The 57,671-nt window shown below is 63.1% G+C and carries 56 protein-coding genes and 1 tRNA gene (2 of these 57 cut by a window edge); 40 read left to right on the top strand and 17 right to left on the bottom strand.

The annotated features are described in order from the left end of the window. The 5 genes from gltB to RCH11_RS10275 form a co-directional block, all read left to right on the top strand. Positions 1 to 282, top strand: the 3' portion of a protein-coding gene (gene gltB / locus RCH11_RS10295) for a glutamate synthase large subunit (protein ID WP_327056912.1). It extends 4,302 nt beyond the left edge of the window; 282 of the gene's 4,584 nt are visible here — the last part of the coding sequence; its start codon lies beyond the left edge, outside the window; its stop codon occupies positions 280 to 282. Continuing rightward, positions 275 to 1,729: a glutamate synthase subunit beta gene (locus RCH11_RS10290; RefSeq protein ID WP_327056911.1), complete on the top strand. Its 1,455-nt coding sequence runs from the start codon at positions 275 to 277 to the stop codon at positions 1,727 to 1,729. Before gltB ends, RCH11_RS10290 begins: the two co-directional genes overlap by 8 nt. Before the next feature lie 47 nt (positions 1,730 to 1,776). After that, positions 1,777 to 3,222, top strand: a complete 1,446-nt coding sequence (gene pyk, locus RCH11_RS10285; protein ID WP_327056910.1) for a pyruvate kinase — start codon at positions 1,777 to 1,779, stop codon at positions 3,220 to 3,222. A 112-nt stretch (positions 3,223 to 3,334) separates the two neighbouring features. Beyond that, a complete protein-coding gene (locus RCH11_RS10280) occupies positions 3,335 to 3,607 on the top strand; it encodes a hypothetical protein (protein ID WP_327056909.1) in 273 nt (90 codons plus the stop codon). A gap of 2 nt (positions 3,608 to 3,609) precedes the next feature. Further along, the gene (locus RCH11_RS10275; protein ID WP_327056908.1) at positions 3,610 to 4,494 is read left to right on the top strand and encodes an FHA domain-containing protein; all 885 of its coding nucleotides are present in this window, start codon (positions 3,610 to 3,612) and stop codon (positions 4,492 to 4,494) included. A 23-nt stretch (positions 4,495 to 4,517) separates the two neighbouring features. Here the strand turns inward: RCH11_RS10275 and RCH11_RS10270 are convergent, their stop codons facing one another. From RCH11_RS10270 to RCH11_RS10260, 3 genes are read right to left on the bottom strand one after another with little or no spacing between them, the layout of a single operon-like run. Then, a complete protein-coding gene (locus RCH11_RS10270) occupies positions 4,518 to 5,501 on the bottom strand; it encodes a bacteriorhodopsin (protein WP_327056907.1) in 984 nt (327 codons plus the stop codon). Continuing rightward, positions 5,498 to 5,848 carry a DUF7882 family protein gene (locus RCH11_RS10265; protein ID WP_327056906.1) on the bottom strand — a complete coding sequence of 117 codons (351 nt, stop codon included), beginning with the start codon at positions 5,846 to 5,848 and terminating at the stop codon, positions 5,498 to 5,500. Before RCH11_RS10265 ends, RCH11_RS10270 begins: the two co-directional genes overlap by 4 nt. Positions 5,849 to 5,908: 60 nt before the next feature. Then, complete coding sequence (locus tag RCH11_RS10260; RefSeq protein ID WP_327056905.1) at positions 5,909 to 6,538, bottom strand: DUF2510 domain-containing protein; 630 nt, start codon at positions 6,536 to 6,538, stop codon at positions 5,909 to 5,911. Between the two features lie 66 nt (positions 6,539 to 6,604). Here RCH11_RS10260 and RCH11_RS10255 point away from each other — a divergent pair, with 66 nt between their 5' ends. Next, positions 6,605 to 7,405, top strand: a complete 801-nt coding sequence (locus tag RCH11_RS10255; protein WP_327056904.1) for a class I SAM-dependent methyltransferase — start codon at positions 6,605 to 6,607, stop codon at positions 7,403 to 7,405. 42 nt (positions 7,406 to 7,447) lie between these two features. Here the strand turns inward: RCH11_RS10255 and RCH11_RS10250 are convergent. Beyond that, positions 7,448 to 7,530 (bottom strand) — tRNA-Leu (locus tag RCH11_RS10250). A gap of 39 nt (positions 7,531 to 7,569) precedes the next feature. On the opposite strand from RCH11_RS10250, the gene RCH11_RS10245 reads away from it, so the two are divergent. Further along, positions 7,570 to 8,175: an ANTAR domain-containing response regulator gene (locus RCH11_RS10245; protein ID WP_327056903.1), complete on the top strand. Its 606-nt coding sequence runs from the start codon at positions 7,570 to 7,572 to the stop codon at positions 8,173 to 8,175. 62 nt (positions 8,176 to 8,237) lie between these two features. Here RCH11_RS10245 and RCH11_RS10240 read toward each other — a convergent pair whose 3' ends face one another. Then, the gene (locus tag RCH11_RS10240) at positions 8,238 to 8,663 is read right to left on the bottom strand and encodes a hotdog fold thioesterase (RefSeq protein WP_442789033.1); all 426 of its coding nucleotides are present in this window, start codon (positions 8,661 to 8,663) and stop codon (positions 8,238 to 8,240) included. A gap of 55 nt (positions 8,664 to 8,718) precedes the next feature. Between RCH11_RS10240 and polA the strand changes: the two genes are divergently transcribed. The 24 genes from polA to RCH11_RS10120 all read left to right on the top strand — a co-directional run bounded on the left by polA (position 8,719) and on the right by RCH11_RS10120 (position 36,328). After that, positions 8,719 to 11,397 carry a DNA polymerase I gene (polA, locus tag RCH11_RS10235; protein WP_327056902.1) on the top strand — a complete coding sequence of 893 codons (2,679 nt, stop codon included), beginning with the start codon at positions 8,719 to 8,721 and terminating at the stop codon, positions 11,395 to 11,397. A gap of 275 nt (positions 11,398 to 11,672) precedes the next feature. Beyond that, entirely contained in the window at positions 11,673 to 12,434 is a 762-nt protein-coding gene (locus tag RCH11_RS10230; protein WP_327056901.1) for a DeoR/GlpR family DNA-binding transcription regulator, read from the top strand. Between the two features lie 8 nt (positions 12,435 to 12,442). Continuing rightward, the gene (locus RCH11_RS10225) at positions 12,443 to 13,384 is read left to right on the top strand and encodes a 1-phosphofructokinase family hexose kinase (protein WP_327056900.1); all 942 of its coding nucleotides are present in this window, start codon (positions 12,443 to 12,445) and stop codon (positions 13,382 to 13,384) included. Between the two features lie 63 nt (positions 13,385 to 13,447). Beyond that, on the top strand, positions 13,448 to 14,680 hold the full coding sequence (locus tag RCH11_RS10220; protein WP_327056899.1) for a PTS transporter subunit EIIC: 1,233 nt from the start codon (positions 13,448 to 13,450) through the stop codon (positions 14,678 to 14,680). Positions 14,681 to 14,709: 29 nt separating this feature from the next. Then, complete coding sequence (locus RCH11_RS10215) at positions 14,710 to 15,018, top strand: PTS lactose transporter subunit IIB (RefSeq protein ID WP_327056898.1); 309 nt, start codon at positions 14,710 to 14,712, stop codon at positions 15,016 to 15,018. A gap of 3 nt (positions 15,019 to 15,021) precedes the next feature. Then, positions 15,022 to 15,495 carry a PTS sugar transporter subunit IIA gene (locus RCH11_RS10210; RefSeq protein WP_327056897.1) on the top strand — a complete coding sequence of 158 codons (474 nt, stop codon included), beginning with the start codon at positions 15,022 to 15,024 and terminating at the stop codon, positions 15,493 to 15,495. Next, positions 15,492 to 16,532: a zinc-dependent dehydrogenase gene (locus RCH11_RS10205; protein WP_327056896.1), complete on the top strand. Its 1,041-nt coding sequence runs from the start codon at positions 15,492 to 15,494 to the stop codon at positions 16,530 to 16,532. Before RCH11_RS10210 ends, RCH11_RS10205 begins: the two co-directional genes overlap by 4 nt. Before the next feature lie 48 nt (positions 16,533 to 16,580). Continuing rightward, positions 16,581 to 16,850 carry an HPr family phosphocarrier protein gene (locus RCH11_RS10200; RefSeq protein ID WP_327056895.1) on the top strand — a complete coding sequence of 90 codons (270 nt, stop codon included), beginning with the start codon at positions 16,581 to 16,583 and terminating at the stop codon, positions 16,848 to 16,850. Positions 16,851 to 16,974: 124 nt separating this feature from the next. After that, positions 16,975 to 18,660, top strand: coding sequence for a DUF885 domain-containing protein (locus RCH11_RS10195; RefSeq protein WP_327056894.1), 1,686 nt, complete (start codon positions 16,975 to 16,977; stop codon positions 18,658 to 18,660). Next, the gene (locus tag RCH11_RS10190) at positions 18,661 to 19,278 is read left to right on the top strand and encodes a DUF4166 domain-containing protein (protein ID WP_327056893.1); all 618 of its coding nucleotides are present in this window, start codon (positions 18,661 to 18,663) and stop codon (positions 19,276 to 19,278) included. A gap of 2 nt (positions 19,279 to 19,280) precedes the next feature. After that, entirely contained in the window at positions 19,281 to 20,249 is a 969-nt protein-coding gene (locus RCH11_RS10185; protein WP_442789039.1) for an epimerase, read from the top strand. Positions 20,250 to 20,398: 149 nt separating this feature from the next. After that, entirely contained in the window at positions 20,399 to 21,844 is a 1,446-nt protein-coding gene (gene rpsA, locus RCH11_RS10180; protein ID WP_327056891.1) for a 30S ribosomal protein S1, read from the top strand. Between the two features lie 112 nt (positions 21,845 to 21,956). Continuing rightward, on the top strand, positions 21,957 to 22,568 hold the full coding sequence (coaE, locus tag RCH11_RS10175; RefSeq protein WP_327056890.1) for a dephospho-CoA kinase: 612 nt from the start codon (positions 21,957 to 21,959) through the stop codon (positions 22,566 to 22,568). A 61-nt stretch (positions 22,569 to 22,629) separates the two neighbouring features. Beyond that, positions 22,630 to 24,699: an excinuclease ABC subunit UvrB gene (gene uvrB, locus RCH11_RS10170; protein WP_327056889.1), complete on the top strand. Its 2,070-nt coding sequence runs from the start codon at positions 22,630 to 22,632 to the stop codon at positions 24,697 to 24,699. A gap of 103 nt (positions 24,700 to 24,802) precedes the next feature. After that, complete coding sequence (uvrA, locus tag RCH11_RS10165; RefSeq protein WP_327056888.1) at positions 24,803 to 27,739, top strand: excinuclease ABC subunit UvrA; 2,937 nt, start codon at positions 24,803 to 24,805, stop codon at positions 27,737 to 27,739. Between the two features lie 5 nt (positions 27,740 to 27,744). Then, a complete protein-coding gene (gene uvrC / locus RCH11_RS10160) occupies positions 27,745 to 29,640 on the top strand; it encodes an excinuclease ABC subunit UvrC (RefSeq protein ID WP_327056887.1) in 1,896 nt (631 codons plus the stop codon). A gap of 58 nt (positions 29,641 to 29,698) precedes the next feature. Next, on the top strand, positions 29,699 to 30,589 hold the full coding sequence (gene rapZ / locus RCH11_RS10155; protein ID WP_327056886.1) for an RNase adapter RapZ: 891 nt from the start codon (positions 29,699 to 29,701) through the stop codon (positions 30,587 to 30,589). Positions 30,590 to 30,695: 106 nt separating this feature from the next. Then, positions 30,696 to 31,676, top strand: a complete 981-nt coding sequence (whiA, locus tag RCH11_RS10150; protein WP_327056885.1) for a DNA-binding protein WhiA — start codon at positions 30,696 to 30,698, stop codon at positions 31,674 to 31,676. Between the two features lie 167 nt (positions 31,677 to 31,843). Next, positions 31,844 to 32,470, top strand: a complete 627-nt coding sequence (locus RCH11_RS10145) for a superoxide dismutase (RefSeq protein WP_327056884.1) — start codon at positions 31,844 to 31,846, stop codon at positions 32,468 to 32,470. Between the two features lie 111 nt (positions 32,471 to 32,581). Next, positions 32,582 to 33,589 carry a type I glyceraldehyde-3-phosphate dehydrogenase gene (gene gap / locus RCH11_RS10140; protein ID WP_327056883.1) on the top strand — a complete coding sequence of 336 codons (1,008 nt, stop codon included), beginning with the start codon at positions 32,582 to 32,584 and terminating at the stop codon, positions 33,587 to 33,589. Between the two features lie 9 nt (positions 33,590 to 33,598). Next, on the top strand, positions 33,599 to 34,819 hold the full coding sequence (locus RCH11_RS10135; protein ID WP_327056882.1) for a phosphoglycerate kinase: 1,221 nt from the start codon (positions 33,599 to 33,601) through the stop codon (positions 34,817 to 34,819). After that, positions 34,816 to 35,601, top strand: a complete 786-nt coding sequence (gene tpiA / locus RCH11_RS10130) for a triose-phosphate isomerase (RefSeq protein WP_327056881.1) — start codon at positions 34,816 to 34,818, stop codon at positions 35,599 to 35,601. The genes RCH11_RS10135 and tpiA overlap by 4 nt, the downstream gene beginning before the upstream one ends. A 98-nt stretch (positions 35,602 to 35,699) precedes the next feature. After that, a complete protein-coding gene (gene secG, locus RCH11_RS10125; protein ID WP_327056880.1) occupies positions 35,700 to 35,951 on the top strand; it encodes a preprotein translocase subunit SecG in 252 nt (83 codons plus the stop codon). An 11-nt stretch (positions 35,952 to 35,962) separates the two neighbouring features. Continuing rightward, complete coding sequence (locus RCH11_RS10120) at positions 35,963 to 36,328, top strand: RNA polymerase-binding protein RbpA (protein WP_327056879.1); 366 nt, start codon at positions 35,963 to 35,965, stop codon at positions 36,326 to 36,328. A gap of 98 nt (positions 36,329 to 36,426) precedes the next feature. On the opposite strand, the gene pgl is transcribed toward RCH11_RS10120, so the two are convergent. The 6 genes from pgl to tkt are packed head-to-tail and all read right to left on the bottom strand — an operon-like array spanning position 36,427 to position 44,630. Next, positions 36,427 to 37,197: a 6-phosphogluconolactonase gene (pgl, locus tag RCH11_RS10115; protein ID WP_327056878.1), complete on the bottom strand. Its 771-nt coding sequence runs from the start codon at positions 37,195 to 37,197 to the stop codon at positions 36,427 to 36,429. Beyond that, positions 37,194 to 38,168 carry a glucose-6-phosphate dehydrogenase assembly protein OpcA gene (locus tag RCH11_RS10110; protein ID WP_327056877.1) on the bottom strand — a complete coding sequence of 325 codons (975 nt, stop codon included), beginning with the start codon at positions 38,166 to 38,168 and terminating at the stop codon, positions 37,194 to 37,196. The genes pgl and RCH11_RS10110 overlap by 4 nt, the downstream gene beginning before the upstream one ends. Before the next feature lie 22 nt (positions 38,169 to 38,190). Next, positions 38,191 to 39,732 (bottom strand): glucose-6-phosphate dehydrogenase, encoded by a 1,542-nt coding sequence (gene zwf, locus RCH11_RS10105; protein WP_327056876.1) that lies wholly within the window; start codon positions 39,730 to 39,732, stop codon positions 38,191 to 38,193. Between the two features lie 57 nt (positions 39,733 to 39,789). Then, positions 39,790 to 41,388: a glucose-6-phosphate isomerase gene (locus RCH11_RS10100; protein ID WP_327056875.1), complete on the bottom strand. Its 1,599-nt coding sequence runs from the start codon at positions 41,386 to 41,388 to the stop codon at positions 39,790 to 39,792. After that, a complete protein-coding gene (tal, locus tag RCH11_RS10095; RefSeq protein ID WP_327056874.1) occupies positions 41,385 to 42,512 on the bottom strand; it encodes a transaldolase in 1,128 nt (375 codons plus the stop codon). Before tal ends, RCH11_RS10100 begins: the two co-directional genes overlap by 4 nt. A 24-nt stretch (positions 42,513 to 42,536) precedes the next feature. After that, complete coding sequence (tkt, locus tag RCH11_RS10090) at positions 42,537 to 44,630, bottom strand: transketolase (RefSeq protein WP_327056873.1); 2,094 nt, start codon at positions 44,628 to 44,630, stop codon at positions 42,537 to 42,539. Positions 44,631 to 44,912: 282 nt separating this feature from the next. Between tkt and RCH11_RS10085 the strand changes: the two genes are divergently transcribed. From RCH11_RS10085 to RCH11_RS10055, 7 genes are all read left to right on the top strand, one after another. Then, the gene (locus tag RCH11_RS10085) at positions 44,913 to 45,839 is read left to right on the top strand and encodes a heme o synthase (protein WP_327056872.1); all 927 of its coding nucleotides are present in this window, start codon (positions 44,913 to 44,915) and stop codon (positions 45,837 to 45,839) included. 133 nt (positions 45,840 to 45,972) lie between these two features. After that, a complete protein-coding gene (locus RCH11_RS10080; protein ID WP_442789032.1) occupies positions 45,973 to 46,863 on the top strand; it encodes a COX15/CtaA family protein in 891 nt (296 codons plus the stop codon). A gap of 210 nt (positions 46,864 to 47,073) precedes the next feature. Next, positions 47,074 to 48,492, top strand: coding sequence for a Fe-S cluster assembly protein SufB (gene sufB, locus RCH11_RS10075; protein WP_327056870.1), 1,419 nt, complete (start codon positions 47,074 to 47,076; stop codon positions 48,490 to 48,492). Next, positions 48,493 to 49,719, top strand: a complete 1,227-nt coding sequence (sufD, locus tag RCH11_RS10070) for a Fe-S cluster assembly protein SufD (RefSeq protein WP_442789031.1) — start codon at positions 48,493 to 48,495, stop codon at positions 49,717 to 49,719. Between the two features lie 27 nt (positions 49,720 to 49,746). Further along, entirely contained in the window at positions 49,747 to 50,064 is a 318-nt protein-coding gene (locus RCH11_RS10065) for a non-heme iron oxygenase ferredoxin subunit (protein WP_442789038.1), read from the top strand. Between the two features lie 19 nt (positions 50,065 to 50,083). Continuing rightward, positions 50,084 to 50,848: a Fe-S cluster assembly ATPase SufC gene (sufC, locus tag RCH11_RS10060; RefSeq protein ID WP_327056868.1), complete on the top strand. Its 765-nt coding sequence runs from the start codon at positions 50,084 to 50,086 to the stop codon at positions 50,846 to 50,848. Between the two features lie 4 nt (positions 50,849 to 50,852). Then, positions 50,853 to 51,182 (top strand): metal-sulfur cluster assembly factor, encoded by a 330-nt coding sequence (locus RCH11_RS10055; RefSeq protein ID WP_327056867.1) that lies wholly within the window; start codon positions 50,853 to 50,855, stop codon positions 51,180 to 51,182. Positions 51,183 to 51,200: 18 nt separating this feature from the next. Here RCH11_RS10055 and RCH11_RS10050 read toward each other — a convergent pair whose 3' ends face one another. The 6 genes from RCH11_RS10050 to RCH11_RS10025 are packed head-to-tail and all read right to left on the bottom strand — an operon-like array spanning position 51,201 to position 55,850. Then, positions 51,201 to 51,512: a CHY zinc finger protein gene (locus tag RCH11_RS10050; RefSeq protein ID WP_327056866.1), complete on the bottom strand. Its 312-nt coding sequence runs from the start codon at positions 51,510 to 51,512 to the stop codon at positions 51,201 to 51,203. Then, a complete protein-coding gene (locus tag RCH11_RS10045) occupies positions 51,509 to 52,105 on the bottom strand; it encodes an energy-coupling factor transporter transmembrane component T family protein (protein WP_327056865.1) in 597 nt (198 codons plus the stop codon). The genes RCH11_RS10050 and RCH11_RS10045 overlap by 4 nt, the downstream gene beginning before the upstream one ends. Then, positions 52,102 to 52,755 (bottom strand): energy-coupling factor ABC transporter ATP-binding protein, encoded by a 654-nt coding sequence (locus tag RCH11_RS10040; RefSeq protein WP_327056864.1) that lies wholly within the window; start codon positions 52,753 to 52,755, stop codon positions 52,102 to 52,104. Before RCH11_RS10040 ends, RCH11_RS10045 begins: the two co-directional genes overlap by 4 nt. Before the next feature lie 35 nt (positions 52,756 to 52,790). Next, complete coding sequence (locus RCH11_RS10035) at positions 52,791 to 53,954, bottom strand: thiolase family protein (protein WP_327056863.1); 1,164 nt, start codon at positions 53,952 to 53,954, stop codon at positions 52,791 to 52,793. Positions 53,955 to 53,958: 4 nt separating this feature from the next. Next, the gene (locus RCH11_RS10030) at positions 53,959 to 55,212 is read right to left on the bottom strand and encodes a class I adenylate-forming enzyme family protein (RefSeq protein ID WP_327056862.1); all 1,254 of its coding nucleotides are present in this window, start codon (positions 55,210 to 55,212) and stop codon (positions 53,959 to 53,961) included. Further along, positions 55,209 to 55,850 carry a biotin transporter BioY gene (locus tag RCH11_RS10025; protein ID WP_327056861.1) on the bottom strand — a complete coding sequence of 214 codons (642 nt, stop codon included), beginning with the start codon at positions 55,848 to 55,850 and terminating at the stop codon, positions 55,209 to 55,211. Before RCH11_RS10025 ends, RCH11_RS10030 begins: the two co-directional genes overlap by 4 nt. 117 nt (positions 55,851 to 55,967) lie before the next feature. On the opposite strand from RCH11_RS10025, the gene RCH11_RS10020 reads away from it, so the two are divergent. Beyond that, positions 55,968 to 56,606 carry a TetR family transcriptional regulator gene (locus tag RCH11_RS10020; protein ID WP_327056860.1) on the top strand — a complete coding sequence of 213 codons (639 nt, stop codon included), beginning with the start codon at positions 55,968 to 55,970 and terminating at the stop codon, positions 56,604 to 56,606. Between the two features lie 76 nt (positions 56,607 to 56,682). Further along, positions 56,683 to 57,671 carry the 5' portion of an ABC-F family ATP-binding cassette domain-containing protein gene (locus RCH11_RS10015; protein ID WP_327056859.1) on the top strand. 610 nt of this gene lie beyond the right edge of the window, so 989 of the gene's 1,599 nt are visible here — the first part of the coding sequence; its start codon is at positions 56,683 to 56,685; the stop codon falls past the right edge of the window.

Below are 57,671 nucleotides of genomic sequence, written 5' to 3'. Positions count from 1 at the left end.
AACCGCGAGGCGCTCGCCACGGGAGAACTCGCTCTGTTGCCACTCGGCGCGGAGGATATCGAAATCGTCACGAACCTGCTCGAGCAGCATGTCGCTGAGACCGAGTCCGTTCTCGCAGCCCAGATGCTCGCCACGCTCGACGAGTCGATGACCAGGTTCGTGAAGGTACTCCCTCGCGATTACGCCGCTGTACTCGCAACGCGAGCAGCGGCTGTTGAAGAAGGTCTCGATCCCGACGGCGATGTCGTCTGGTCTCGCATCATGGAGGTAATCGGTGGCTGACCCTAAGGGATTCCTGAAAACGCGAGAGCGGGAGCTGCCCGCACGGCGTCCGGTCGCGTTGCGGCTCATGGACTGGAAAGAGGTCTACGAGCAGGGTGATGCCGCCACCGTGCGCACGCAGGCTGGCCGCTGCATGGATTGTGGCATTCCGTTCTGTCACCACGGCTGCCCGCTCGGCAATCTCATACCGGAGTGGAACGATCTCACCTGGCGCGGAGAGGGGCGCCAGGCGATCGAACGTTTGCACGCCACCAACAACTTTCCCGAGTTCACCGGTCGGCTCTGTCCGGCCCCGTGCGAGTCATCCTGCGTGCTCGCGATCAACCAGCCGGCGGTGACCATCAAGAACGTCGAGGTCGCCATCATCGACCAGGCCTTCGCGAACGACTGGGTCGAGCCGCATCCTCCCGAGCGCCTCACCGGCAAGACCGTGGCCGTCGTCGGTTCGGGTCCGGCAGGTCTCGCCGCTGCACAGCAGCTCACCCGCGCCGGTCACACCGTCGCCGTTTTCGAGCGGGATGACCGCATCGGTGGACTTCTGCGGTACGGCATCCCGGATTTCAAGATGGAGAAGAGGCACATCGAGCTTCGACTCAAGCAGATGCAGGCAGAAGGAACCCGCTTTCGTGCGGGAGTGGAAATCGGCGTGGACATCGCCTGGGATGAACTCCGCGCTCGTTATGACGCAGTGATTGTGGCCACGGGAGCGCTCCAGCCGCGAGATCTCCCTATTCCGGGGCGAGATCTCTCCGGTATTCACTTCGCCATGGACTATCTGGTGCAGCAAAACCGCGTCGGGGCCGGAGACACTATCGTCGATCAGCTCACTGCCGATGGGAAGCATGTTGTGGTGCTCGGAGGCGGCGACACCGGTGCCGACTGCATCGGCACCGCGCATCGCCAGTCGGCTTTGTCCGTCACAAACCTCGCTATCGGTCTCCAGCCGCCGCACGAGCGTCCCGATCATCAACCCTGGCCGATGGCCCCAACGCTGTTCGAGGTGACGACTGCACATGAGGAGGGCGGAGAGCGGGTTTATCTCGCCTCTACCGTCGAATTCCTGGCGAACGAAGCGGGCGAGGTGCGCGCCATCCGAGTCGCCGAAACCGAATACCTCGACGGTCGCCGCGTTCCGAAGGCAGGGACCGAGCGAGAAATCCCCGCGGACCTGGTGCTTCTCGCCCTCGGATTCACCGGAACCGAGAGTGAGGCACTGGAAAGCCAGTTGCAACTTCCCCTCGACCGTGGAAACGTTGAACGCGATGCCGACTACCAGACGAGCGAATCCGGCGTGTTTGTGGCGGGCGATGCGGGTCGTGGACAATCGCTCATCGTGTGGGCCATCGCCGAGGGCCGTGCCGCGGCCGCGGCCGTCGACCGCTTCCTCGAGGGCGACACTGCGTTGCCTTCCCCGGTCACACCGACCGATCGGGCCGTCGCCTTGTAGCTCCCGACTATTCCTTCGAGAATTTTGTCCCCAACAGAAAGAAATACATGAGACGCGCAAAAATCGTCGCCACCCTCGGTCCGGCAACGTCCAGCTATGAGAACATCCGCGCGATCGTGGATGCCGGCGTGGACGTCGCCCGTATGAACCTGAGCCATGGCAGCTACGACGTGCATGAGGAGGTCTACGCCAATGTTCGCAAGGCGAGCGCCGACTCTGGGCGTGCCGTCGCAGTGCTCGTCGATCTCCAGGGTCCGAAGATCCGGCTGGGCAAATTCGAGAACGGCCCCTACGAACTCGCGGTCGGAGATATCTTCAAGATCACTATCGAGGACATCCTTGGCACCAAGGAGATCTCGGGCACGACATTCAAGGGTCTTCCCCACGACGTCAAGCCAGGAGACCCTCTTCTCATCGACGACGGCAAGGTGAAGCTCAAGGTGATCTCCACCGACGGTACCGTCGTGACGACCGAGGTCGTTGTCGGCGGAGCGGTATCGAACAACAAGGGCATTAACCTGCCGGGTGTCGCTGTGAACGTTCCAGCGCTCTCCGACAAGGACGAAGCAGACCTTCGCTGGGGGCTCAAGCTCGGAGCGGATCTCATCGCGCTGTCGTTCGTTCGCAATGCGGAGGACATCATTCGAGTGCACGAGATCATGGCGGAGGAGGGAGTCAAACTTCCGGTAATCGCCAAGATCGAGAAGCCGCAGGCCGTCGAGAACCTTGAGTCCATCATTGACGCCTTCGACGGCATCATGGTTGCTCGGGGAGACCTCGGAGTCGAGATGCCTCTTGAGGCGGTGCCGATCGTTCAGAAGCACGCCGTGGAGTTGTCTCGCCGCATGGCCAAGCCGGTGATCGTTGCGACCCAGATGCTTGAATCCATGATCTCCAGCCCCATCCCCACGCGCGCTGAAACCTCGGATGTCGCAAACGCCGTGCTCGACGGAGCGGACGCCGTGATGTTGAGTGGCGAGACGAGTGTGGGGGAGTACCCCGTGATCACCGTGCAGACGATGGCCAGGATCATCACCTCCACCGAGGAGCACGGCCTCGAGCGCATCGCGGAACTCGGTACGAAGCCGCGCACCCAGGGCGGGGCGATCACTCTCGCCGCGGCCGAGGTCGCAGACTTCGTCGAGGCCAAGTATCTCTGCGTCTTCACCGAGTCCGGAGACTCCGTTCGTCGCATGTCGCGACTGCGCCACCGCATCCCGATCATCGCCTACACACCGGAGGAGCGCATCCGCAATCGCCTGGCGTGGGTGTGGGGCACAGAGACCTATCTGGTTGAGCGCAAAACCCACACCGATGCTCTGTTCGGCCAGGTTGACGACATCCTGCTCGGTCACAACCGCGCAGCCCTCGGCGAAAAGGTCGTGGTGATCGCTGGTTCTCCTCCCGGAATCTCCGGTGGCACCAACGACATGCGCGTGCACCGGGTCGGTGACGCACACAACGCGGTCGCTCCTGCCTACGCCGCAGACTGAGCTCGGCCCGCCGATTCGAAAACTGGGACAAGGCTGGTCGTCGGCTGTGAAATCGACGGCTGGCCTCGTGCCCTCGGTACGGTGAAGTTATCTACATTGGAAGGATTTCACCGTGACTGATTCACAGCAGGTCTCAGGACTATTCGACGACGCAGCGGGTCCGGAGGGTCGCAACATCAGCGACTGGACCGACCTCGGACGTGAGATGTGGTCCTATCTCACCGGGCGCGGTGCAGCCGTCAACTACAGCTTCATCGACATGGTCGTCGAGGTGCCCCGGGACATTGGTCCGGATGCTCCTCGGGCCACCTGGAAGCTCAACGGTACGCTGCGCGTCACGACGAGTGATGACCAGGACGCCGGCGCAGACCAGCACCGTAACTGATCATGGTCGCTGTACCTCGGCTGGACATAGATCTCACCTTCTCGCTCGAGGAGCCTGGCATCGATTCTTCGGGTGCCGTGGTGTCGCAGCTCGAAGGCACGATCACGGCGGCAGGAACCGACGTTCAAATCTTCGCCAACAACCCCGAGACCATGCTCACGGGCCGCAGTGTGAAACTGGCTGAAATCCGCTCGATCGCACAAGAGATCGCTGGATTCGGGCTTTCCATCACACTGAGCGGTCCGGGGGGCGTGATTGCGCGCATCGGTAATGTAAATGCTCCGGTATTGCAGCGTGTCATCACCGGCTCTCCGCACATCAGGCTGGGGAGCGCCGCGGCGCTTGCTCCGCTGATGCGTCGCCGTGGAGCTGCAGTCTCGGCTATCCCGCTGCCACCGAAAACGCTTTTCCCGCTGGTGCCTACCGTGAGCCGTCGGATTCGGCGAACGGCGACGACAACGCACTACCTCCCGCGATCTGGTCGCCCACGCCTCATTTTTGTCATCGGTTCCAAAAACTGGAACGGGCAGATGCCACGAGAGTTTGACCTGCTTCCGGAGGTCACCACCATCGGTTCCGGGTCCGAAGCCAGCCTGCAGTTGGACGGACTGAATGCTCTGCATGCAGAGATTCGCCGAACGGCGGACGACGAGTACGTTCTGTACCCGATCGGTGCCCTGGCGGGGGGTTCAGGACTGGTCGAAACTACCGGTCGGAAGGACGGCGGCCAGGTCTTGCGCACAGGGACGCGAATCGAGCTCGGAAAGTGGAAGATGGCCTACTTCCGTGAGGAGTTCGCCGACCACGGACGTCCGCACGGCGGTCGGGTCGGCGGAGAATTGTCTCGACAGAAACCCCAGCGCAACACCCGGCCAGGACACTCCTGAAGGCAATAACGCTCTTCGGGCGCCTAGCGATCCTCGTCAGCTGGATCGTTCTGCGGCTCGAGTTCTAATTCCGGTTCCGCGGCCACGGCGAAGTTCGATGGTGGCCGCGGGCGCCGTATGTGTCCAACAGCATCGGTCGCAAGATAGACGGCGCGTGCGATTCCTGCATCCGACTGCTTCACCGAAGAGATCCAGATCGATTCAGGATGAACGTCGTCCCCGGCGCGCACATCTTCGGCAGTGCGTAACTTCGCGACTCGATGCACGAGCTCACCAAAGCCGATTTTGATTGCAACATCAGCGGCACACAGGCTGATCTGAATGATCGTGGCCCACCCCCCGCCACCAGTGAAGACCTGGATGAGGTAGACGATCGGATACACGACCCAGCCAGTGAGCAATCCAACGGTGGCATTCCGAAGCAACACGGCGGACTCTGGGGTCAACCGAGGGAGTGAGACTCGCACGGCGCGGATGAGAATGACGGTGGTGATGATCCAAAAGACTCCGCTCACGCCTCCCCAGAGCAGCATCATCGACGGACGGGAGGTGCCCCCGAGAATGAACGCCCCGAGGAACCCGGTAAAGATCATCAGGATCGCGCCTGCCATGGCGATGACGCCCGTGCGACGTGCCGTGGCGCCAGCGAGCACACAGACGCTCAGTAGTTCCATGGTGAGCAGGGGAACGGTGATCGACCAGTCCATATAACGCAGGGCGAAAACGAGCATCGATCCGGCTCCGGCTTCGAACCCCGTTCCCGTTGCACGATAACCGGTCCGGAAGGCGAGGATGATGCCAAGGTAGGACGCTATCGCGACCGCCGCGACGGTGAGGCGGGCCACGGTGGCGGATCGATAGCGGGAGCCGACCTCTCCCTGGGTGATCCAGGTGCGCACGAGGCCAGCGAGGAGAGCCAGTCCCGCCACAGCGACGAAGTACAGGGTGAGCAGGTACTGCGAGGCAGTGAGCGTCGCCGTCCAGGGCCCGCCGATCTGGTCGATCATTCGTTGGCAAACTTCGATGTCTGCGACACCGGTAGAACCTGCGGTGTGGCGGGGGGCTCTGGTGAGAAGAACATCCCACCCGCACTGTTGGCTGAGAGCATCAGCGCCTGAATCCAGTCCCGATTAAGCGAGGGGGTGCGACTTCCGGCGAATCGATAAAAAATGGCACTGCTCGGGTCCAGCCAGATCGAGCTGCGTCCGCTTCCCGCATCCGCAGAGTTGGTCCAGGTGAAGAGAAAGCTCTCGCGCCGTCGGAGTTTCGCCGTGATTACCACCTGCAGGTGCATGAGCGCGCGATCATCGAAGCTGATCTCTGTGCCCGGGTTGCCGTACAGCAAACTACCCATGGGGGTGCTCCTGAAGTTGTTGCCTCACTGTAGCGCGCTTCTCCTCCGGAGAGTCACGTGTCAGCTGGTGAGCGGAATGCTGTTGATCAGGGAAGACATCATCTGTCCGACCTTGGCGAGAGCGACGACGGTCACTACCAGGGTGACCCCGATCCAGAGCCAGATCGGGGCGAGTCCGCGACCGGACCGACGACGGACGATAATCGAGCGTCCGATCACATAAACGCCTCCGCCGAAGAAGGTCCAGGCCCAGTGGAACGGTCGATCGTACCCATCGCGAAGGAGTCGCTTTCGGTCGAAGTAGGCAAGGATCACCGCAGCGCCAAAGACGATCCACCCCAGCGCGAGGGTTGCAAGATAGCCGGGGTCGCGATACAGGGCGAGCGGATCCGTCGGAGACGCCACTAGTGCCGACGCGTCAAGGGTGAGTAGAGTCACGATGCCGAGTAATGGAAGCAGGGCCATGATCCAAATGATCGGGTTGTACACCGGTGTCCCCGTTGGCACCCCCGTTGGCGCCGGGCGCAGGGCATACGGTGCGGCGCTGTACGAGGGTGTGCCGACCGATCCGTCGCTAATACTGTCTGTCCAGGCTGTGCCATCCCACCAGCGCAACTGGGGTGCCCCAGTATGGTCGGGATACCACCCCGCGGGAGTCATCGGAATGGGCGAGTGGGGCAGGTCAGTCACAGAGGCTCCTTCGAGTTCGGCTCAGCCCAGACTAGCGAAGCGAAATTGACCGATGAGGAGCGCAGCATGAATGAGGATGCCAGATCGAGTCTCTTCCAATCGGATTCGATCGCCGAGAACTATCGCCACTATCTCCTGCCAACGGTCTTCGAACCCTGGGCGCATCACCTGGTCGACTCGCTTGTCTTGCATGCGGGCCAGACCGTCCTGGATGTCGCTTCTGGCACCGGCGCTGTGGCGCGCGCTGCGGCAAAAGCGGTTGGTCCGAGCGGCCGCGTGATCGCGAGCGACATCAGCACCGGGATGCTCGCTGAAGTCTCCGTCGGCGCCGACCCGGACGGCGCTCTCATCGAAACTTTGGAAGCCCCGGCGACGGCCATTCCGCTCGAGGACGATTCGGTCGATGTTGTGTTGTGCCAGCACGGACTGCCTTTCGTGCGCGACCAGGTTGCCGCGATGGCGGAGATGAAGCGGGTGCTGCGCCCCGGTGGCAGCCTTGGCATCGTGGTCTGGGTGGCTGCACTGCGCCTTGAGCCGTTCGACAGCTACGGGGATGTGCTGAGAGACGAGGGCCTGGACGAACCATTCCCTCGAGCCTGGGACTTTGATTCCTTCAAGATGACCCGCGCCCGTCTCACGAAACTCTTGGCCGCCTTCGAGGATGTGACGGTGCAGTCAACCTCACTTCGGCTTGACTGGCCGAGCGTCGCGGATGCGGTCAACGGCATCTTTGGCACACCCTATGGGCCGGTACTGACCGCACTGATGCCGGAGAAACAACAGCATGCACTCTCCGCGCTTCGGGATTGGATGACGGCCTCACCGCATCCGCTGGTCACCGCTTTCGTCGCGACGGCCAGCGCCTGAGCGGCCCGACACAGACTGACCACCCACGCTGAAAGCTATTCGTGCCGGTGGTGGGACTCGAACCCACACGCCCTTTCGAGCAAAGCATTTTGAGTGCTCCGCGTCTGCCATTCCGCCACACCGGCGCACGATACCGAGGCTAAGAATACCGTAGGCTTGTAGGCGTGCCAGACCAGGAAAGTGCTACTCAGACCCCCCGCCGCGTCGTGGTGGCCGAGGATGAGTCGCTCATCCGACTCGATATCGTCGAAACTCTTCGAGACAACGGATTCGAGGTCGTCGGTGAAGCAGGAGACGGCGAGACCGCTGTCGCCCTCGCCACGGAATTGCGTCCAGACCTCGTGATCATGGACGTGAAGATGCCCCTGCTCGACGGCATCTCCGCGGCGGAGCGACTCACCAAGAATCACATCGCTCCCGTAGTGCTACTGACTGCCTTCAGCCAGAAGGAGCTCGTCGAACGAGCAACTGAAGCCGGCGCACTTGCCTATGTGGTCAAACCGTTCACGCCCAACGACCTGCTCCCAGCCATCGAGATTGCCCTTGCGCGCTACGCGCAGATCATCACCCTCGAAGCCGAAGTGACTGATCTGGTGGAGCGCTTCGAGACGCGCAAACTTGTAGACCGCGCCAAGGGACTGCTCAACGAGAAAATGGGGCTCACCGAGCCCGAGGCCTTCCGATGGATTCAGAAAGCCTCCATGGACCGGCGCCTCACGATGCATGATGTGGCCCAGGCGATCATCGAACAGCTCTCCGCCAAGAAGTAAGCCGCCATCAAGTAAGCCGTCAAGCCGTAGCTAGCTGGCACGACGTAGCGGTTCTTTAGAACTCAAGCATCGCGCAAAAAGTTCGTCATCCGCACGGTCGACAGCCGCCGGCCCTGCTCGTCGCGCATGACGATCTCATGGGTAGCGAGAGTTCGGCCAAGGTTCAGGGCCGTGCACGTGCCGGTGACAAGGCCCGAAGTGATCGGGCGACTGTGGGTCGCGTTGATCTCGATCCCCACGGCGATACGCCCTGGGCCGGCATGGATCGCGGACGATATTGATCCGAGCGTCTCGCCGAGCACCACGTGCGCGCCACCGTGAAGCAACCCAACGACCTGGGTGTTGCCCTCGACCGGCATTGTCGCGACCGACCGTTCGGCGGAGAGTTCAAGGAATTCGAAGCCCATCTTTTGGGCAAGCTCACCGCCACCGGAGTTCACGAGCCGCTCCATAAGTTCCGGGTCGAGATCGTCGGGGATGATGGTCATCGGCTTCTTCCTGGCGGGACTGTGGGGCGTCGGCGGCCGCGGATAAGCTGGACGCGTGCCGGACAACGAAAAGCCTACCCTCCTCGTTATCGACGGGCATTCCCTTGCCTTCCGAGCTTTCTATGCTCTTCCCGTCGACAGTTTCCAAAACCGGGAGGGTCAACACACCAACGCGATACACGGGTTCATTGCGATGCTGCTCAACCTGCTCCAGAAGGAGAAACCGACCCATCTGGCGGTCGCATTCGATATCTCGCGATACTCGTTTCGCACCAGGGAATATCCCGAGTACAAGGGGACTCGTGGGGAGACCCCCGCTGAGTTCATCGGCCAGATCCCGCTGCTGGAGGAGGCGCTGCACGCCATGGGGATCACGACGGTGTCAAAAGAGGACTACGAAGCCGATGACATTCTCGCGACCCTCGCTATGCAGGGCGCCAAGCAGGGCTTCCGGGTGCTCATCGTCTCGGGCGACCGGGACGCGATCCAGATGGTCAATGATGACGTGACCCTGCTCTATCCCAATGCGCGCGGTGTGTCAGAACTCAAGCGCTACGACCGCGATGCCGTATTCGAGCGTTACGGTGTCGAACCCCACCAGTATCCGGATGTCGCGGCTCTCGTCGGCGAGACGAGTGACAATCTCATCGGCATCGACAAGGTGGGGGAAAAGACAGCCGTCAAATGGATCAACCAGTACGGCGGTCTGGACGAGGTACTCGCCCACGCGGATGAGATCAAGGGAGTCGTCGGAGAGAAGCTCCGCGAACAGCGGGATCGCGCCATCCGTAACCGGAAGCTCAATCACCTCCTCACCGACGTGGAGTTGCCGGTCGGCCCCCACGACCTCGACCGTCGGCCGATCGACGAGGTCGCTGTGCGAGAGGTCTTCGACAAGCTGCAGTTTCGAACACTTCTCGACCGAGTGCTCAAGATCGCTTCAGCGGCGGGAGATCCAGTCTCGCTGGAGTCGACCGGCGAAGGTTCGGCAGCGCCAGTGTCCGAGGTGCCCGGTGTGCGCACCATGATCGACGAAGAACTCGGTCACTGGATCGCCACGGTCAGCGCGAAGGGCACGCACCCGCTCGGACTGCACCTCGAGGTGGGGCCGGAGGGGATCACTGGATTCGGCCTCGCCACGGCGGAAGACTCGGCCTACGTGCCCTGGGCTGTGGGACGACCGGACTACGACGCCCTGGCCGAGTGGCTGGCCTCCTCGGCGCCGAAGTACCTGTTCGACTACAAGCCGGCGCTCAAGCGTCTGCAGAAGGCCGGACTTGCGCTTGATGGTGTCGTATTCGATACGACTCTCGCGGCGTGGCTGCTCAAGCCGGGCGGCCACGACCAGCCTCTCGCGGAGCAGGTGTATACCCATCTGGGGGAGCACCTCGCCGAGCCGGATCCTAACCAGCTCGTGCCGGAAACGGATGCGGTGAGCGTGGCAACGCAGGCCTGGTACGTCCTGCGCCTGTCGGAATACCTCACCGAGCGGCTTGACGAGGGATCGATCCGCGTGCTGCGAGAGATCGAGCTTCCCCTGATTCCGGTGATCTCGGCGATGGAGACCACGGGGATCACAGTAAATCCGGACATCCTCAGTCGTCTCAATCGTGAGCTGGGGGTGACCGCGGCTGATCTGGCGACACGCGCATATGCCGAAATCGGTGGACGCGAAATCAACCTGGGATCGCCAAAGCAGTTGCAGCAGGTGCTGTTCGAAGACCTGCAGATGCCGAAGACCCGCTCCAACAAGACCGGGTACTCCACGGATGCGGCGTCGCTCGCCGACCTGCAAGAGCAGAATCCGCATCCGTTTCTCGACCTGCTTCTGCAGCACCGGGATGCCACGAAACTGCGCCAGATCGTCGATACGCTCGAGAAAGCCATCGCCGACGATCACCGAGTGCACACCCGCTATGACCAGACCGGCACCAGCACGGGTCGCATTTCGTCCACAGACCCCAACCTGCAGAATATTCCGGTTCGCACCGCAATAGGCCGGGAGATCCGCACCGCTTTCGAGAGTGGACCGGAGTTCACGACGCTGCTGACCGCCGACTACTCGCAAATCGAAATGCGGATCATGGCGCATCTCTCCGGAGACGCCGGGCTCATCGAGGCCTTCAACTCGGGAGAGGACCTCCATCAGTTTGTGGGATCGCGAATTTTTGCCGTCGACCCGGTGGATGTCAGCGCCGCGATGCGCACGAAAGTGAAGGCGATGTCCTACGGGCTCGCTTACGGCCTGAGCGCTTTCGGACTCAGCAAGCAATTGCGCATCGAGAACTCCGAGGCCAAACAACTGATGACCGACTACTTCGAGCGGTTCGGAGCCGTTCGGGATTACCTGCGCAGCGTCGTTGACCAAGCCCGCGAAGACGGCTATACCGAGACGATCTTCGGTCGCCGTCGTCCATTCCCCGACCTGGCCTCGAACAATCGGGTATTGAAGCAGAACGCGGAGCGGGCGGCACTCAACGCGCCGATCCAGGGTTCGGCCGCCGACATCCTCAAAATCGCGATGCTAGGGGTGGCCGCGGATCTCGATGGGCGCAGCCTTTCGTCCCGTCTACTGCTGCAGGTGCACGACGAACTCGTCTTCGAGGTCGCCGAGGGCGAACTCGACGAACTCACCGCGATCGTCACGGACCGGATGGGGCATGCTGCGGATCTCGCCGTGCCCCTCGAGGTGCAGATCGGCCTCGGCCCGAACTGGGACGCAGCCGCTCACTGACCTTGCGGCGGGGAACTCCGTGAGGGTGGGGCGCTTCCTGCGCTCGTCGAACGGTCGAAGGCCCCCTGCCCGCAAACTCCTTCCCGCTGACTCCGCGGCCGCGAGTGACACGTGCGCCCGCACCTTCGGGCGCACGTGTCACTCGCGGGGGCGGAGCTGTGCGGCGCACGGGCGACTCGCGGTCCCTGCAATCGGTAATAGTTGACAAGCGGACACAAACGGACTTATATAAACACAGAACAACATTATTGTTTTGTTCCCGACGAAGAGGTCCGATGTACGCCCCTGAGCGACACAAGCAGATCCTGGAGACTGCCCGGTCGTTCGGCCGCGTCGAGGTCGCCGGACTCGCACGTGACCTCGCCGTCACCCCGGAGACCGTGCGTCGGGACCTCACTGCACTCGAGCGGCACGGGGTACTCCGCCGAGTGCACGGAGGGGCCATACCGGTCGAGCGATTTGGTAACGAGCCGGATGTCGCGGACCGCGAAGGACATTCTTCCGGGCAGAAGGAAAGCATCGCGCGCGCCGCGCTCGAGGAGCTTCCCGACGGCGGATCGATCATCCTCGATGCCGGTACCACCACCGTGCGTCTCGCCCAGATGCTGCCAACGGACCGCGAGCTCACCGTCGTGACACATTCGATTCCGGTCGCGGCCATCCTGATCGGTCGATCAAACATCAGCCTTCACCTTCTCGGCGGGGTTGTACGCCCTCGCACGCACGCGGCCGTGGGCGAATGGACGAAGGCCCAGATCGCCGATGTCTTCGCGGACGTCGCCTTCATGGGGACAAATGGCATCAGTGTCGAACGCGGACTGACGACTCCCGATATCGCCGAAGCGAATATCAAACGAGCCCTCATCGCTGCAGCCCGTCGAGTGGTCGTGCTGGCCGACCACACCAAGTTCGGCCGTGAGGATTTCGCCCGGGTCGCCCCGCTCAGCAGTGTCGACACGATTATTACCGACATCGGTCTCGATGGAGAATTCGCGGAGGACATCGAGAGTGCCGGTCCGACGGTGGTGATCGTGTGATCGTCTCCGTGACCGTCAATCCCAGCCTCGACCGCACGGTCGAGGTCGATCGTCTCGAGCGTGGAGCAGTGCTTCGGACGTCATCGCCCGTGCTCGAGCCCGGAGGTAAAGGGGTTAATCTCTCGCGCGCACTCGCGCGCAACGGTGTCGCGAGCATTGCGGTGCTCCCCGTCGCGGGCGCTGAAGGAGCGGAATTAAGCACCCTTCTGGAAGCGGCGGGCGTTGTCACGCGGTTGGTCCCGGTGAGTGGGCGCACTCGCTCGAATTTGACCGTGGCAGAGCCTGACGGAACGGTCACCAAGCTGAACGAGCCCGGCTCCTCCCTCTCGACTGCCGACTTCTCACTGCTCTCGGCGATGCTTGCCAGCCTGGTGACAGTTCGAGACTGGGTGGTCTTCTCCGGGAGCATTCCACCCGATTGTTCCGGAGATCAGCTCGTTGGATTGATGAAGACGGTGACCGATCTGGGCGCTTCACTCGCAGTAGACACAAGCGGGGATGCCCTCACAGCCTCTATCACAGCCCGACCCCGCCTGATCAAGCCCAATCGTGCGGAACTTGCGGAGGCGGTCGGACGCGAACTCGACTCGATTTCTGAAGTGATTGTTGCCGCCGAGGAATTGCGTGGCCGCGGCGTGGAGCGAGTGCTCGTGAGCCTGGGTGCGGACGGTGCCGTACTGGTCAGTGAACGCGGAGCAATCGTCGGCGAATCCACTGTGCGTCTTCAGCGCAGCACCGTCGGCGCCGGTGACTGCTTTCTCGCCGGTTTCCTCTCCAAGTTCTCGATCGACGAATCTGCCGAGGACGCTGCGCTCGTCGAAGCCCTCGCCTGGGGCGCTGCAGCCGTGAGTCTTCCCGGGACATCCGTTCCCGGTCCGGGCGATATCGCCTACACAAACGTCCAGCTGGTGTGGCAACCAGACCTGGATAGGCCACTCGTGGCCACCTGATACACGCCGATCCCGTCACCTCATCCCTACCGTCTTGACTCGTACAAAGGAGTACCACTAGAAATGTCCGATTACACTCCCGTGGCCGCCGGAACCGGCGCCCGTGCACGCATCCAGCGAGGCGGTGCATTTCTCGCCGGAATGATCATGCCGAACCTCGGTGCATTCATCGCCTGGGGCCTTGTCACTGCCCTCTTCATCCCTAACGGCTGGATCAATGAGATCGCCCGCGCGACCGGAGCAGTTGCGAAGGACGGCGTCGTACCTTTCGCGGGCCAGGCCTCCACGATCGTCGGTCCGATAATCGTGTTCCTCCTGCCGATCCTGATCGGCTACACCGGTGGTCGCACGGTGCACGGTCAGCGCGGTGCAGTCGTCGGTGCGATCGCCACGATCGGCGTCATCGTGTCGCCGCTCGCGCTCGCGCTCCACACCTCGACCACCGCAGCACCGAAGTCCATCGCCGACCTCGGCCCGCAGTTCCTTGGCGCGCTCATCATCGGCCCGCTCGCGGCGCTGTTGCTGAAGTGGATCGACAGCCTGATCGATGGAAAGCTGCGCGGCGGATTTGAAATGCTGGTCGATAACTTCACCTCCGGCATCGTCGGTGGCTTCTCGGCGCTCGTCGGAGTGTTCGCCCTCGGCCCGGCGGTCTTTTGGCTGACCACCGTGTTCGCGACTTTCGTCGACGGCCTCATCAACGCGAGACTGCTTCCTCTGGCCTCGATTATCATCGAGCCGGCAAAGATCCTGTTCCTCAACAATGCGATCGGGAACGGCGTTCTTGTCCCGCTCGCGGCGAAGCAGGCTGCAGGACCGGATGGCAAGTCCATTCTCTTCATGCTGGAGTCGAATCCCGGCCCCGGCCTCGGAATCCTCGTTGCGATGATGCTGTTCGGACCGATCGCCATCCGCGCGACCGTGCCGGCCGCGATCGTCGTGCAGTTCCTGGGTGGCATCCACGAGATCTACTTCCCGTATGTGCTCATGAAGCCGATCCTGCTCATCGCCGCCATCGCGGGTGGGGCATCCGGTGTCCTCATGTTCAGCCTGTTCAACGATGGACTGCTGGCACCGGCATCTCCGGGAAGCATCTTCGCCTACATTCTGGTGGCCTACCCGGGTGACCTTCCGACCATCCTGCTCGGGATCCTCGTCTCCGCTGGCGTAGCGTTTATAGTGAGCGCCCTGTTGCTCGGATTCGGCCGCAACAGCAACAGCGGCCTCGACCTCGAGGCTGCTCGTGAACAGAGCGCGAAGAACAAGAACAAGCCGGCGACGGCTCCCGTCGCCTGATCGACAGATAGAACCGAGGAGATTCTCAGATGGCAACAATCGACGGGTCACAGATCAAGAAGCTGATCGTGGCGTGCGACGCAGGAATGGGCAGCAGCGTGATGTTGGCTTCGACTCTGAAGAAGCAACTCGCGAAAAGTGGAGTGACCGTGGAGCATTCCCCGGTCGCCTCGATCCCGAGCGACGCCGACCTGGTGTTCACCCACACGGGTTTAGCCGACCGTGCACGGCATACGGTGCCCGGCGTGCCGGTCGTGCCGTTTCAGCTCTTCCTGGGGGACCCTGCTGTCGCCAAGATTGTCAAAGCCATTCAAAACGGCGAGACCTTCGAGGCCTAGCAGATGACGGAAGAAACCGCCCCCGGCCTGTCCGCCCTGCTGGCCGAGTCGTCCATTCGGCTCGATTTGACTGCGACGGACCAGGATGACGCGATCAGGCAGACCGGGGCAGCCCTGCTCGAGGTCGACGCGATCGACGTGGCCTATATCGACGCAATGCTCGAGCGCGAGAAGTCGATTTCCACCTTTGTCGGGGAGGGTGTCGCGATTCCCCACGGCACGCTCGCCGGCAAGGACTCGGTGAAGAAAGATGCCATTGTCGTTCTCCGCTTTCCGGATGGCGTGGACTGGGATGGCAACGATGTGCGCGTCTGCGTCGGCATCGCCGCCCGCGGTAACGGGCATATCGCGCTGCTGTCCCAACTCGCGATCGTGCTGCTCGACCCGGATAAGGCGGCGGTGCTTCGAGCGGCGACGACGAGCGCCGAGGTGTACGAGCTGCTGAAGCCCGATCCGCAAGACGGGTACAGCCCATGAAGGTAGCGAGGTTCTATGCGCCCGGTGACATTCGACTCGAAGAGATTGCGGAACCGCACGTTTCTGCGGGAGAAGTGAAGATCAGGGTGCGCAACTGTTCCACCTGCGGAACAGACGTCAAGATCTCGCGTTCCGGACATCCGAACATGACGCCGCCGCAGGTAATGGGACACGAGATCGCGGGCGAGATCGTCGACGTCGGTGAGGGCGTGGAAGGCTGGACCGCGGGTGATCGCGTGCAGGTGATCGCGGCGATACCCGATGGCACCTGCGCCGATTGTCTGGCCGGTCGCCCGACAGTCTGCGCGCACCAGCTCTCGATGGGGTACCAGTTCCCCGGGGGATTCGCGGAGTACATGATCGTGCCGCGCGAGGTGTTGCAGGTTGACGGACTCAACCGCATTCCGGAGGGACTCGGTTTTGCCGAGGCTAGTCTCGCCGAACCTCTGGCCTGTGTTCTCAACGGCCAGGAACTCGCCAGGGTCGGCGACGGGGATGTCGTCGTCGTCATCGGCTCCGGTCCGATCGGATGCCTTCATGTGCGGCTCGCTCGCTCGCGCGGGGCGGCCACGATCATCCTCGTGGACCTCAATACGGAGCGGCTCACGAAGGCGGCCGACCTGGTTCGGCCCGACCTGGCGATCTCGTCGGAGTTGATCGATCCCGTCGCGGCCGTCCTTGACGCAACCGGCGGACGAGGAGCGGATGTCGTGATCACTGCGGCCGCGTCCGGTGCGGCTCAGGAACAGGGGCTTCGCATGCTCGCCCGTCGAGGGCGTCTCAGCCTTTTCGGCGGTCTGCCGAAGGATCACCCGACAATCACCGTCGACTCGAACCTGGTGCACTACCGCGAGCTCACCATCGTGGGAGTGAACGGATCGAGCCCCGCTCACAACAGGGAAGCCCTCAGGCTGATCGCCTCCGGCGCCGTGCCGGTGACCGATCTCATCACCCATCGGTTGCGTCTTGATGACGTGCTCGACGCCATCGAGATCGTCGCCCGTGGTGATGGCATTAAAGTTACCATCGAGCCCTGATCCATTGCCATCGACCTCATGCCCGACCGAATAACCAAGGAATTGATAATGCCTGAACGAACCGTCACTGTCGCCTCGAGCGTCGGACTTCACGCCCGTCCCGCATCGCTGTTCAGCCAGGCCGCGGCGAAGTGTGGGGTGCCCGTCACTCTCACGAGCGCTGGAGGCAAGACCGTCAACGCCGCGAGCATCCTCGGGGTGCTCTCGCTCGGCATCGGTCACGGCGAGGTCGTCACCATCAAGGCCGACGGCGACGATGCCGAGTCCGCGCTTGACTCCCTCGCCGAGCTGCTGAACACCGATCTCGACACAGAGTAATTTCGCACAGCGTAATTTCGCACAGCGTAATTTCGCACAGCGTAATTTCGCACTGACGAAGAGGGTCCATCCCCCAGGATGGACCCTCTTCTCTGCCGGGGATCAGCTGTCCTAGGCTCGGGGGATGACTGATGCAGACCTGGCCCACGAGGCTCGTCCCACCACACCCATCGATGCGATCGCCGAGACCTGGGTCGATACGGAGCTCGATCTGTTTCCCGAATACCGCGTGTATCTCGGGCGTGCGGGTCGGGAGGGCGAATACGCGGACTACTCACCCGAGGGCGCCGAGCGAGTAATCGCGGAGGTGAAGAAGGCCCTCGCCAGTATCCACGCGGCAACTGCCGTCGACGCGGTCGACGAGGTCACCAAAATGGATCTGAGTCGTGAGCTGCAGCTGCAGATCGATAAGCACGACGCCGATTTCGACCAGCGCGACCTCAACGTGATCGCGTCGGCCCCGCAGAGCCTTCGCGACATCTTCGATCTCATGCCGACTGACTCCGAAGAGGACTGGTCGCACGTCGCCACGCGCATGCGCAACCTTCCGGCGGCGATGGAGGGTTATATCCAGACCCTTCGCACCGGCATCGCGGCCGGCAACGTACCCGCCATCCGCCAGATTCGCGAAGTTATCGGCCAAGCGGCCAAGCAGGTGGCCGATACCGGCTTCTTCTTCCGCTTGGCCGAGGGGGCGAAGGCCGGTGCGGGCGAACTCCCGGAGTCGCTTCGGGGCGACCTCGCGGAGGCGGCGCGTGATTCCGCTGGCGCTTATGCGACGCTGTCCGACTTCCTCGAAAACGAGCTTTCCCCGCACGCACCGGAGCGGGATGCCGTCGGCCGCGAGATCTACACCCTCGCCTCCCGCGACTTCCTCGGTGCCGTCGTCGACCTCGATGAGACCTACGAGTGGGGCATTGAGGAGTTGGCTCGCATGACGGCGGAGCAGGAATCTATCGCGCGAGAGATCAAGCCTGGCGCGACTGTCGCCGAGGCGATCGAGTTTCTCGACAAGGACCCGAGCCGAAAGTTGCACGGTACAGACGCCCTACAGAAGTGGATGCAGGAAACAAGTGACCGCGCGGTCGATGAGCTCTCCCGAGTGCATTTCGACATCCCGGACGAGGTGAAACGACTCGAATGCATGATCGCGCCGACGCAGGAAGGGGGAATCTACTACACGCCCCCCACCGACGATTTCTCGCGAGCGGGACGTATGTGGTGGAGCGTTCCGGAAGGCGTCACGGAATTCGACACCTGGCGCGAGCTCACCACCGTCTATCACGAGGGCGTTCCCGGGCATCACCTCCAGATCGGGCAGGCCGTCTATAACAAAGCACTGCTCAATACCTGGCGTCGCAATGCCGGTACCTCCGGTCATGCCGAGGGCTGGGCGCTCTACGCTGAGCGCCTCATGGAGCAGCTCGGTTACCTCGACGACCCGGCGGATCGGCTGGGAATGCTCGACGGCCAGCGGATGCGGGCGGCGCGGGTGGTTCTGGATATCGGAGTGCACCTCGAAAAGCCACTTCCCGACCGCTCCGGTCCCTGGACGGGAGAATATGCTTTCGGATTTCTCGGCCGCAACGTCAACATGAGTCCGGAGTTCGTGCGCTTCGAGGTCAACCGTTATCTCGGCTGGCCGGGCCAGGCGCCCTCCTACAAAATCGGCCAGCGAATCTGGGAGCAGTTGCGCGACGAGTACGCGCGTCGGGAGGGAGCGGCCTTCGACATCCGTGCCTTTCATAAAAAGGCTCTCGACATCGGAGGCGTCGGGCTCGACACTCTCAAATCGGCGCTGCTCACGTAAGTGCCCTCCCCATATGAGGAGGCCTTCGGACACTCGCTCGAGTCGCTTCATCCTCGCCTCCGATCGTATTTCGGGGAGATCCCGCGTGGCAGTCTCGGCGTGGGGTCGGGCATCTTCGATGTGGTTGGTACCCCGCGCCGGTGGCTGTGGCCGGCGCTCTGGGTGCTCGGCGCCCATGGCATCATGTTCGCCGCTTGGCAGCACGACGTCCCGTTCACCGTGGTCAACCGTCCGGTTGTGGATGCACGGGGAAATATCGCCGTCGCCGCGGTACGCACTTTCCGATTCGATCGCGGTGACCGCAGCATGGTCGACGCGATCACCGCGGAACGGGGTGGTCTCGTCGATCATCTCGGCCGGTCTCGTCGGCTGATCTCGCGGTTCTCAGGGCACGTCGTCGACGGCGCTCTCACCCTGACCTCGACTGTTCTGGCGCTGCGGGTGGGGCGGGTGCGGGTGACGGTGCCGAGTATCCTCGCACCGGTCGTGACACTGGTGGAGCACTTCGATGTGGCCGATGGCCGTCAGCATGTGGCCCTCGAGGTATGCGCGCCGCTCATCGGTAGGCTCTATGAGTACTCCGGCTCGTTCACTTACAGGATCGAGGAAGCCACGTGACCATTACCCCCGGCACCGACCGGATCGTGATCGCGGGGGCATCCGGCTTCATCGGGCAGTATCTCGCGCGGGAGTTCCGGAGACAGGGTTCCCGGGTACAGCTCATCGGCCGCCAGGGATCGGATGCGTCATGGGACGACCCGGCGGCGATCACCGATCTCCTCGAGGGAGTGGACCTGCTGGTGAACCTCGCCGGTAAGAGCGTCAATTGTCGCTATACCGCGGCGAACCGTGCCGAGATATTGCGGTCGCGAGTCGACACGACCCGCCGGCTGGCCGAGGCCATCCGCGCCTGTGACGAGCCGCCCGCGTTCTGGATCAATTCGTCAACCGCAACGATCTACCGACATGCCGACGACCGGCCCATGACGGAGTCGACCGGTGAGCTGGGCGACGGTTTCTCGGTCGGAATCGCCAAGGCGTGGGAAGAGGCCTTCTTTGCGGGCGTCCTTCCCGCCACTCGCCGGGTCGCTCTCCGGATGGCGATCGTGCTCGGCGATGGCAGCGCGCTCGTTCCCCTGATGGCTCTCGTCCGGTTCGGACTCGGCGGTGCACAGCTCGACGGTCCCTGGTTTTCGACGGCTGCGCGACGCACCGCAGGAACGTTCCATCAGTTCCGGTCGCGGGGAGGCAGCCAGAAGTTCAGCTGGGTCCATCTCGCCGACGTGCTCGGCGTCATCCGCTTCCTGCGGTCTCACCCCGAGATCTCGGGGGTGGTGAACGTAAGTTCTCCCACCCCTTCCGACAATCGCACCGTGATGCAGACGCTGAGGGACGTGCTCGGGATGCCGTTCGGCCTTCCTGCGCAACGCTGGATGCTTGAACTGGGCACTGCAGCGATCCGCAGCGAGACCGAACTCGTGCTCAAGAGCCGCTGGGTACTCCCCGAACGGCTTATCAGTGCCGGATATGAATTCGAGTATCCCGAACTGCGTCCCGCCCTCCGGAACATCGTCGGCTCCCGCAGGTGACGTCCTTCGTTTGGGGGCGGTAGGCTAGAGCGTCGCAAACATGCGGCACCTCACTCGCCTGTCCGCCGCGGGAACGATACGGAACACTGATCCACACCAGCACCCCCGTGGCCGGCCCTAAAAAATGTCCATCCTGGAGCAACTACTACATGACAATCGTAACGACCGACAAGGCGCCAAAGCAGGTCGCAATCAATGACATCGGATCTGCTGAAGACTTTCTCGCCGCGGTCGAAAAGACTCTCAAATTCTTCAACGACGGAGACCTCATCGAGGGCACCGTCGTCAAGATCGATCGTGACGAGGTACTCCTCGACGTCGGTTACAAGACCGAGGGCGTAATCCCCTCCCGCGAACTCTCTATCAAGCACGATGTGGACCCCACCGAAGTTGTCCAGGTCGGCGATGTGGTTGAAGCCCTCGTCCTCCAGAAGGAAGACAAAGAAGGTCGCCTCATCCTCTCCAAGAAGCGCGCCCAGTACGAGCGTGCGTGGGGCGATGTGGAGAAGATCAAGGACTCCGATGGCGTCGTCACCGGTTCTGTGATCGAGGTCGTCAAGGGTGGCCTCATCGTCGATATCGGACTCCGCGGATTCCTACCGGCATCGCTCATCGAACTTCGCCGCGTTCGTGACCTCACGCCGTACCTCGGCCAGGAGATCGAGGCCAAAATCCTCGAGCTCGACAAGAACCGCAACAACGTTGTGCTCTCTCGCCGCGCCCTCCTCGAGCAGACCCAGTCCGAGAGCCGTACGACCTTCCTCAACAACCTCGCCAAGGGCCAGGTCCGCAAGGGTGTCGTGTCGTCGATCGTCAACTTCGGTGCGTTCGTCGACCTCGGCGGCGTCGACGGTCTCGTCCACGTCTCCGAGCTCAGCTGGAAGCACATCGAGCACGCGTCCGAGGTTGTCGAGGTCGGCCAGGAGGTCACCGTCGAGATCCTCGAGGTCGACCTCGAGCGTGAGCGTGTCTCGCTGTCGCTCAAGGCCACTCAAGAGGACCCGTGGCAGGTATTTGCCCGCACTCACGCCATCGGCCAGGTTGCACCCGGAAAGGTCACCAAGCTCGTTCCCTTCGGCGCGTTTGTTCGCGTCGCGGAGGGCATCGAGGGCCTCGTGCACATCTCGGAGCTGTCGGGCAAGCACGTCGAGCTCGCCGAGCAGGTTGTCTCGGTCGGCGACGAGGTGTTCGTCAAGGTCATCGACATCGACCTCGAGCGTCGTCGGATCTCCCTCTCGCTGAAGCAGGCGAACGAGGGCGTCGACCCCGAAGGCACCGAGTTCGACCCGGCACTCTACGGAATGCTCACCGAGTACGACGAGGCGGGCAACTACAAGTACCCCGACGGCTTCGACCCGGAGACCAACGAGTGGAAAGAGGGCTTCGAGTCACAGCGTGAAAAGTGGGAGCAGGACTACGCTGCGGCCCAGGCTCGCTGGGAAGCCCACAAGAAGCAGGTCGCGACCGCCGACGAGATCAGCGACGCACCGGTGGCCGGAGGCTCCTCGTTCTCGAACGACGCCGACTCTGCCGGAACCCTGGCAGATGACGAAGCCCTCGCGGCGCTTCGTGAGAAGCTGAGCTCCAACTCCTAAGCAGGATGTCGTGAAACGGTCGGACCGCATAGGTCCGGCCGTTTCCGCGTTAATCGCTGGCTGAGCATCCGTCGCCGGCCACTCGGGTTACGGTCCGGCTAGCATTGCTCACGTGTATCTCATCGGCCTCACGGGCGGCATAGCCTCGGGAAAAACAGTGGTTGCTCGCCGGCTTGAGGAGCTCGGGGCCACGAGGGTGGATGCCGACCAACTCGCTCGAGACGTCGTGGCCGTTGGCACTCCCGGTCTCGCGGCGATCACCGAACGGTTCGGTGTCGATGTGATCGCTGCAGATGGCACGCTGGACCGCGCCGCGCTTGGCGCCGTGATCTTCCGGGACCCCGATGCCCGCCTCGCCCTCAACGCCATTACGCATCCCGCCATCCGCGAGCTGAGTTCGCGCCTGTTCGCCGAAGCGTCCGATCGTGACCCCAACGCGGTCGTCGTGTACGACGTGCCGCTTCTCGCCGAGGCGTTGCGGGATCCTGGCTATCACCGGTTCGACCTCGTCGTCGTGGTCGGTGCCAGCACCGAGACCCGCGTGCGCCGGCTCGTGCAATTGCGGGGGCTGACTCGCGAGGAAGCGCTCCACCGGCTCAACTCCCAGGCGACCGACACCGAGCGGCTCGCCATCGCCGATGTGGTCATCGACAGCAACGGAACGCTAGAGGAGACGATTGAACAGGCGGATGCCCTCTGGGCGGGGCGCGCGAGTCACCACTAAACGCATTCTGCCCACGGAGATATCCGGTACCGGTGTCGGTGGCGCTGCCTAAGCTTGAAACATGGAACCGACACGCTCAGTGCGCCCTTTCGAGGTCATCAGCGACTACATCCCGAGCGGCGACCAGCCGACGGCGATCGCGGAGCTGACCGCACGGATCAATGCAGGCGAAACCGATGTCGTTCTGCTCGGTGCCACCGGCACCGGCAAGTCGGCCACCACGGCCTGGCTCATCGAAGCGGTGCAGCGACCCACTCTCGTGCTTGCGCACAACAAGACTCTTGCTGCACAGCTCGCCAACGAATTCCGCGAGCTGATGCCGAACAACGCCGTGGAGTATTTCGTCTCGTACTACGACTACTACCAGCCAGAGGCCTATGTGCCACAGACCGATACCTTCATTGAAAAGGACTCGTCGGTGAACGCCGAGGTCGAGCGGCTCAGGCACTCGACCACCAACTCACTGCTCAGTCGCCGAGATGTGATCGTTGTCTCCACGGTGTCCTGCATCTACGGTCTCGGCTCTTCTGAGGAGTATCTGGATGCCATGTTGGCCCTCCAGGTCGGCATGAAGATCAACCGTGAAACGCTCATCCGCAAGTTCGTGTCGATGCAGTACCAGCGCAACGACGTGGACTTCTCGCGCGGCAACTTCCGGGTGCGCGGCGACACCATCGAGATCATCCCGATGTATGAGGAGCTCGCGATCCGCATCGAAATGTTCGGTGACGAGATTGAGGGTCTGTACAGCCTGCATCCGCTGACCGGCGACGTCGTCAAAAAGCTCGATGCAGTGTCGGTGTTCCCCGGGTCACACTATGTGGCTGGCCAGGAACGCATGCACGCGGCGATCAAGACCATCAAGGTGGAGCTCGACGAGCGGCTGAAGCAACTCGAGCGAGAGGGCAAGCTCCTCGAGGCTCAGAGGCTCCGCATGCGCACGACCTTCGACATCGAAATGATGGAGCAGATCGGATTCTGCAGTGGCATCGAGAACTACTCTCGTCACATCGACCAGCGACAGCCGGGCGAGGCTCCGCACTGCCTGATCGACTACTTCCCCGATGATTTTCTCGTCGTGATCGACGAGTCGCATGTGACCGTGCCACAGATCGGTGCGATGTATGAGGGGGATGCCTCGCGCAAACGCACGCTCGTTGACCACGGTTTTCGCCTGCCGAGTGCGCTCGACAACCGTCCGCTCAAGTTCAACGAGTTTCTCGACCGGGTGGGCCAGAAGGTGTACCTCTCGGCCACGCCCGGGAAATATGAGATGGGTATCACCGACAGCGTTGTGGAGCAGATCATCCGCCCCACCGGTCTCATCGACCCGGAGATCGTGGTCAAACCATCCAAGGGCCAGATCGACGACCTGCTCGAGGAGATCCGCAAGCGCACCGCGGCTAACGAACGTGTACTTGTCACGACGCTCACCAAGAAAATGGCGGAGGAACTCACCGAATTTCTTGGCGAGGCTGGGGTGCGGGTGCGTTACCTGCACTCGGATGTCGACACCCTTCGCCGTGTCGAGCTGCTCACGGAACTCCGCCAGGGGGTCTACGACGTGCTCGTCGGAATCAACCTGTTGCGAGAGGGTCTCGACCTCCCGGAGGTCTCCCTTGTGGCGATTCTCGATGCGGACAAGGAGGGCTTCCTGCGCTCCTCGACCTCCCTCATCCAGACCATCGGGCGCGCAGCGCGCAACGTCTCCGGTGCCGTGCACATGTATGCCGACGTGATGACCGACTCCATGAAGCTCGCAATCTCGGAGACCACGCGTCGCCGAGAGTTGCAGGTCGCGTACAACCTCGAGCGCGGGGTCGATCCGCAGCCGCTTCGCAAGAAGATCGCCGACATCACCGAGTCGCTCAACCGCGAGGGTGCGGACACGGCGGCGCTGCTCTCCAACCGGGACGGCCGCAAGCGGTCTCCCACGCCGAACCTCAAGCGGCATGGGGGGCTGGCGGCCAGCGGGGCGAACGACCTCGAGTCGATCATCCGAGATCTCAACGACCAGATGTTGATGGCCGCGGGGGAGCTCAAGTTCGAGCTCGCCGGGAGGCTACGCGATGAGGTATCGGATCTCAAGAAGGAGCTAAGGCAGATGGAAGCGGCCGGTCACATCTCCTGAGCAGACCGGCGTATGTGCTGCATCATCGCGAAGCCACACGGGAAGTCACTCCTCGCTACGCACAGAGCGAACGCGGGGCTTCAGTGTCGGTGGCCTGCATAGAATGTTAAGAGTGTCTATTTCCCGCGTTGAGTCCGGTTCGAAGCTTTCTGTCCATGGGGCGAGAGTGCACAATCTCAAGGGTGTCGACCTCGAGATTCCTCGAGACTCTCTGGTGGTGTTCACCGGCCTCTCCGGCTCCGGAAAGTCATCGCTTGCCTTCGACACGATCTTCGCCGAAGGCCAACGTCGGTATGTGGAATCACTGTCTGCCTACGCACGGCAGTTCCTCGGCCAGGTCGATCGCCCAGACGTCGATTTCATCGATGGCCTGAGTCCGGCCGTCTCGATCGACCAAAAGTCAACCAATCGCAACCCGCGCTCCACGGTCGGCACCATCACCGAGATCTACGACTACATGCGGCTCCTCTGGGCCCGTATCGGGGTACCCCACTGCGCGATTTGCGGCGAGAAGATCGAGCGCCAGTCGGTACAACAGATCGCCGACCAACTGATGACCCTCGAGACCGGAGTGCGCTATCAGATAGTGAGCCCCGTGATCTCGCAGAAGAAGGGCGAGTTCGTCGACCTCTTCAAGGAACTCGCCGCGAGTGGCTACTCTCGGGCAATAGTTGACGGCGAGCAGATTCAGCTCAGTGATCCGCCGACACTGAAAAAGCAATACAAACACGACATTTCCGTTGTCGTTGACCGTCTTGTCGCCGCCGACGACATTCTCACTCGGCTGACCGACTCTCTGGAGACGGCGTTGCGTCTTACTGACGGGTTGGTGAGTGTCAACTATGTCGACGCCACCGGTCCCGACGCCTGGCGCAACTTCAGCGAGAAGCTGTCGTGTCCGAACGGGCACCCGGTGCAGCTCACCGAGATCGAACCGCGCACCTTCTCCTTCAATGCCCCATTCGGCGCCTGCCCCGAGTGCTCCGGTCTCGGCACCAGGATGTCGGTCGATTCGGAACTGCTGCTCGGAGACCCGGCCCTCAGCCTTGCCGACGGCGTGATCCTCCCGTGGACGCAGTCGGGCAAGGGCCTGTTCAACTATTTCCAGCGATTGCTCGAGGGCCTCGCCGCCGACCTCGACTTCTCGCTCAAGACACCATGGCGCGACCTCGGCACGGACATCCAGAACGCGATCCTCAAGGGAAACGACTTCGAGGTCACCGTCAAGTGGAAGAACCGCTTCGGCCGTGAGATGAAGTATTCCACCGGGTTCGAGGGCGTAATGCCATACATCGAGCGCAAGTTCCTCGAGGCCGAGACCGATTCGGCACGGCAGCGTTACTCGGCATACCTGAGAGAGATCGACTGCCCGGTCTGTAACGGTAAACGGCTCAGGCCCGAAGTGCTTGCCGTCACAGTGCATGATTACAACATTGCGGATGTCGCGGAGCTCAGCCTCGTCGATGCCTTCGACTTCATGCAGCGACTCGAGCTATCCGCGCGTGATGCGAAGATTGCCGCGCAGGTACTGCGGGAGATTCGATTGCGGCTCGAGTTCCTGATTGAAGTCGGTCTGAGTTATCTCAATCTCGCCCGGTCAGCTGGCTCCCTCTCTGGCGGCGAGGCCCAGCGCATCCGCCTCGCCACGCAGATCGGATCGGGCCTCACCGGAGTGCTGTACGTGCTCGATGAGCCGAGCATCGGATTGCACCAACGTGACAATCGGCGTCTCATCGAGACTCTCGTCAAGCTGAAGAACCTCGGCAACACGCTCATCGTGGTCGAGCACGATGAAGACACGATTCGCACGGCAGACTGGATCGTCGACATCGGTCCCGGTGCGGGAGAGCACGGCGGAGAGGTCGTGCACTCCGGGTCATACGAAGCGCTGCTCGCCAACACGGATTCGATGACCGGCGACTACCTCTCCGGCCGCCGCTCGATCGAGACCCCTAAATCGCGCCGCCGGATCGATAAGAAGCGGATGCTCACGGTCGAGGGCGCGCGCGCCAACAACCTGCGCAACGTCACCGTCGAATTCCCGCTTGGCACCTTCACTGCGGTCACCGGTGTCAGCGGATCGGGAAAGTCCAGCCTCATCAACGACATCCTCTACAAAGTGTTGGCCAACGAGCTCAACGGCGCCCGCCAGATTCCGGGCAAGCACACCCGTGTCACCGGGCTGGACAACCTCGACAAGGTCGTGCACGTGGACCAGGCACCGATCGGGCGCACGCCACGCTCCAACCCGGCCACCTACACCGGGGTGTTCGACAAGATCCGAACCCTGTTCAGTGAGACCCAGGACGCCAAAGCGCGCGGCTATCTCCCGGGTCGATTCAGTTTCAACGTCAAGGGCGGGCGCTGTGAAAACTGTTCAGGCGACGGAACAATCAAGATCGAGATGAACTTCCTGCCCGACGTCTACGTGGTGTGCGAGGTCTGTAACGGCGCTCGCTATAACCGCGAGACGCTCGCGGTGCACTACAAGGGCAAGAGCATCGCAGAGGTGTTGGATATGCCGATCAGTGAGGCTGCCGATTTCTTCGAGGCGATCTCCTCGATCAGCCGTTTCTTGAAGACTCTCGTCGACGTCGGGCTCGGTTATGTGCGTCTCGGCCAAAGTGCAACGACACTCTCCGGCGGCGAGGCCCAGCGGGTGAAGCTCGCGACCGAGCTACAGAAGCGATCGATGGGGCGCAGTATCTACGTGCTCGATGAGCCAACCACCGGGCTGCACTTCGAAGACGTGCGCAAGCTCCTGCTGGTGCTCAACGGGCTCGTGGACAAGGGAAACACCGTGATCGTGATCGAGCACAATCTCGACGTGATCAAGTCTGCGGACTGGCTCATCGACCTCGGTCCAGAGGGCGGTGCCGGCGGAGGAGAGATCCTCGCGGTGGGCACACCCGAGCACCTGGCTACCGTGGAGGCGAGCTTTACCGGTTCCTTCCTCAAGGAAATCCTGCCAGAGGCTGTAACGCCGGTGCGTCGCAAGAAGCCCATGACGACCCGTCCTCAAGCGCTCGCGACGAGGTAGCTGCCGTGTCCGACACCGTGGCGTGGCGCCCCAAGGCGGGCGAGATCCCCCAGCAACCCGGGGTCTACCGCTTTCGGGATGCCGCGCAACGCGTGCTCTACGTCGGCAAGGCAAAGAATCTCCGTGCGCGCCTGAGCAACTACTTCGCGCCGCTGGCGAGCCTGCATGAGCGCACGCGGCGCATGGTGCTGAGCGCAGCATCCGTCGAGTGGACGGTTGTCGGCACGGAATTCGAAGCTCTTCAGCTCGAGTTCACCTGGATCAAGGAATTCGATCCACCATTCAACGTGCAGTTCCGGGACGACAAGTCCTACCCCTACCTCGCGATCACCCTCGGCGAGGATGTGCCGCGAGTGCTGGTGACCCGCAACCGCAACCTCAGAGGCGCCCGCTACTTCGGGCCGTACACGAAGGTCTGGGCGATTCGCGAAACCGTTGACATCATGCTCAAGGCATTCCCGATGCGCAGCTGCTCAGAATCCACCTACAAGCGTGCGGAGCAGACCGGGAGACCGTGCCTGCTTGGCGACATCGGAAAGTGCGCGGCGCCCTGTGTCGGTCGGGTCTCCAAGGCCGAGCACAAGTCGATCGCCCTCGACTTCGCCTCGTTCATGGGAGGAAATGACTCAAAGTACGTCGGCGAAGTCTCCAAGCGAATGAAAGCAGCGGCGGCCGTGCAGGACTATGAATCTGCGGCGAAATTTCGTGACCAGCTCGGCGCTCTCGAGACCGCGCTGTCAAAAAATACCGTTGTGCTCTCGGAAGATGTGGATGCCGACATTTTTGGCATCGCGCATGACGAGTTGGCCGCTGCGGTGCAGCAGTTCACGGTGCGCGGTGGGCGTATCCGCGGTGTGCGCAGCTGGGTGGTAGACAAGGAACTCGACCTCGAGCTGGACGAACTCGTGGAGACTGTCGTGCACAACGCCTACGACGAGCTCGATCCGCCACGACTCGTCGTGGTCCCCGAGCTGCCGGACGACGCGGCCGAGCTGGAGACCTGGCTTACCGAGCTTCGGGCCGAACGAGGGGTCGGACAGGGGCGGTCCGGACCGGGCAAGGTGGTCATGCGAGTCGCCCAGCGCGGCGAACTCGCTGCCCTCGCTCTTACCGTTGCAACCAACGCGCGCAATGCCCTTATTCTCTACAAGACGCGCCGCAGTGGGGACTTCGTGGCGCGGTCCCAGGCCCTCGCAGATATCCAGGAGGCCCTCGGAATGGAGGATGCCCCGTTGCGAATGGAGTGCTACGACGTATCGCACCTGAGCGGCACCAATATCGTCGCGTCGATGGTCGTGTTTGAAGACGGCCTGCCGCGCAAGGACCAGTACCGTCGCTTCAGCATCTCGGAGTCTACAGACGACACGGAATCTATTTACCAGACGCTCTCTCGGCGGCTTTCGCACCTCGAAGACGACCCCTCCCTTCCGGTAGCGGAGGCTGTCGAGCCAAGTGGGCGTCCGAGGTTCGCTTACCGCCCCAACCTCCTCATCGTCGACGGCGGACAGCCGCAGGTGGCGGCCGCAGCGCGTGCTTTGGACGACGCCGGCATCACCGGGATCACGCTGTGTGGCATCGCGAAACGGCTGGAGGAGATCTGGCTTCCCGGCAATGATTATCCCGTTATCCTCCCGCGCAACAGCGACGCGCTCTTCCTGATCCAGCGCATCCGGGATGAAGCTCATCGGTTCGCAATCACCTACCAGCGTCAACGGCGAAAGCGCGATGTGGGGTCGGTGCTGTCTGAAATTCCCGGGCTTGGCCCGGCTCGGGTGAAGGAACTGCTTCGCCATTTCGGGTCGGTCACGCAATTGCGCGCAGCGGATCCGGTCGCGATCGCGGAGGTCAAAGGTGTGGGAACCGTCGTCGCGCAAACAATCTTCGAGAAACTCCGGGAGTGACTTGGTCGGTAGGCTTGCCGAACAGGCAAGCGCACAGGAGTAAAGGTGTGACCACGCGATGACCGGGGACAGCTACCACCAGCCCGAACAGCACCAGGAGGTGCTCATCGTCACCGGCATGTCCGGTGCGGGGCGATCCACCGTTGGCAACGCGCTTGAGGACCTCGGCTGGTATGTCGTCGACAATCTCCCGCCCCAAATGCTCCGTCCACTGGTAGAGCTGGCCGGCAAGGCTGGCAACAACCTGCCCAAGGTCGCCGCTGTCGTCGACGTACGGGGAGGCAAGCTGTTCGCCGATCTCGAGCAGACCGTTGAGGCCCTTCGTGAGGCGACTCCCGTTCGCGTGCTCTTCCTGGAGGCAACTGACGCCGTTCTGGTGCGACGGTTTGAGCAGGTTCGGCGGCCCCATCCTCTCCAAGGCGACGGAACGCTTCTCGATGGTATCGGTGCCGAACGACAACGGATGCTCGGGCTTCGCGAGTCGAGTGACATCATTGTGGACACCTCCGACCTCAATATCCACCAGCTCGCGACGAAGATCTCTGAGACCTTCTCCAGTGCCGATACCCCGGGTCTCCAGCTCACGGTGCTGAGCTTTGGCTACAAATATGGGCTCCCGGCCGATGCCGACCTCGTGGCGGATATGCGTTTCCTTCCCAATCCGTTCTGGATTCCGGCCCTGCGCGCTCTCAGCGGGCTGGATACCCCGGTGAGCGACTATGTGCTCGCCCAGGAGGGCTCCGTAGAATTCGTCGACCGGTATGTGCTCGCACTCGAGCCGGTGCTCGCTGGATATCAGCGCGAAAACAAGAGACACGCTACGATCGCCATTGGATGCACGGGGGGAAAGCACCGGTCGGTCGCGATAGTGCAACGACTGGCCTCTCTACTGCGCGAGCAACCCGGAGTCGCTGTCAGCATCAAACATCGCGACCTCGGTCGCGAATAGAGCCATTGCCCCCGACCTCCGCTACAACTTCGATGGTCCTGGACGCCGCTGAATCCGCGGGATCAGACCGCGCGATCCTCGAATAACTGAAAGATAGGAAATCGGATTGGCTCTCACCGCCGACGTCAAAGACGAACTCGCCCGCATCGATGTGAGCAAGACCACAGTTCGAGCAGCGGAGCTCGCCACCATTCTTCGTTTCTCCGGGGGCCTGCACCTTATCTCAGGGCGCATCGCTGTCGAGTCTGAGCTCGACACCGCACAGCTCGCACGACGCGTGCGCAAAGACCTCGCCGAGCTGTACGGGGTGAGGAGCGAAATCTCCGTCATTTCCGCTTCCGGGCTTCGGCGCACGAGCCACTACCTCGTGCGCGTGCTGGACGGGGGCGAGACTCTGGCGCGCCAAACGGGTCTGCTGGATGCGCGCCGACGACCAATCCGCGGCCTCCCGAACAAGCTCACCACCGGCAGCCGTGAGGAGCTTGCCGCCGTCTGGCGCGGAGCGTTTCTTGCGCACGGCTCGCTCACCGACCCCGGCCGCTCGGCGGCTCTCGAGATCACCTGCCCCGGTAACGAGTCCGCTATGGCGCTCGTCGGCGCTGCTGGGCGGCTAAAGATCGCGGCGAAGGCACGGGAGGTGCGCGGAGTCCACCGGGTCGTCATCCGCGACGGCGAAGCCATCAGCGCGATGCTGGTGCACATGGGTGCACATTCAACCGTTCTCAACTGGGAAGAGCTGCGCCAGCGCCGGGAGGTGCGCGCGACGGCCAATCGCCTCGTCAATTTTGACGATGCGAACCTGCGTCGGTCCGCGCAGGCCGCAGTGGCGGCCTGTGCTCGCGTTGAGCGTGCTCTGGAGATCCTCGACGGCGACGTTCCCGAACACCTGCGTTACGCGGGAGACCTGCGCTTGCGCTTCCGGGACTCGAGCCTCGACGAACTCGGACACCACGCCGATCCGCCGATGACGAAGGATGCCGTTGCTGGCCGCATTCGCCGTCTTCTCGCCATGGCCGACAAGCGTGCTGTCGATCTCGGGATCCCGGGCACCGACGCAAATCTTCCCCCCGATTACGACGACGCCTGAGCGGTCAATCAGCCCGGATCGGCCACTCGCCTGAGCGAGTATTGAAGGTGTCTCCACTTGGAGGGAAGCATCTGATGGGTGCCGCCGTTGTGCCGAGTACACTGAAAAAAGACCCGCACCGACGGGAACTGTCGGGTAAGCGGGCTACTCACAAAGGAGATCGCACTATGGCCGATTACACTCTCCCCGAACTGGGATACGACTACGGAGCACTCGCTCCGAGCATCAGCGGGGCCATCATGGAGCTTCACCACTCCAAGCATCACCAGGCCTACGTGACCGGAGCCAATGCGGCCGTCGCTGCACTCGCAGCCGCCCGCGACTCCGGTGACCTTGCCAACGTCAACAAGCTCGAGAAGGACCTCGCCTTCAACCTCGGTGGGCACGTGAACCACTCCATCTTCTGGACCAATCTCTCACCGGATGGCGGCGACAAGCCGGTCGGACAGCTCGCGTCCGCGATCGATGACAACTTCGGATCCTTCGACAAGTTCACGGCGCACTTCACCGCAGCCGCGCTCGGCGTGCAGGGCTCCGGCTGGGCCGCCCTGGTCTGGGACTCGATCGGCGAGAAGCTGCTCATCAGCCAGTTCTTCGACCAGCAGTCGAATTTTGCCGCCGGCACCGTTCCGGTTCTCATGCTCGACGTCTGGGAGCACGCGTATTACCTCGACTACAAGAACGTGCGAGCGGACTACGTCAAGGCGTTCTGGAACATCGCTAACTGGGCGAATGTGCAGCAGCGTTTCGACGTCGCTCGCGAAAAGATGAACGGCCTGCTGGTACTCTCATAGCAAATCAGCGCGGTGTGGCCGGGTTCGTCCCGGCCGCACCCCTGTTCTCAGCTGTATTTCACCTCGCCCCCACAAAGTCGCGCTCACGGCGCCTCAGCAACAGGAGTTCTCTTGACTGTCAAGATCGGTATCAACGGCTTCGGCCGCATTGGTCGCAACTACCTCCGCGCGGCTCTCGCGCAGGGCGCTGACCTCGAAGTCGTTGCCGTCAACGACCTCACCGACCCCAAGTCGCTCGCGCACCTGCTGAAGTACGACTCCGTTGCCGGGCGCCTGTCTGAGGACGTATCGGTCGATGGCGAGTTCATTGTTGTCGGTGGCAAGCGCATCAAGGTCCTGGCCGAGCGCGACCCAGCGAACCTCGGTTGGGGCGCCCTTGGCGTCGACATCGTCATCGAGTCGACCGGTCGCTTCACGAACGCGAAGGATGCTTCCAAGCACATCGAGGCCGGCGCCAAGAAGGTCATTATCTCTGCTCCCGCGACCGGAGACGACGGCACCTTCGTCATGGGGGTCAACGAGCACCTTTACGAACCTGCCACCCAGCACATCCTCTCCAACGCGTCGTGCACCACCAACTGCCTCGCGCCGCTGGCCAAGGTGTTCATGGAGGCCTTCGGTATTGAGCGTGGCCTCATGACCACGGTGCACGCCTACACCGCCGACCAGAACCTGCAGGACGGGCCGCACAGCGACCTGCGTCGTGCCCGTGCCGCGGCGCTCAACATCATCCCGACCTCGACCGGTGCCGCGAAGGCCCTCGGGTTGGTCGTTCCCGAGCTCATCGGCAAGCTCGACGGCTACGCGCTCCGCGTGCCAGTACCCACCGGCTCGATCACCGACCTCACGATCGAGGCCAGCCGCAACGTCACCGTCGCCGAGGTCAACGCGGCCTACAAAGCGGCAGCGGAGAGCGGCCCGCTCAAGGGCTTCCTCAGCTACACGGAGGACCCGATCGTCTCCAGTGATATCCAGGGCGACCCGCACTCCTGCATCTTCGATTCCGGCCTCACCAAGGTGATCGGCAACCAGGTCAAGATCGCCGGCTGGTACGACAACGAGTGGGGCTACTCCAACCGTCTCGTCGACTTCACCGAGTACGTCGCAGACCGCCTGTAAGGCAGCCGGATGACGCTCCGCACGATCGATTCTCTCGGTTCGCTTGCGGGCAGGACGGTCATCGTTCGCTGTGATTTGAATGTTCCTCTTGCAGGCGCTCAGATCACGGACGATGGCCGCATCCGCGCCTCGCTTCCCACCCTCAACCTGCTCATCAATGCCGGGGCCCGTGTGGTCGTGGTGTCGCATCTTGGACGCCCACAGGGCGCCCCGGAGGCGAAGTACAGCCTTGCTCCAGTGGCCCAGCGGCTGAGTGAGCTTCTCGGGCAGCCCGTGACCTTTGCCTCCGACACCGTAGGAAGCTCTGCGGCGGAAGTCGTGGACGGTCTGGCGGACGGAGACGTCGCCCTGCTCGAGAACCTCCGTTTCAATCCGGGGGAGACGGCAAAGAGTGCGGATGAGCGTCGTGAGTTCGCACGTAAGCTCGCCGCATTCGGTGATGCGTTCGTGTCCGATGGATTCGGTGTGGTCCACCGCAAGCAGGCGAGCGTTTATGAATTGGCCGAGTTGTTGCCGAGCGCAGCAGGCACCCTCATCGTCACCGAACTCGACGTGCTCGACCGGCTCACCGCGTCGCCCACCAGGCCGTACGCTGTCGTGCTCGGCGGATCTAAGGTGTCGGACAAGCTCGGTGTGATTGCCCACCTTCTTCCGCGAGTCGACTCTCTGCTCGTCGGGGGCGGCATGCTCTTTACTTTTTTGGCAGCACGAGGCAACCAGGTCGGCGCGAGCCTGCTCGAGCTCGACCAGTTGGATGTCGTGCGGGGCTATCTCGCGAAGGCTGAGGAGCTGGGGGTCGAGATCGTGCTTCCGACGGATGTTGTCGTCGCCTCGAAATTCGGAGCCGACGCGGAGCACCAAGTTCGCCCGGCGGACGACATCGAGGGTTCGCCCTGGGGCGAGTCCGGTGTTGGACTGGATATCGGCCCGCAGACGGCTGCCCGATTCGCGGAGGTCATCCGCGCGTCGAAGACCGTGTTCTGGAACGGTCCAATGGGTGTCTTCGAACTCGAGCCATTCGCTGCGGGCACGAAGACTGTCGCCAAGGCATTGACCGAGGTCGACGGCCTTTCGGTGGTCGGCGGAGGGGACTCCGCCGCTGCGGTGCGGGCCCTCGGGTTCACCGACGACCAGTTCGGCCATATCTCCACCGGTGGTGGTGCGAGTCTCGAATTCCTGGAGGGCAAGAGCCTTCCCGGCCTGGAAATACTCGGATGGACAGCAAAATGACTACACGCACCCCATTCATCGCCGGCAACTGGAAGATGAACCTCGACCACTTGCAGTCGATCGCCTTCGTGCAGAAGCTGGCCTGGAGTCTCAAGGACGCGAAGCTCGACTACGGCACGGTCGAGGTGGCCATCTTCCCGCCGTTCACCGACCTGCGTTCGGTGCAGACCCTGATCTCGGCCGACAAGCTCCCGCTTAAATTCGGCGGTCAGGATGTGTCGGCCCACGACTCCGGTGCCTACACCGGTGAGATCTCGGGTGCCTTTCTCAAAGCCCTCGACTGCGAATACGTCATCATCGGCCACTCGGAGCGACGCACGCTTCACCACGAGACCGACGAGAAACTCGCCGCGAAGGTTGCTGCAGCGATTACACACGGTCTTGTGCCGGTGCTCTGCGTCGGCGAGACGGCCGAGGATCTTGAGAAGCACGGGCCGAGTGCCGTTCCCGTCGCCCAGTTGCGCGGAGCGCTCGCATCGGTGAAGACGGGAGCAAACATCGTCGTGGCGTACGAGCCGGTCTGGGCGATCGGATCCGGCCAGGCGGCGACCCCGGCGCAGGCGGAACAGGTCGCGGCCCAATTGCGGGCCACTCTTGCGGAGATCATCGGCGAGGAGGCGGCATCCGCCACCCGCATCCTTTACGGAGGATCGGTGAAGGCCGTGAATATCGCGGGCTTCATGCGCGAAGCTAACGTGGACGGTGCCCTGGTCGGCGGGGCGAGTCTCGACCTTGCGGAGTTCTCCAGCATTGCGCAGTTCCAGAAGCACGTTGGAACCTGAGCCCTCGCTTGCTCGGCGGTTTCACAGCGAACCGCTGAGGCCGGTTATACTAAACCGCGCCCGATAGACCTTATCGTCGCGCCCCAGAAAGGCTGTTCGTGGAAATACTTCAGGTCATCCTGCAGGTGGTACTCGGCATCACGAGTCTCCTGCTGACTCTCCTCATCCTGCTTCACCGCGGTCGCGGCGGCGGGCTGTCCGACATGTTCGGCGGCGGAGTGACCAGCAACCTCGGTGCATCCGGAGTCGCCGAACGCAACCTCAACAGAATCACGTTGATCCTCGCGCTGATCTGGGTGTCATCCATTATTGTCCTTGGTCTGATCACCAAGTTCGACGTGACCGGCTAGGAGACGTACCTATGGCTTCAGGTGGCAGTGCTATTCGTGGTTCTCGTGTCGGCGCGGGACCGATGGGGGAGCAGGACCGGGGTTTCCACGCCGAGCGGCTGCAGGTCTTCTATTGGTGTGCCAACGGCCACGAGTTGAGCCCCCACTTCCTCGCAACGATCGAGCCGGAAGAGATTCCCACGACGCTCGACTGCCCGAACTGCGGTCTTCCGGCTGGTCGTGACAAGGAGAACCCGCCGTCCGTCGTGAAGGTCGAACCGTACAAGACACACCTCGCCTACGTGAAGGAGAGACGTACCGAAGAGGAAGCCGCGACGCTCCTCGATGAAGCTCTTGAGCAGTTGCGCGCGCGTCGCGGACGCCTCACGCCGCAGTAGCCCTCACGCCGCAGTAGCCCTCACACCGCAGTAGCCCTCACGCCGCAGTAGCACTGACACCGCAGTGGACCTGGCGCGACTAAGTCGGGCCAGGGCCCTCAGTACTCCGCCGCGATCAGGTCTTCCGGCACCTTGGCGGCAGCCTCACGGTCGACAAAGAACACCGTCCGCAGGCGACCCTCGACTCCGGCCGCAGGCACTTCCCAGGTGCTGGCGCCCGCAAGCGCCAGGCCGAGCGCTGAGGCCTTGTCCAGGCCAGCCAGGGCAAGCCAGATGCGATCAGCACTGTTGATCACCGGCAGCGTGAGGCTGAGGCGCTCGGGCGGTGGCTTGGGAGAGTTACGGACGGCGATGACCGAGCCCTCCGTTGCACGGATACCCGGGGCGTCCGGAAATAGTGAGGCCACGTGCCCGTCCGGACCAACGCCCAGAAACAGGATGTCGAATCGCGGGGTATCCCGGCCCTCGTCCGCCGCATCAGCGAGCTCCGCTGCGTAGGAGGCCGCGGCCTCGTCGAGGCTGATACCGGCGTCCGAAGCGGCACACCAGTGGATATTCTCCGCGCGAAGTGCGACGTGATTGAGCAGCGCCAGGCGTGCCTGCGTATCATTACGCTCGGCATCTCCACGCGGAAGCCATCGCTCATCGCTCCACCACAGGATGACACGGGACCAGTCGATGCTGTCGCGCGCTGGCGACTCATTGATCGCCTCGAGAACCGCGCTACCCACGGTGCCGCCCGTGAGAGCGATGTTCACCCGGGGCTGCTGGTCGAGCAGGTCGACGACCTTCGTGATGAACCGTGCCGCTACCGAACCGGCGAGGGCCTTCCGGTCGGCGTGCACGAGCACGCGACGGACATTCGTCACGGCTCGGGCACCGTGATCGATCCGGTGACGGTGGGAGCGTCGAGCTGGGCGAGACCGTTCTGGATCACCGCTCCGAAGAGGTCATCCGGGTCGAGACGGCGCAGTTCCTCGGCCAGGCAGTCGCGAAGGCTGCGGCGGATCAGCGAAATATCGTGGATCGGCTGGTTTGGTTGCACGAGTGTGACGATATTCGTGTTGGTGCGCTCAAGCTCGATCACGCCGGACGCGCGATGTAGCCGGACACCCTGGATTCCGCTCGATCCGTGCGCTGGAGTCACCAATTCGTGGCGTGCAGGCACTTTCAACTGCATCTGCAGCCAGGCGGCGAGAAGTCCCGTCGACGGCGAGTCTGGGGCTCCATGCACTTCGACGCTGGTGATTGATTCGTACGGCGGCTGGTCGAGCACCGCTGCCAGCTGCGCACGCCAGAGCGTGAGACGAGTCCAGGAAAAGTCGGTATCGCCGGGACTGTAGGTGCGGGAGAGGTGATTCAGGAACCCGCGGGGGTCACGCTGGGCTGCGGCATCCGTGATTCGACGCTGGGCGATGCGACCGAGAGGAGACTCAGAGGCCACCTCCGGTGCTTCGCCCGGCCACCAGGCCACCACAGGTGCATCGGGCAGCAGCAGGCCGGTGACCAGGCCTTCCTCGTCCGAGGCGGTGTCGCCATAGGCCTTGAGCACCACGACCTCGCTCGCACCGGCATCGCCGCCGACGCGGATCTGCGCATCGAGACGCGGGGCATCCGACATGTCGGGGCCGTCTGCTCCGGTAGAGATCACGATGACGCGCATCGGATGCTCGCGGGATGCGTCGTTCGCGGCCTCGATGGCCTCCTCCTCGTGTCCGAGGTTGGTCGAAATAACGAGGGTGAGCACGCGCCCGAGAGCGACAGCACCCCCCTCTTCCCGGATCTTGACGAGAGCCTTCGAGATTTGGCTTGTTGTGGTGTTGGGAAGGTCGACAATCATGAACGTTTCCAGACTGTGGTGGTCACGGGCGTCGCCAAACGCGCCCGTCGCGGGCAAGGAGTTCGTCGGCGGATGCCGGTCCCCAGGTTCCGGGGCGGTACTGCTCAGGCTGCCCCTGGGTGGCCCAATATTCCTCGATCGGGTCGAGGATCTTCCAGCTCAGTTCCACCTCTTGGTGGCGGGGGAACAGCGGTGGATCACCGAGAAGCACGTCGAGGATCAGACGCTCGTAGGCTTCCGGGCTTGCTTCGGTGAACGCGTGCCCGTATCCGAAGTCCATGGTGACATCCCGCACCTGCATGCCGGCACCCGGCACCTTGGAGCCGAAGCGGATGGTGACACCCTCATCCGGCTGTACCCGAATCACCAGGGCATTCTGGCCAAGAGCAGAGGTCTGGCTCTCAGCGAAGAGGTTTTGCGGAGCGCGTTTGAAGACGACCGCGATCTCGGTGACCCGGCGGCCCAGCCGTTTGCCGGCACGGAGGTAGAACGGCACTCCCGCCCAGCGGCGAGTCCCGATGTCCAGGCGAATCGCGGCGAAGGTCTCGGTGAGCGACTTCGGGTTCATGCCGTCTTCCTCCAGGAATCCGACTACCTTCTCACCGCCCTGCCAGCCGCTTGCGTACTGGCCGCGGGCAGTGGAGTGAGAGAGATCCGTCGGCAGGTGGATGGCCGAAAGCACTTTCTCTTTTTCGGCACGAAGATCCTTCGCGGCGAATGACACCGGCTCTTCCATCGCCGTCAGTGCGAGGAGCTGCAGAAGATGGTTCTGGATGACATCGCGTGCGGCGCCGATCCCGTCGTAGTAGCCCGCGCGACCGCCGACACCGATGTCCTCAGCCATGGTGATCTGAACGTGATCCACGTAGTTTGCGTTCCAGATCGGTTCGTACAGCTGATTGGCGAAGCGCAGGGCCAGGATGTTCTGGACCGTCTCCTTGCCGAGGTAGTGGTCGATCCGGAAGACGCAGTCCGCCGGAAAAACCGACTCGACGACGTCGTTGAGCTCGCGTGCGGTTGCGAGGTCGCTGCCGAAGGGCTTCTCGATCACGACACGGCGCCATGCGCCATCCACCTCGTCGGCCAACCCGGAGCGACGAAGCTGCTCAGTCACCTGGGGAAACGACTTCGGCGGGATCGAGAGGTAGAAGGCGTGGTTGCCCATCGTGCCGCGTGTCTTGTCGAGTTCCTCGAGCGTCTTCTTGAGCTCAGCGAATGCCTTGTCGTCGTCGAACTCACCCTGCACGAAGCGAATGCCCTCCGCGAGTTGCTTCCACACATTCTCGTCGAACGGCGTGCGTGCGTATTGTGCCACTGCGTCGTGCACCACCTGGGCGAAGTCCTGGTCGACCCAGTCACGACGGGCAAATCCGACGAGCGCGAAACCGGGCGGGAGCAGGCCCCGGTTAGCGAGGTCGTAGACCGCTGGCATCAGCTTTTTGCGGGCGAGGTCGCCCGTCACTCCGAAGATGATCAGGGCGCTCGGCCCGGCAATTCTGTTGAGACGGCGGTCGGAGGGCAACCTCAGGGGGTTGAACTCCGGCGTTATTTCCACCGGGGACATTCGGCTCCTAGCGAGTTCGTGTCGGTTGGACGATCAGTATTTTAGACACTCGGCGTACTAGGCGATGGCACCGAAAAGCGTCGCAAGATTCTGTGCCGGATCCGTGAGCGTAAGGGTGAGCACCGGGCGACCGTGGTCGGCGAGTACACTCGCATCACCGGCCGCCTGCGCTTGGATGAGGTAGCCGTAAGAGAACGGGCTGTCGGGAATCTCGAGGTCGGCCGGAGCCGTCGCCGTGATCTGAAGGAACACGCCGGTGGCGGGTCCACCCTTGTGGTATTGGCCGGTCGAGTGCAGGAAGCGCGGTCCCCAGCCGAAGGTAACCGGGCGACCGGTCTTCTCGGCCAGTCGGTCGCGGAGCTTCGAGAGCTCGGGGTTCGCATGGCGGTCGACGTACGCCTGTACCGCGAGGTAGCCGTCCGGCCCGATGTGGCTGACAAGCGCGTTTATCGCGGCGGATACGGAATCCGCACCGGCGAGGAGCTCGGTCGATCCGCGCACCTCGATACCGTCCACAGCGAAGGCGGGTGCGACGGGATCGGGGCGCGAGTCGAGCAGCGCGCGAGTCGCGATCTTGGCCGACTCGACATCCGGCTGATCGAAGGGGTCGATGCCGAGCAATCGACCGGCGACCGCCACAGCGTATTCCCAGACGAGCATCTGAGCACCGAGGGTACCGCTGATCTCGATCTCCCCGTCGCGCACTTCCTTGGTGGCGTGAGCGCTCTCGACGAGGCGCACGATCTGGACGTCGTCGAGGTTCTCGGAGAGCTCGGGGGAGTGAAGGTCGAGAACGACCGGAAGGAGCCCCTTTCCGCTTTTTCCGGTCGACTCGGCGATGAGCTGCTCAACCCAATCACCGAAGCCGACGATATAGGTACCGTCGGCGACGATCCCGATCTTGTCTTTTAGCGGAGAGGTACCGGCGATAGCGGCACCGAGAATGAGTCCAGGGTTCTCCACCTGGTCGACCATGAGCTGCCCGGTCACCGCGGATGCTTCAGCGAGAAGCGCACGGATGTCCACGCCGGCGAGTCCGGACGGCACGAGGCCAAAGGCTGTCAGCGCAGAATAGCGACCGCCCACATTCGGATCGGCGTTGAACACGCGGTATCCGGCTGCTCGAGCCGAAACGTCAAGCGGCGAACCCGGGTCGGTGACGACAACGATGCGTTCGGCCGGGTCGATACCGATGCCGTGAAAAGCCTCTTCGTAGGACTTGCGCTGGCTGGCCGTCTCGAGGGTTGAGCCCGACTTCGACGAGATGACGACAACGGTCGTCTTCAGGCGATCGGCGAGAGCGGCCAGGATCTGACCGGGGTCGGTCGAGTCGAGAATCGTGAGCTCGACGCCTGCAGTACGCGTGATCACCTCGGGGGCGAGCGAAGAACCGCCCATTCCGCCGAGCACCACATGATTTACCCCGGAGGCATGGAGCTTGTCGCGCAACGCGATGATGTCGTCGATCAGTGGCTCGGAGATGACGACTGCTTCGGTCCAGCCGAGGCGTCTTCCTGCCTCTGCCTCGGCATCCGCTCCCCAGAGGGTCGGATCCTGGTCGGAAATTCGGGAGGCGACGAGGTCGCTCACCAGCTGCGGAACAATGCGGTCAACCGCCTCTGCGGCGGCGCCGCTCACCGTGATGTCGAAGCTCATTTGGCGACCTCACCATTCGCCGACTCGAGTGCTGCTGTCACGGTGTCGAGCAGTTCGTTCCACGACACGATGAACTTCTCCACTCCCTCTTTCTCGAGCAGCGCGGTGACCTCCTCGTAGGAGATTCCCAATGCGTCCAGTGCGTCGAGTACTGCATTAGCGTCGTCGTAATTGCCGGTTACCTGGTCACCGTCGATGACACCGTGGTCGAAGGTGGCCTCGAGGGTCTTCTCCGGCATGGTGTTGACGACGTTGGCCACGGCGAGCTCGGTCACATACAGGGTGTCGGGTAGCGTCGGATCCTTCACGCCGGTGGATGCCCAGAGCGGGCGCTGCACGTGCGCTCCCGCGGCGAGGAGGCCCTTGGCCCGCTCGCTATCGAAGGCCTGCTCAAAGACCTGGTATGCCAGTCGCGCATTCGCGATGCCGGCCTTGCTCTTGAGTGCAATCGCCTCTGGAGTGCCGATGGCATCGAGGCGGTTGTTGATCTCGGTGTCGACACGGGAGACGAAAAACGAAGCGACCGAGTGAATAGTCGAGAGGTCGTGCCCGGCGGCCTTCGCCTGCTCGAGACCGGTGAGGTACGCGTTGATGACTTCCCGGTGGCGCTCGAGGCTGAAGATGAGCGTCACGTTGACGCTGATACCTGATCCGATAGTCTCGGTGATCGCCTCGAGACCCTCGACCGTCGCGGGGATCTTGATCATGGCATTCGGACGGTCAACAGTTGCCCACAACTGCTTGGCTTGGGCTGAAGTTGCGACGGCATCGTGCGCGAAGCCGGGCTCCACCTCGATCGAGACGCGCCCATCCTGTCCGCCGGTCGAATCGAAGATCGGACGGAAGATATCGCTTGCGTTTGCGACGTCAGTGGTGGTGATTTCGAAGACGGCCTCGGTGACGGTCTTGCTCGCGGCGGCGAGTTGGGCCACCTGGACGTCGTAGGCCTCGCCCTTAGCGAGAGCGCTGGCAAAGATGGTCGGGTTTGTCGTGACACCGACGACGTTCCGCTCGGCGATCAGCTTCTGCAGTCCGCCGGAGTTGATCCTCTCGCGAGAGAGGTCGTCGAGCCAGATGCTGGTGCCGACGGCGGAGAGGGCGGCGGTGGGGGTGTTCTCAGTCATGTCTATCTCCCTAATTTTCGACGCCTAGACGGCGGCGATCGAGTCCTTGGCGGCGGAGATGGCGTGCTCGGTGGTTATTCCGAACTCACGGAACAGCGTCTTGTAGTCGGCGGATGCTCCGAAGTGTTCGATCGAGACGCTCCGGCCGGCATCGCCGACGTATCCGCGCCAGGTGAGGTCGCGGCCGGCCTCGATGGAGACCCTCGCTTTGACGCTCTTCGGAAGCACCGATTCGCGGTACTCAGCGGACTGCTCCTCGAACCATTCGAGGCACGGTGCGGAGACGACGCGGGCGCTGATGCCCTCGGCCTTGAGCTGCTCGCGGGCATCCACTGCGATCTGCACCTCGGACCCGGTGGCGATGAAGATGACATCCGGGGTGCCATTCGGTGCCTCCGCGAGCACATACGCGCCCTTTGCGACATGCTTTGCCGCGGCGAAGGTCTCGCCACTGGCGACATCCTCGCCGCGCTCGAACACCGGGATGTTCTGGCGGGTCAGCGCGATACCCGCTGGCCCGTTGCGACGTTCAAGAATGGTCTTCCATGCCCATGCGGTCTCGTTCGCGTCGCCGGGTCGCACGATGTCGAGGCCAGGGATGGCGCGGAGGGCGGCGAGCTGCTCGATTGGCTGGTGGGTCGGCCCGTCTTCGCCGAGCGCCACGGAGTCGTGAGTCCAGACGTAGATCGCCGGCGCCTTCATCAGCGCGGCGAGGCGCACCGCCGGCCGCATGTAGTCGCTGAAAATCAGGAACGTTCCGCCGAACGGGCGGGTATTGCCGTGCAGCACGATGCCATTGAGAATCGCGCCCATGGCGTGCTCGCGGATGCCGAAGTGCAGGACCCGCCCGTACTTGTCGCCGGTCCACTCGTGGGTCGAGTGCTCGGCGGGCACGAAGGACCGCGAGCCTTCGATGGTGGTGTTGTTGGACTCGGCGAGGTCGGCGGAACCGCCCCACAGCTCCGGGATGACCGGGCCGAGAGCGTTGAGCACCTTGCCGGAAGCAGCACGCGTCGACACTTCCTTGCCCGCTTCGAACACGGGAAGGGCCTCTTCGACACCCTCGGGGAGGTCGCCGGAGAGGATCCGGTCGAGCAATACCTTCCGGTCAGGGTTTGCGGCGGCCCAGGCGTCGAACTGCACGTTCCACTGCGCATGCGCGGCCTTGCCGCGGTCCACGGCCTTGCGGGTGTGGGTGAGAACCGCCGGGTCTACGTCGAAAGTCTTCTCGGGATCGAAGCCGAGCACTTTCTTGACGGCGGCAAGTTCCTCGGCACCGAGGGCGGATCCGTGGATCTTGCCCGAGTTCTGCTTCTTCGGGCTCGGCCAGCCGATGATCGTCTTGAGGATGATCAGCGACGGCTTCGAGGTCTCACCCTTCGCCGCCTCGATCGCGTCGTTGAGCGCCTGGACATCTTCGACGTACTGGCCGGTCTTCTTCCAGTCCACGACCTGCACATGCCAGTGGTAGGCCTCATAACGGGCCTTCACGTCTTCGGTGAAGGCGATGTTCGTGTCGTCTTCGATGGAGATCTGGTTGCTGTCGTAGATCGCGATGAGGTTGCCGAGCTCCTGGTGGCCGGCGAGAGAGGACGCCTCGCTTGTCACGCCCTCCTGCATGTCACCATCGCCGGCGATCGCGTACACGTAGTGGTCGAATGGGCTGGCGCCTTCGGCGGCATCCGGGTCGAACAGTCCGCGCTCGAACCGCGACGCGTAGGCGAAGCCCACGGCAGAGGAGAGGCCCTGTCCGAGCGGACCGGTGGTGATCTCCACTCCGTCGGTGTGTCCGAACTCAGGGTGGCCGGGCGTCTTGGATCCCCAGGTGCGAAGTGCCTTGAGGTCATCGAGTTCGAGGCCGTACCCGCCGAAGTAGAATTGCACGTACTGGGTGAGGGAGGAGTGCCCCACCGAGAGGATGAAGCGGTCGCGCCCCATCCAGGTGCTGTCACTCGGGTCGCGGCGCATGACCTTCTGAAAAAGCAGGTAAGCCGCAGGAGCCAGGCTCATCGCGGTGCCCGGGTGCCCGTTTCCCACCTTCTCCACGGCATCCGCTGCCAGGATGCGGGCGGTGTCAACGGCGGTGTTGTCAATGGGATCCCATTGGAGAGCTGCCACGAGAATTCGACCCTTCTGTTGCGTACGATGTCAGTCCCGAGTGGGTCACACCGCCTGAGGTAATTACACGGGCTCACCTGACGACATCGGCAGTGCCGTGGGCTGCCCTACACGGCAACGAGGCTGACGGGGACGGTGCTACGGCGTGCAAGTTACCTCCAAGTATAGAGAAAGCCGCGAGACGACGTTCCAGGAGGTCGTGCCACTCGGGAAGGAGCTGACAGGAGCTCCCAGCCGGGGCGCATAGACTCTTTTCGGGTGAGAACGGGTGTTAGAGGAGCAATGGACGTAGCGGTAGAGACTCGGCAACTTGGCGCGCGCATCGGCTTCGCCCGCAAGTCGAAGGCCTACTTTGCGCTCACCAAACCACGGGTCATTGAACTGCTTCTCGTGACGACGGCGCCCGTGATGATACTCGCGCAGGGCGGCATTCCGAATCTGTGGCTCGTGCTGTGGACGCTCGTCGGTGGCGCGCTCAGTGCGGGATCCGCCGGGGCCTTTAATTGTTACATTGACCGTGACATGGACCGGGTCATGAAGCGCACGAGCAAGCGCCCGCTGGTCACCGGGGAACTCACGGATCATGAAGCGTTGGCTTTCGCGTGGGTTATTGGTGCGGCATCCATTGTTGTGCTCGGGCTGCTGGTCAACTGGCTCGCCGCTGCGCTTTCCCTTGTCGCCATCCTCTTCTACGTGCTCGTCTACACCCTGGTTCTCAAGCGACGAACCCCCCAGAATATCGTCTGGGGCGGTGCCGCTGGCTGTATGCCAGTACTCATCGGCTGGGCGGCGGTCACGGGTTCCCTTGGCTGGGCTCCGTTCATCCTGTTCGGCATCGTGTTTCTGTGGACGCCGCCACACTACTGGCCGCTCTCGATGCGTTACCGGGCCGACTACGCGTCGGTAAACGTGCCGATGCTGGCTGTGGTGCGCGGTCGTACAGTAGTGGGTCTGCAGGTCGTTCTCTACGCCTGGGCGACCGTCGCATGCTCGCTTCTGCTGATCCCGGTTGCACACATGGGCATCCTGTACACGGTCGTTGCAGTTCTGGCGGGCGGATGGTTCGTGTTCGAGTCTCACCGCCTGTACTCCATGGCGATCCGACACGACACCGTCAAGCCGATGCGGGTGTTCCACAGCTCGATCAGCTATCTCACTCTGCTCTTCCTCGCGGTGGGCATCGACCCGCTGCTCGCCGCACTGCGCTGACCCACTGTTCTGACCCTTCCATCCTGACTCTCGATCCCGGAAGGACCGACCCATCGTCACCCCATTCGCCTGGCTGGCCAGTCGCTACACCCTCGGAGAACGCGCCCTGCGCTGGGGAACCACGGCTGCCCTTGTGGTGAGCGTCTTCATCGTGCTCACCGGAGGTGTCGTTCGGGTCACCGGCTCGGGGCTCGGGTGTCCCACCTGGCCCTCCTGCGACGCCGGGTCGTTTACAACGACTCCCGAGTTGGGAATTCACGGCTTCATAGAGTTCGCGAACCGTGCGCTCACCGGTGTGCTCATCCTCGCCGTCGGTTGGGCGATCGTCGCCGCGCGGTTGCAGAAGCCGCGCAATCGCACCCTCACCCGCCTGGCCTGGTCGCAATTCTGGCTCGTGGTGGCGAATTCGATCGCTGGCGGGATCTCGGTGCTCACCGGTCTCAACCCCTATGTCGTTGCACTGCACTTCGTGCTGGCGATCGCGCTGCTCACCACAACGACGCTCACCTGGCATCGTGCCCGGCAGGCCATCTTGGAACCGACACCGCGCCTGGCGGTGGTGCAGCGAAAGTCCGCGATCCTCAGCGTTCTCCTGGTCACCACCACCTTCGTGTTGATCTCGATCGGCACGCTGGTGACCGGCTCAGGGCAGCACTCCGGCGACTCGGCGGGTGTGCCGCGTATGGGTTTTGTCTGGGCACACGTGACAGTGGTCCACGGTGTGCTCGGCACGCTCGTGCTCGTGCTCGCTCTCGTCTTGTATGGCAGCCTTCGGACCCGCCCCGAGACCTCCCTCGCGCGACGTCGCGTCGTCATTTTTTTGATTGTCACGGTCGCGCAGGCCGCGCTCGGATTGCTCCAGGCGAACATCGGGGTTCCGGCCGGATTGGTCGCCATCCACGTGCTCGGTTCCGCTCTCGTCTGGGTGGGGGTGCTGCGGGTGCTCCTCGACGTGAATCCGCAGCTGTTCCGCACAGTCGGATTGCAGGCACCGGTCGAGGCTGCGGTCAGTATTCACCGCTGATTCGCACCCACCCCCTGTAGAATCTTAAAAACTAACAGCACACAGCTCTGCCACCGTGTCGGCGTCGATACGCATGGCGCCTCTTATTGGCGCAGACGGTGAAGATTCGCCGTCGCCGGTGGGCTTCGGGGAATGCGCCCGCGGTGTGTGCGGTTGTCACAGGGGAGAGCCCTGGAATTACAGAGTTTTGCGAAAAGGAAGAGGGAAATCATGTCGGACATTCTGATCGACCGTCCCGAACTCGAAAGCCTCGGCATTTACGAGTTCGGCTGGTCCGACTCCGACGTCGCCGGAGCATCCGCCAAACGCGGGATCTCTCCCGAGGTGGTCGCTGATATCTCAGCGCTCAAGAGCGAACCGGAGTGGATGCTCAAGAACCGCCTCAAGGCGCTCGCGCTCTTCTACAAGAAGCCGATGCCCGCCTGGGGTGCTGATTTGTCCGGTATCGACTTCGACAACATCAAGTACTTCGTGCGGTCTACCGAGAAGCAGGCGCAGACCTGGGATGACCTCCCCGACGACATCAAAAACACCTACGAAAAGCTCGGTATCCCCGAGGCGGAGCGGCAGCGCCTGGTCTCCGGAGTGGCCGCACAGTATGAGTCCGAGGTTGTCTATCACACGATCAACAAAGACCTCGAAGACCAGGGCGTCATCTTCATGGACACCGATACGGCGCTGAAGGAACACCCGGAGCTGTTCAAGGAGTACTTCGGCACCGTGATTCCGGCCGGCGACAACAAGTTTGCCGCGCTCAACACTTCCGTCTGGTCCGGCGGGTCGTTCGTTTACGTCCCAAAGGGCGTTCACGTGCAGATCCCGCTCCAGGCCTACTTCCGCATCAATACCGAAAACATGGGCCAGTTCGAGCGCACTCTGATCATCGCCGATGAGGGGTCATACGTGCACTACATCGAGGGCTGCACCGCTCCGATCTACAAGTCGGACTCGCTGCACTCCGCCGTCGTCGAAATCATTGTGAAGAAGAACGCCCGAGTGCGCTACACGACGATCCAGAATTGGTCCAACAACGTCTATAACCTCGTGACCAAGCGCGCGATCGCGCACGAGGGTGCCACCATGGAGTGGATCGATGGCAACATCGGCTCCAAGGTCACGATGAAGTACCCGTCCATCTACCTCGTTGGGGAACACGCCAAAGGGGAAACCCTCTCGGTGGCCTTCGCCGGCCCCGGACAGCACCAGGACGCCGGCGCCAAGATGATCCACATGGCCCCGTATACGCAATCGTCGATCGTCTCCAAATCGATCGCCCGTGGCGGTGGCCGCACCGGCTACCGCGGCGAAGTACGCATTGCCGAAGGCGCGCACCACTCCGCCAATACGGTGCGTTGCGACGCCCTGTTGGTCGACGCGATCTCGCGCTCCGACACCTACCCCACGACGGACGTCCGTGAAGACGACGTGCAGATGGGCCACGAGGCCACGGTCTCGCGTGTAAGCGCCGAGCAACTGTTCTATCTCCAGTCCCGCGGGATGCCCGAAGACGAGGCCATGGCCATGATCGTCCGCGGCTTCATCGAACCGATCGCGCGCGAGCTCCCGATGGAGTATGCCCTCGAACTCAACAAGCTCATCGAAATGGGCATGGAAGGCAGCGTCGGCTAGGTGTCTGTTCCCACTGAAACCGTGCCCGCAACGGTCACAACGGGTCCTGTGGCTGCGCCCGACCACTCTCGCCTCGGCTCAAAGCAGCACAGCGACGGCGGCTGGGGCCTCGTGCCGCTGCAGGTTCGTTCGGCGCGTTTCGCCTCTTTCGACGTCGTCGACTTCGAGCCCGTCACCGGCCAGGAAGCCGAGTGGAAACACACTCCGATCGCTCGGGTCCAGGCGCTCATCGATGGTGCCCTCGAGGCAGATATCGAACCGCTCACGGGAGTTACTGCGTTTGGCGACTCGTCGCTCATCGAGTGGGTGCCCCGCGGCGACGTCCGTATTGGCCGCGCGGGCAAGCCGGAGGAGCGGGCATCCGCGAATGCCTGGAGTACCTTCGAATCGGCGCTCGTGATCACGATCACCGGCGAACAGGCCTCCGAGGTGACTGTCACTCGATCCGCGCTCGGTACTACCGCTCGGGCCGCGCATACTGTCATCCACGCAACGCATCACAGCGTCGGAACCGTGGTCCTGCAGAACAGCGGGGATGCACTCCTCAGCGAGAACGTCGAGATCGTCCTCGACGAAGGCGCCCAGTTGACGGTCGTCACGGTGCAGCAATGGGACGCCACCGGCATTCACCTTGCGAGTCACTTTTCGGAGATCGGTCGCGACGCGCGACTCAAGCACGTGGTCGTCTCTCTCGGCGGTTCTGTGGTTCGGGTGAATCCATCGACCCACCTGTCCAGTGAGGGCGGGGACGTTGAACTGTACGGAGTGTACTTCGCTGACACGGGCCAGCACCTCGAGCAGCAGGTCTTCGTGAATCACGATGCTCCAAACACGAAGTCACGCGTGAGCTACAAGGGCGCTCTTCAGGGTGTCGGAGCCCACACTGTCTGGATCGGCGACGTGCTTATTCGCCCGACCGCATCGGGAACCGACAGTTATGAACAGAACCGAAACCTGTTACTGACGGATGGTGCGCGCGCCGACTCCATTCCTAACCTCGAAATCGAGACCGGGGAAATCGCCGGCGCCGGTCACGCGAGTGCGTCGGGACGATTCGACGACGAACAACTTTTTTACCTTCAGGCGCGCGGCATTCGCGAAGACGAGGCGCGACGACTCGTCGTGCGGGGCTTCCTTTCTGAAATCGTGCAGAAGATCGGGTCACCCGAGCTTGAAGAACGACTGCAAAAAGCCATCGAGGCCGAACTTACCCACACTGACGGCTGACCCCGAATGAAAGAAGCGGTAGTGACCATCAAGATCTGTGCCGAAAGCGACATCGAACTCGGCTCTGCCGTTCGGGTCGTCATCGATGGGACCCCCATCGCAGTAGTGCGGGATTCCGCTGGTGTCGTTCACGCCATCGGCGACACCTGCACCCACGGCGACATCTCCCTCGCGGAAGGTTTTGTCGAAGACGACACTCTGGAGTGCTGGGCACACGGATCAAAGTTCTCATTGCTCACCGGCAAGCCGATCACCCTTCCGGCCTACGAGCCGGTTCCCGTGTTTGCGGTCTCCATCGTGGACGGCGACGTTTTCATCGACCCGACCCCCGTGGTCACCCCCTAACCCGCAAGGAGTTCGCACCATGTCAGTACTTGAAGTCAGAGACCTCCACGTGAGCGTCCAAACCGAACAGGGCACCACGCAGATCCTCAAGGGGGTCGACCTGGTCGTCAACGAGGGTGAGATCCACGCCATCATGGGTCCCAACGGGTCGGGTAAGTCCACCCTCGCGTACACGATCGCCGGTCATCCGAAGTATCACGTGGAGAGCGGCTCGGTCACCCTCGACGGCCAGGACCTGCTCGCCATGCCCGTGGATGCTCGCGCTCGCGCCGGCCTCTTCCTCGCAATGCAGTACCCGGTGGAGATTCCCGGCGTCGCCGTTACCAACTTCCTTCGCACTGCCAAGACGGCGATAGACGGTGTACAGCCCTCCATCCGCACCTGGACCAAAGAGGTCACCGAAGCGATGAAGGGTCTGAGAATGGACGCCTCGTTCAAGGACCGCAACGTGAACGAAGGATTCTCCGGCGGGGAGAAGAAGCGCCACGAGATCCTGCAGCTCGAACTGCTGAAGCCCAAGTTCGCGATCCTCGACGAGACGGACTCCGGACTGGACGTCGACGCGCTGAAGATCGTGTCGGAGGGCGTTAACCGCGCCAAGGCGAATACCGGACTCGGGCTGCTGCTGATCACCCACTACACGCGGATCCTTCGCTACATCACCCCCGACTACGTGCATGTCTTCGTCGACGGTCGCGTCGCTGAAGAGGGTGGCGCAGAGCTGGCCGATCGCCTCGAAAACGAAGGCTACGATCGCTTCCTGGCTCCGGCAAGCCTAGGCTGAGGCCATGGCAGTCGCTCTAGCTCCCGCGCTCTTCGACCAGGTGGAAGAAGCTCTCAAGGACGTGATGGATCCCGAGCTTGGGATCAACATTGTCGACCTTGGGCTCATTTACGACCTCACCTGGGACGACGAGAACGACGCGCTGATTATTAGCATGACGTTGACCTCTGCCGGCTGTCCGCTCACCGACGTGATCGAGGAACAGACCGCGCAGTCTCTCGACGGAGTCGTGGATCAGTTCCGCATCAACTGGATCTGGATGCCTCCGTGGGGTCCAGAGAAGATCACTGACGACGGACGCGACATGATGAGGGCGCTCGGCTTTTCGATGTAGCGGCGGGCCGCTTGGGCGTCAGTCTTCGAAGTACAGATGCCGGTGCAGCCGGCATCCGTCATTGAACGGAGCCGAGCATATCGGGCAGGCGTGTACCACGAAATAGCTGCTGATGGTCAGCTCGGTGGAACAGACTCCGCAGAGCAGTGCCTTCTGCTCGTGCTGCGAGGCCGGCCATCGCTGTGAGGAGTGCCCCGCGGATGCCTCGTGACACAGGTGGCACGGATAGTAGCGCCGGCAGCAGTAGAACTTGATCGCAATGACATCCGTCAATGTCCGATAGTGAATGCAGCGGGTCTGGTCGTCGATGGTCTGTCCATAAACGATCATTCGATGCCCCTGGCCGTCAGGGCGTCCGCGAGTTCATCGGAGTGCTTGAGGGACATCACCAGGAGGGGTACAACGAACCTCTGCAGTCGCACCGGTGCTCCGCGTGCGCGCTGGGCCTCGCGGATAGCGGCGGCGAATCCGCCAATCACCGGTATCACGGTGATGGTCAGTGCCAGAAGCAGCCCGATGGCGGCCGGATTGACGCCGAACCGCCGGAACGGTGCCAGCGCCCGTTCCGTTGCATCCAGCAGGGCGGGAATGCGAGTCGTGAGAGTGATCAATGCGGCAAGGACGATCACGATGAGCACACGACCGGTGTTTGTGAGGGCCACCGGCACCGGCAGGAAGATCACCTGGGTCACCAGCATGACGAGCACGATCCAGCGTGCGGCGCAGAGTTGGCGAAGCAGAGGACGAATACCGAGCCCGGCGAGCAGGTACAGGACGGCGGTGAGACAACCGGCCGCCGGAAGAGTCCAGGCGCCACCCGCCGTCAGCGCGATGGCGAGCGTCAGCGCCGCAAAGACGAGCACCTTCGCGCCGGCCGGTATCCGGTGGAGCAGGCTGGAGCCCGGGTGATAGAGCCCGATCATGCGTGATCCCGCTCGTAGTGGGCGACGACAGATCGCGGGTCGCCGTGCTCGAGCAGCTTTCCCCCCTCGAATCTCAGCACGATATCGCAGCGAACGGCAAGGCGCGGATCGTGGGTGACCAGTACGAGTTGCTGCGGGATCTCGTCGAGAAGGCGGTTGCCGATCTTCCGGCTGTTCGCCGCGTCGAGCAGCGCCGTTGGTTCGTCCGCCACTACGAGGTCGGGCTCACCGATGAGGATTGCACCGAGGGCGAGCAGTTGCTTCTGTCCGCTGGACAGGCTGTGGCTCGGCGCGTCGGCATGACCCACGAGGTCGATGGACTCCAGCGCCGAGACCACCCGTTCCGCAACCTGCGAACGGCTGAGTCCGCGACCGCGTAACGAGAAGGCGAGATCCTCGGTGACGGTCGGCATCACGATCTGGGCATCCGGATTGCTGAAGATGAAACCGACGTGGCGTCGCAGCCGCTTACCATCCCGCACAGGGTCGAGGCCGTGGACCCTCACGACACCACTGGTCGGTGTGACCAGGCCGTTGAGCATCCGCGCGAAGGTCGACTTTCCGGACCCGTTCGACCCGATCACTCCGATCCGTTTCGCATCGAGCGCAATAGAGATGTCACGAAGGGCCATCCGACCGGCGAATTCCACCGAAACGCCCTCAAACTGGATCTTCCATTGCCCGTTCACCGCACGACCTCGAACAGGGCCGCGACGCCCATCCCGCCTCCGACCGCGGCGGTGGCGATTCCGAGGCTTCCCGCCGGGGCACCCTCGCGCACGAGGCGCGTGAACAGGCGGACGACGCTCACCGCGCCACTGGCGCCCCAGGGATGTCCGAGAGCGAGCGCGCCACCCCCCGAGCAGACTCGCGGGTCGACGAAATCGGGTGTTGCAAGGTCGAGACTGTACAGCACGGCGAGACTCTGGGCCGCGAAGGCCTCGACTATCTCGAAGGCGGCGATGTCGTCGAGTGACACTCCCGCCGCGGCGAGCACCTGATTCACCGCGGCCACCGGTCCTATTCCCGGCAGGGCCGGGTCGCAGCCGATCGTCGCGTGGGCCAGTAGGGCGAGCCCAGGGGCGTCCCCGCGGGATCCTGTTGAGACAATCGCGACGACCGCCGCCCCGTCACTGATGCGGCAGGAGTTGCCCGCCGTCACGCTGCCGGTGGCCGGCCCATCGAGGGTCGGGTAGAGCGAGGGGAAGCGGGGGAGCAGGTCCGTCATTCGCTCGCGTGGGCTGTCGTCGCGGCCGAGTTCGTCGAGCGCGACGAGCTCGTTGTCGAATCCGCCCGCCTCGAGCTGGACGAGCGCGAGGCGATGGCTGCGCTCCGCGTAGGCATCCTGGCGATCACGATCGATGCCGAATGCTGCCGCGAGCTCCTGGGCGGCCGGACCCATCTCCGGATCAGGGAATCCCGTCGGGGAGAAGGCCGCTCGCGCATAGGGGACTCCGTGAGCGATTCGTAGCGGAGCGGTCGAGGCGCTCTCCGCGCCGCCCGCGAGGAGCAGCCGGGAATCTCCGGCACGGATCGCGTCGGAGGCCGTGATGATCGCGGAGAGTCCACTGCCGCACTGCCGGTCGATGGTCATTCCGGGAACACTCACGTCGAGGTCGGCGGCGAGGGCCGAAAGCCGAGCGATATTGCCGCCCGGTCCCATGCAGTTGCCGAGGACGACATCCCCGACGGCGAGGGACGACCCGATCGCCCGTTCCGCATCAGCCAGGCACCGCCGGATCACCGGTGCGGCGAGTTCGTGCACTGACCGGCCTCTGAGCCGCATTCCCCTGGTCGAGATCGGGGTGCGACGCGCCGCGATCACGACGGGCCTGGTGTGCTCGCTCATCCGGTCAATCAAGTCTGGTCACCTCACCATTCTCGATTGCCCGGCGAATCTGCGCACGGGCCGGCTTGCCGGCGGGTGTTCGTGGGAGCTGCTCGGTCCAGTACCAGAGCCGCGGGAGGTGCGAAGGAGCAAGTCGGCTGCGCGCTTCTTCGCGGAGCCGGCGCACCGATGGCACAGCACGTCCCGAGGTCGTCTCGATGAGCACGCTGACGAGGGCACCGACCCCGGCGTTGGCGAGCCCGAGCACTATGGCGTCCTCGATTCCGTCGATGGAGCGCAGGGCCGATTCGACCTCCTCGGGCACGACGGTCGCCGCCGCGGTCAGGATCGCGCCGTCCGCTCGTCCACGGAAGTGCAATCGATCCGCCCGGTCTACCTCGACAAGGTCGCCGACCGTGGCCCAGCCGCCCGGTGACTCTCGCAAGGCGCCATCAATACCGAGGTATCCGGAGGCGAGGTATGGCGATCGAACCCACAATTCACCGTCCGTAACGCGCAGTTCAACACCCGGAAAGGGACGATGGCCCAGGCCGCCAGTGTCGACCGCGACAAACGAGAGTTCGGCAGCGCCGTAGTAGGAGACCACGCGGATACCCAGTGCCTCTGCCCGCTCCCGCACGCCGATATCGAGGTGCGCGCCGCCCACAAGCGCGGAGTGCACGCGGTGGCGAATTCCACCACCTTCGAGAGCTTCGACGATGGTGCGAAGCGCATGGGGAGTGGCGTGCAGGGCGGTCGCGTGTTCCAGGTCGGCGGGGGAGAAGGAATGTACGCGCGGAAGGACCACCGCCGCCCCGACCGACCTCGCGTGCGCAACGGAGAAGAGCGACAGTGAGGATGACAGCGGTGCTGGCAGGTAAACGCAGTCTGCGCTGGTCAGCTCCATCAGCTCGGTCACGGCAGAAAATGACGCACCCCACGACCGTTCAGTGCGAAGAATCACCCGCGGGGATGCGCTGCTCCCCGAAGTGAACGCTGCCCACGCCGAGTCTGGGGAGACTACAGCACCATCAGCGAGCTGACGCAGCTCTGACCAGTGAGAGGCATTCCACCGGTCATCGCCGAGAAGTGGGATCCCCCCGGATGCCCGAACACCCCACGCGGTGACCAGCGAGCGCAGCCGATTTTCATCGACGATGGGCACAAGCCTGCCCGAAGCGCCCCCGAGGGTGCTGGCGAGCCGACCTTCGTGCTCACGGAGGTGTGACTCGCTCACCGAGACAGAGCCGCACCACACCGCCACGCGATCGGCTGTCACTCGGAAGCCGCGGCCCGCTCTGTTTGTGAAACCGGCTCGTGCGGGGCGACCCGGATGTCGACACTGGTGCGCGCTCCCCGATCGAAGGCTCGCGGGTAGGCCCGCCAGAGAGCGAGGGTGACGATTGTGGCGATAACGACCTTCACGATGTCGCCGGGCACAAAAACGGCGCTGAAGAGCGCGGTCTTGGCCAGTGGAAGGCCCGTGATGAGAGATTGGAACGGGATTCCGACGGCGTAGACAATCACAATGCCGCCGATAAAACAGCCGAGCATCGTGCGCCACCAGGTGGGCGGGCGATTGCCGGCGCGCGCAATGACGCCAATCACGAAGGCACCGACTATCCAACCGATCAGGTAGCCCACCGATGGCCCGGCGAATACTGCGATTCCCCCCCGCCCGCCCGACAGCAGTGGCAGGCCCACCAGCACCAGTACTTCAAAGACCGCGACGGCGGCTGCGCCCCGCCACGACCCAAGAATGGCGCCGGCAAGCATCACTCCGAGAGTCTGGGCGGTGATCGGAACAGCGCCGCCGAAGACCGGTATGGCTCCGGGGATACCGAGCACGGCGAGAATCGCTGCGAAGACGGCGATCCTGGTGATGTCACGAATCTCGGTTATTGCTCGATTTCCCATGGGGAGTTCCTCTGGTGGTGGCGCTGTTGCAGCGGGTAGTGGGCAGTGCGCCAATGACGCTTTCATGAACGCTGTTCACCTGAACACTGTTCAGGACACTGATACACTACCGACACGATGACGAAAGTAGAAAACGTCGGCGCGAAGTACACCCGCCATACCCGCGACGATGTCGTTGATGCTGCCCTTCGCATTCTCGACCAGCACGGCCTGCCCGACCTGACCATGCGGCGTTTGGGTGCGACGCTCGACGTGCAGCCCAGTGCCCTGTACTGGCACTTCGCCAACAAGCAGACGCTTCTCGCCTCGATTGCCGACCGGATCGTGGAGCGAGCGAGGCCCGTGAATCCGACCGATGACGATTGGAAGGGTGCGGCCCGCGCCGAGGCCTATGCCCTCCGCGACGCGCTGCTGGCATTTCGGGATGGCGCAGAGGTCGTCTCGAGCACCCTCGCACTCGGATTGGGCGCAGGCCTGCCCCTGAATCTCCTCTCCAACTCCCTGGAGCGGGCAGGCTTCGACCGCAAGACGAGCGGGATTGCCGCCGCAGCCCTGCTCCACTTCATCCTCGGCCATGTCTCCCACGAACAGCAGCGACTGCAGGCCGACAGCCTCGGCGTCGTGGCGGAGGCCGCCTCGGTGAATTCCCCGGACTATCACGTCACGCCGCAGGCTCTCGAGGCCTTTGAATTCGGAATCACCCTGCTGCTGGCCGGGCTCGAACTCCAGAGTCACGCCAGCACGAAGCCGGTCTGACCGCGAGGAAATATACTAGGGGTTCACCCCCTCCCTCCCGTCGTCGCGAGATGACAAAAACAATTGGACTCTGCCTGTGCTCAGCGTGCACGACCTCGAACTGCGTGTTGGCGCACGCATGCTCATGGAGGACGTCACCTTCAGAGTCGAACGCGGCGACAAGATCGGCCTCGTCGGCCGGAACGGCGCGGGAAAGACAACACTGACGAAGGTGCTCGCTGGCGAAGAACTCGCCACCGGAGGCACCATCGATTCGACCGGTGAAATCGGCTACCTTCCCCAGGATCCACGCTCGGGAAATCCGGAGGATCTCGCTCGCACGCGCATCCTCGATGCTCGCGGCCTCGGCCAGCTGGTGATCGGCATGGACAAGACGGCGCTCGAAATGGGGGACTCCGACGAAAAGGTCGCCGCGCGGGCGATGAAGCAATACGGCGAGTTGCAGGACCGTTTCATGGCGCTGGGTGGATATGCGGCGGAGGCCGAAGCCGCGTCCATTGCGAGCAATCTGAGCCTGCCAGACCGCATCCTCGACCAGCCACTCTCGACGCTTTCGGGTGGTCAGCGTCGGCGCATCGAACTCGCACGGATTCTGTTCTCCGGAGCCGACACCATGCTGCTCGATGAGCCCACTAACCACCTGGATGCCGACTCCGTTACCTGGCTTCGGGAATTCTTGAAGAATTTCCAGGGGGGACTCATTGTGATCAGCCATGATGTCGAGCTCGTAGAAGACACCGTCAATCGCGTCTTCTACCTGGATGCGAACCGCCAGGTCATCGACATCTACAACATGAACTGGAAGAACTACCAGCGCCAGCGTGCCGCCGACGAGGAACGTCGCAAGAAAGAGCGCGTCAACGTGGAGAAGAAAGCCGGAGTGCTGCAGATGCAGGCGGCAAAGTTCGGAGCGAAGGCATCGAAGGCGGCCGCTGCCCATCAAATGGTGCGACGTGCCGAGAAGATGTTGTCCGGCCTCGACGAGGTGCGTACCGTCGACCGGGTGGCGAAGTTGCGCTTCCCCGATCCCGCGCCCTGTGGGCGAACACCGCTGATGGCATCCAA

Origin of the sequence: Glaciihabitans sp. GrIS 2.15 (assembly GCF_035984695.1) — a bacterium.
Lineage (GTDB): Bacteria > Actinomycetota > Actinomycetes > Actinomycetales > Microbacteriaceae > Lacisediminihabitans.
The sequence above is the reverse complement of the archived record's forward strand: the minus strand, read 5'-3'. Positions and strand labels throughout refer to the sequence as shown.

What these genes read in the sequence shown, in the direction of transcription:
- RCH11_RS10020 (WP_327056860.1), top strand. Translation starts at nt 55,968, where the DNA reads ATGACGAAAGTAGAAAACGTCGGCGCGAAGTACACCCGCCATACCCGC.
- uvrA (WP_327056888.1), top strand. Translation starts at nt 24,803, where the DNA reads ATGTTAAGAGTGTCTATTTCCCGCGTTGAGTCCGGTTCGAAGCTTTCT.
- RCH11_RS10210 (WP_327056897.1), top strand. Translation starts at nt 15,022, where the DNA reads ATGACGGAAGAAACCGCCCCCGGCCTGTCCGCCCTGCTGGCCGAGTCG.
- RCH11_RS10270 (WP_327056907.1), bottom strand. Translation starts at nt 5,501, where the DNA reads ATGATCGACCAGATCGGCGGGCCCTGGACGGCGACGCTCACTGCCTCG.
- RCH11_RS10200 (WP_327056895.1), top strand. Translation starts at nt 16,581, where the DNA reads ATGCCTGAACGAACCGTCACTGTCGCCTCGAGCGTCGGACTTCACGCC.
- RCH11_RS10055 (WP_327056867.1), top strand. Translation starts at nt 50,853, where the DNA reads ATGGCAGTCGCTCTAGCTCCCGCGCTCTTCGACCAGGTGGAAGAAGCT.
- RCH11_RS10205 (WP_327056896.1), top strand. Translation starts at nt 15,492, where the DNA reads ATGAAGGTAGCGAGGTTCTATGCGCCCGGTGACATTCGACTCGAAGAG.
- RCH11_RS10195 (WP_327056894.1), top strand. Translation starts at nt 16,975, where the DNA reads ATGACTGATGCAGACCTGGCCCACGAGGCTCGTCCCACCACACCCATC.
- RCH11_RS10145 (WP_327056884.1), top strand. Translation starts at nt 31,844, where the DNA reads ATGGCCGATTACACTCTCCCCGAACTGGGATACGACTACGGAGCACTC.
- uvrB (WP_327056889.1), top strand. Translation starts at nt 22,630, where the DNA reads ATGGAACCGACACGCTCAGTGCGCCCTTTCGAGGTCATCAGCGACTAC.
- RCH11_RS10025 (WP_327056861.1), bottom strand. Translation starts at nt 55,850, where the DNA reads ATGGGAAATCGAGCAATAACCGAGATTCGTGACATCACCAGGATCGCC.
- tal (WP_327056874.1), bottom strand. Translation starts at nt 42,512, where the DNA reads ATGACTGAGAACACCCCCACCGCCGCCCTCTCCGCCGTCGGCACCAGC.
- RCH11_RS10265 (WP_327056906.1), bottom strand. Translation starts at nt 5,848, where the DNA reads ATGGGTAGTTTGCTGTACGGCAACCCGGGCACAGAGATCAGCTTCGAT.
- tpiA (WP_327056881.1), top strand. Translation starts at nt 34,816, where the DNA reads ATGACTACACGCACCCCATTCATCGCCGGCAACTGGAAGATGAACCTC.
- rapZ (WP_327056886.1), top strand. Translation starts at nt 29,699, where the DNA reads ATGACCGGGGACAGCTACCACCAGCCCGAACAGCACCAGGAGGTGCTC.
- RCH11_RS10120 (WP_327056879.1), top strand. Translation starts at nt 35,963, where the DNA reads ATGGCTTCAGGTGGCAGTGCTATTCGTGGTTCTCGTGTCGGCGCGGGA.
- RCH11_RS10215 (WP_327056898.1), top strand. Translation starts at nt 14,710, where the DNA reads ATGGCAACAATCGACGGGTCACAGATCAAGAAGCTGATCGTGGCGTGC.
- RCH11_RS10220 (WP_327056899.1), top strand. Translation starts at nt 13,448, where the DNA reads ATGTCCGATTACACTCCCGTGGCCGCCGGAACCGGCGCCCGTGCACGC.
- pyk (WP_327056910.1), top strand. Translation starts at nt 1,777, where the DNA reads ATGAGACGCGCAAAAATCGTCGCCACCCTCGGTCCGGCAACGTCCAGC.
- sufC (WP_327056868.1), top strand. Translation starts at nt 50,084, where the DNA reads ATGTCAGTACTTGAAGTCAGAGACCTCCACGTGAGCGTCCAAACCGAA.
- RCH11_RS10100 (WP_327056875.1), bottom strand. Translation starts at nt 41,388, where the DNA reads ATGAGCTTCGACATCACGGTGAGCGGCGCCGCCGCAGAGGCGGTTGAC.
- RCH11_RS10035 (WP_327056863.1), bottom strand. Translation starts at nt 53,954, where the DNA reads ATGAGCGAGCACACCAGGCCCGTCGTGATCGCGGCGCGTCGCACCCCG.
- RCH11_RS10085 (WP_327056872.1), top strand. Translation starts at nt 44,913, where the DNA reads ATGGACGTAGCGGTAGAGACTCGGCAACTTGGCGCGCGCATCGGCTTC.
- RCH11_RS10230 (WP_327056901.1), top strand. Translation starts at nt 11,673, where the DNA reads ATGTACGCCCCTGAGCGACACAAGCAGATCCTGGAGACTGCCCGGTCG.
- RCH11_RS10255 (WP_327056904.1), top strand. Translation starts at nt 6,605, where the DNA reads ATGAATGAGGATGCCAGATCGAGTCTCTTCCAATCGGATTCGATCGCC.
- RCH11_RS10110 (WP_327056877.1), bottom strand. Translation starts at nt 38,168, where the DNA reads ATGATTGTCGACCTTCCCAACACCACAACAAGCCAAATCTCGAAGGCT.
- RCH11_RS10275 (WP_327056908.1), top strand. Translation starts at nt 3,610, where the DNA reads ATGGTCGCTGTACCTCGGCTGGACATAGATCTCACCTTCTCGCTCGAG.
- RCH11_RS10045 (WP_327056865.1), bottom strand. Translation starts at nt 52,105, where the DNA reads ATGATCGGGCTCTATCACCCGGGCTCCAGCCTGCTCCACCGGATACCG.
- RCH11_RS10135 (WP_327056882.1), top strand. Translation starts at nt 33,599, where the DNA reads ATGACGCTCCGCACGATCGATTCTCTCGGTTCGCTTGCGGGCAGGACG.
- RCH11_RS10050 (WP_327056866.1), bottom strand. Translation starts at nt 51,512, where the DNA reads ATGATCGTTTATGGACAGACCATCGACGACCAGACCCGCTGCATTCAC.
- sufB (WP_327056870.1), top strand. Translation starts at nt 47,074, where the DNA reads ATGTCGGACATTCTGATCGACCGTCCCGAACTCGAAAGCCTCGGCATT.
- RCH11_RS10240 (WP_442789033.1), bottom strand. Translation starts at nt 8,663, where the DNA reads ATGACCATCATCCCCGACGATCTCGACCCGGAACTTATGGAGCGGCTC.
- zwf (WP_327056876.1), bottom strand. Translation starts at nt 39,732, where the DNA reads ATGTCCCCGGTGGAAATAACGCCGGAGTTCAACCCCCTGAGGTTGCCC.
- rpsA (WP_327056891.1), top strand. Translation starts at nt 20,399, where the DNA reads ATGACAATCGTAACGACCGACAAGGCGCCAAAGCAGGTCGCAATCAAT.